This is a genomic window from uncultured Streptomyces sp., assembly GCF_947488945.1.
Lineage (GTDB): Bacteria > Actinomycetota > Actinomycetes > Streptomycetales > Streptomycetaceae > Streptomyces.
The window spans coordinates 57,672-115,342 of sequence record NZ_CANLBS010000019.1; the positions used below are offsets into that span (position 1 = coordinate 57,672).

The 57,671-nt window shown below is 72.9% G+C and carries 49 protein-coding genes (2 of these 49 cut by a window edge); 28 read left to right on the forward strand and 21 right to left on the reverse strand.

Features of this window, described 5'->3' with window-relative positions:
• The 5 genes from Q0994_RS25885 to Q0994_RS25905 form a co-directional block, all read left to right on the forward strand.
• Positions 1-528, forward strand: the 3' end of a protein-coding gene (locus Q0994_RS25885) for a DUF917 family protein (protein ID WP_299538867.1). 537 nt of this gene lie to the left of the window's left edge; 528 of the gene's 1,065 nt are visible here — the last part of the coding sequence; its start codon lies off the left edge, out of view; it ends in the stop codon at positions 526-528.
• Positions 521-1,981 carry a M20/M25/M40 family metallo-hydrolase gene (locus Q0994_RS25890; protein ID WP_299538869.1) on the forward strand — a complete coding sequence of 487 codons (1,461 nt, stop codon included), beginning with the start codon at positions 521-523 and terminating at the stop codon, positions 1,979-1,981. Before Q0994_RS25885 ends, Q0994_RS25890 begins: the two co-directional genes overlap by 8 nt.
• Before the next feature lie 190 nt (positions 1,982-2,171).
• Complete coding sequence (locus Q0994_RS25895; RefSeq protein ID WP_299538871.1) at positions 2,172-2,612, forward strand: DUF6325 family protein; 441 nt, start codon at positions 2,172-2,174, stop codon at positions 2,610-2,612.
• Positions 2,613-2,635: 23 nt separating this feature from the next.
• Entirely contained in the window at positions 2,636-2,944 is a 309-nt protein-coding gene (locus Q0994_RS25900; protein WP_299538874.1) for an SHOCT domain-containing protein, read from the forward strand.
• Between the two features lie 147 nt (positions 2,945-3,091).
• Positions 3,092-5,194, forward strand: a complete 2,103-nt coding sequence (locus Q0994_RS25905) for a SpoIIE family protein phosphatase (protein WP_363325576.1) — start codon at positions 3,092-3,094, stop codon at positions 5,192-5,194.
• Here Q0994_RS25905 and Q0994_RS25910 read toward each other — a convergent pair whose 3' ends face one another.
• The 3 genes from Q0994_RS25910 to Q0994_RS25920 form a co-directional block, all read right to left on the reverse strand.
• On the reverse strand, positions 5,195-6,601 hold the full coding sequence (locus Q0994_RS25910; RefSeq protein ID WP_299538878.1) for a hypothetical protein: 1,407 nt from the start codon (positions 6,599-6,601) through the stop codon (positions 5,195-5,197).
• Between the two features lie 199 nt (positions 6,602-6,800).
• Entirely contained in the window at positions 6,801-7,373 is a 573-nt protein-coding gene (locus tag Q0994_RS25915) for a dihydrofolate reductase family protein (protein ID WP_299538880.1), read from the reverse strand.
• A gap of 204 nt (positions 7,374-7,577) precedes the next feature.
• A complete protein-coding gene (locus Q0994_RS25920; RefSeq protein WP_299539061.1) occupies positions 7,578-8,078 on the reverse strand; it encodes a metallophosphoesterase in 501 nt (166 codons plus the stop codon).
• 429 nt (positions 8,079-8,507) lie between these two features.
• Between Q0994_RS25920 and Q0994_RS25925 the strand changes: the two genes are divergently transcribed.
• From Q0994_RS25925 to Q0994_RS25950, 6 genes are all read left to right on the forward strand, one after another.
• Positions 8,508-9,731, forward strand: coding sequence for a cation:proton antiporter (locus Q0994_RS25925; RefSeq protein ID WP_299538882.1), 1,224 nt, complete (start codon positions 8,508-8,510; stop codon positions 9,729-9,731).
• A 43-nt stretch (positions 9,732-9,774) separates the two neighbouring features.
• Positions 9,775-10,794, forward strand: a complete 1,020-nt coding sequence (locus tag Q0994_RS25930; RefSeq protein ID WP_299538884.1) for a TIGR00341 family protein — start codon at positions 9,775-9,777, stop codon at positions 10,792-10,794.
• 123 nt (positions 10,795-10,917) lie between these two features.
• Positions 10,918-11,175, forward strand: a complete 258-nt coding sequence (locus Q0994_RS25935) for a LapA family protein (protein WP_299538886.1) — start codon at positions 10,918-10,920, stop codon at positions 11,173-11,175.
• A gap of 261 nt (positions 11,176-11,436) precedes the next feature.
• Positions 11,437-13,992 (forward strand): S8 family serine peptidase, encoded by a 2,556-nt coding sequence (locus Q0994_RS25940; protein ID WP_299538888.1) that lies wholly within the window; start codon positions 11,437-11,439, stop codon positions 13,990-13,992.
• 2 nt (positions 13,993-13,994) lie between these two features.
• Positions 13,995-16,919: a VCBS repeat-containing protein gene (locus Q0994_RS25945; RefSeq protein ID WP_299538890.1), complete on the forward strand. Its 2,925-nt coding sequence runs from the start codon at positions 13,995-13,997 to the stop codon at positions 16,917-16,919.
• A 98-nt stretch (positions 16,920-17,017) separates the two neighbouring features.
• Entirely contained in the window at positions 17,018-20,362 is a 3,345-nt protein-coding gene (locus tag Q0994_RS25950) for an AAA family ATPase (protein WP_299538892.1), read from the forward strand.
• 57 nt (positions 20,363-20,419) lie between these two features.
• Here the strand turns inward: Q0994_RS25950 and Q0994_RS25955 are convergent, their stop codons facing one another.
• From Q0994_RS25955 to Q0994_RS25980, 6 genes are all read right to left on the reverse strand, one after another.
• A complete protein-coding gene (locus Q0994_RS25955; protein ID WP_299538894.1) occupies positions 20,420-20,812 on the reverse strand; it encodes an SHOCT domain-containing protein in 393 nt (130 codons plus the stop codon).
• Positions 20,813-20,933: 121 nt separating this feature from the next.
• Entirely contained in the window at positions 20,934-21,524 is a 591-nt protein-coding gene (locus Q0994_RS25960) for a hypothetical protein (protein WP_299538895.1), read from the reverse strand.
• Positions 21,525-21,608: 84 nt separating this feature from the next.
• Positions 21,609-22,781 carry an ROK family glucokinase gene (locus tag Q0994_RS25965; RefSeq protein WP_299538897.1) on the reverse strand — a complete coding sequence of 391 codons (1,173 nt, stop codon included), beginning with the start codon at positions 22,779-22,781 and terminating at the stop codon, positions 21,609-21,611.
• A gap of 136 nt (positions 22,782-22,917) precedes the next feature.
• Positions 22,918-23,757: an ATP-binding cassette domain-containing protein gene (locus Q0994_RS25970; protein ID WP_299538899.1), complete on the reverse strand. Its 840-nt coding sequence runs from the start codon at positions 23,755-23,757 to the stop codon at positions 22,918-22,920.
• The gene (locus Q0994_RS25975) at positions 23,754-24,794 is read right to left on the reverse strand and encodes an ABC transporter permease (protein ID WP_299538900.1); all 1,041 of its coding nucleotides are present in this window, start codon (positions 24,792-24,794) and stop codon (positions 23,754-23,756) included. The genes Q0994_RS25970 and Q0994_RS25975 overlap by 4 nt, the downstream gene beginning before the upstream one ends.
• Positions 24,791-25,774 (reverse strand): sugar ABC transporter substrate-binding protein, encoded by a 984-nt coding sequence (locus Q0994_RS25980; RefSeq protein WP_299539064.1) that lies wholly within the window; start codon positions 25,772-25,774, stop codon positions 24,791-24,793. Before Q0994_RS25980 ends, Q0994_RS25975 begins: the two co-directional genes overlap by 4 nt.
• Before the next feature lie 257 nt (positions 25,775-26,031).
• On the opposite strand from Q0994_RS25980, the gene Q0994_RS25985 reads away from it, so the two are divergent.
• Positions 26,032-27,033, forward strand: a complete 1,002-nt coding sequence (locus tag Q0994_RS25985) for a Gfo/Idh/MocA family oxidoreductase (protein WP_299538901.1) — start codon at positions 26,032-26,034, stop codon at positions 27,031-27,033.
• Between the two features lie 28 nt (positions 27,034-27,061).
• Here Q0994_RS25985 and Q0994_RS25990 read toward each other — a convergent pair whose 3' ends face one another.
• The gene (locus Q0994_RS25990; protein WP_299538903.1) at positions 27,062-28,021 is read right to left on the reverse strand and encodes a DMT family transporter; all 960 of its coding nucleotides are present in this window, start codon (positions 28,019-28,021) and stop codon (positions 27,062-27,064) included.
• A 341-nt stretch (positions 28,022-28,362) separates the two neighbouring features.
• Between Q0994_RS25990 and Q0994_RS25995 the strand changes: the two genes are divergently transcribed.
• Complete coding sequence (locus tag Q0994_RS25995) at positions 28,363-29,193, forward strand: aldo/keto reductase (RefSeq protein WP_299538905.1); 831 nt, start codon at positions 28,363-28,365, stop codon at positions 29,191-29,193.
• Between the two features lie 105 nt (positions 29,194-29,298).
• Here the strand turns inward: Q0994_RS25995 and alc are convergent, their stop codons facing one another.
• Together alc and allB are read right to left on the reverse strand one after the other, a co-directional pair.
• Positions 29,299-30,456, reverse strand: coding sequence for an allantoicase (gene alc / locus Q0994_RS26000; protein ID WP_299538907.1), 1,158 nt, complete (start codon positions 30,454-30,456; stop codon positions 29,299-29,301).
• Between the two features lies 1 nt (position 30,457).
• Positions 30,458-31,825 (reverse strand): allantoinase AllB, encoded by a 1,368-nt coding sequence (gene allB / locus Q0994_RS26005; RefSeq protein ID WP_299539066.1) that lies wholly within the window; start codon positions 31,823-31,825, stop codon positions 30,458-30,460.
• 369 nt (positions 31,826-32,194) lie between these two features.
• Here allB and Q0994_RS26010 point away from each other — a divergent pair, with 369 nt between their 5' ends.
• Positions 32,195-33,001: an IclR family transcriptional regulator gene (locus Q0994_RS26010; RefSeq protein WP_299538909.1), complete on the forward strand. Its 807-nt coding sequence runs from the start codon at positions 32,195-32,197 to the stop codon at positions 32,999-33,001.
• Positions 33,002-33,370: 369 nt separating this feature from the next.
• Positions 33,371-33,967 carry a hypothetical protein gene (locus tag Q0994_RS26015; protein WP_299538911.1) on the forward strand — a complete coding sequence of 199 codons (597 nt, stop codon included), beginning with the start codon at positions 33,371-33,373 and terminating at the stop codon, positions 33,965-33,967.
• Between the two features lie 144 nt (positions 33,968-34,111).
• Here the strand turns inward: Q0994_RS26015 and Q0994_RS26020 are convergent, their stop codons facing one another.
• Positions 34,112-34,414 carry a DUF5955 family protein gene (locus Q0994_RS26020; RefSeq protein ID WP_299538913.1) on the reverse strand — a complete coding sequence of 101 codons (303 nt, stop codon included), beginning with the start codon at positions 34,412-34,414 and terminating at the stop codon, positions 34,112-34,114.
• Positions 34,415-34,654: 240 nt separating this feature from the next.
• Between Q0994_RS26020 and Q0994_RS26025 the strand changes: the two genes are divergently transcribed.
• Both Q0994_RS26025 and aceB read left to right on the forward strand, forming a co-directional pair.
• Entirely contained in the window at positions 34,655-35,263 is a 609-nt protein-coding gene (locus Q0994_RS26025; RefSeq protein WP_299538915.1) for a nucleotidyltransferase family protein, read from the forward strand.
• Positions 35,264-35,527: 264 nt separating this feature from the next.
• Positions 35,528-37,147, forward strand: a complete 1,620-nt coding sequence (aceB, locus tag Q0994_RS26030; protein ID WP_299538918.1) for a malate synthase A — start codon at positions 35,528-35,530, stop codon at positions 37,145-37,147.
• Between the two features lie 172 nt (positions 37,148-37,319).
• On the opposite strand, the gene Q0994_RS26035 is transcribed toward aceB, so the two are convergent.
• Complete coding sequence (locus Q0994_RS26035) at positions 37,320-37,964, reverse strand: LysE family translocator (protein ID WP_299538920.1); 645 nt, start codon at positions 37,962-37,964, stop codon at positions 37,320-37,322.
• Positions 37,965-38,232: 268 nt separating this feature from the next.
• Here Q0994_RS26035 and Q0994_RS26040 point away from each other — a divergent pair, with 268 nt between their 5' ends.
• The gene (locus Q0994_RS26040; protein WP_299538923.1) at positions 38,233-39,501 is read left to right on the forward strand and encodes an NAD(P)/FAD-dependent oxidoreductase; all 1,269 of its coding nucleotides are present in this window, start codon (positions 38,233-38,235) and stop codon (positions 39,499-39,501) included.
• A gap of 144 nt (positions 39,502-39,645) precedes the next feature.
• Entirely contained in the window at positions 39,646-40,536 is an 891-nt protein-coding gene (locus Q0994_RS26045) for an RNA polymerase sigma-70 factor (protein WP_299538925.1), read from the forward strand.
• A gap of 19 nt (positions 40,537-40,555) precedes the next feature.
• On the opposite strand, the gene Q0994_RS26050 is transcribed toward Q0994_RS26045, so the two are convergent.
• Positions 40,556-41,032 (reverse strand): ATP-binding protein, encoded by a 477-nt coding sequence (locus tag Q0994_RS26050; protein WP_363325577.1) that lies wholly within the window; start codon positions 41,030-41,032, stop codon positions 40,556-40,558.
• Between the two features lie 172 nt (positions 41,033-41,204).
• On the opposite strand from Q0994_RS26050, the gene Q0994_RS26055 reads away from it, so the two are divergent.
• The 3 genes from Q0994_RS26055 to Q0994_RS26065 are packed head-to-tail and all read left to right on the forward strand — an operon-like array spanning position 41,205 to position 42,499.
• On the forward strand, positions 41,205-42,038 hold the full coding sequence (locus Q0994_RS26055) for a helix-turn-helix transcriptional regulator (protein ID WP_299538927.1): 834 nt from the start codon (positions 41,205-41,207) through the stop codon (positions 42,036-42,038).
• Positions 42,035-42,238, forward strand: coding sequence for a DUF397 domain-containing protein (locus tag Q0994_RS26060; protein ID WP_299538929.1), 204 nt, complete (start codon positions 42,035-42,037; stop codon positions 42,236-42,238). Before Q0994_RS26055 ends, Q0994_RS26060 begins: the two co-directional genes overlap by 4 nt.
• Before the next feature lie 54 nt (positions 42,239-42,292).
• Entirely contained in the window at positions 42,293-42,499 is a 207-nt protein-coding gene (locus Q0994_RS26065; RefSeq protein WP_299538931.1) for a DUF397 domain-containing protein, read from the forward strand.
• A gap of 99 nt (positions 42,500-42,598) precedes the next feature.
• Here Q0994_RS26065 and Q0994_RS26070 read toward each other — a convergent pair whose 3' ends face one another.
• From Q0994_RS26070 to Q0994_RS26080, 3 genes are all read right to left on the reverse strand, one after another.
• A complete protein-coding gene (locus Q0994_RS26070; RefSeq protein WP_299538933.1) occupies positions 42,599-44,134 on the reverse strand; it encodes a YfcC family protein in 1,536 nt (511 codons plus the stop codon).
• Positions 44,131-45,483 carry a M20/M25/M40 family metallo-hydrolase gene (locus tag Q0994_RS26075; protein ID WP_299538935.1) on the reverse strand — a complete coding sequence of 451 codons (1,353 nt, stop codon included), beginning with the start codon at positions 45,481-45,483 and terminating at the stop codon, positions 44,131-44,133. Before Q0994_RS26075 ends, Q0994_RS26070 begins: the two co-directional genes overlap by 4 nt.
• Positions 45,484-45,573: 90 nt before the next feature.
• Entirely contained in the window at positions 45,574-46,602 is a 1,029-nt protein-coding gene (locus Q0994_RS26080) for a fibronectin type III domain-containing protein (RefSeq protein WP_299538937.1), read from the reverse strand.
• 188 nt (positions 46,603-46,790) lie between these two features.
• Here Q0994_RS26080 and Q0994_RS26085 point away from each other — a divergent pair, with 188 nt between their 5' ends.
• Complete coding sequence (locus tag Q0994_RS26085; protein ID WP_299538939.1) at positions 46,791-47,534, forward strand: metallophosphoesterase; 744 nt, start codon at positions 46,791-46,793, stop codon at positions 47,532-47,534.
• 87 nt (positions 47,535-47,621) lie between these two features.
• Positions 47,622-47,858 (forward strand): GPP34 family phosphoprotein, encoded by a 237-nt coding sequence (locus tag Q0994_RS26090; RefSeq protein WP_299538941.1) that lies wholly within the window; start codon positions 47,622-47,624, stop codon positions 47,856-47,858.
• Positions 47,859-48,039: 181 nt separating this feature from the next.
• Here Q0994_RS26090 and Q0994_RS26095 read toward each other — a convergent pair whose 3' ends face one another.
• Positions 48,040-48,723, reverse strand: coding sequence for an alpha/beta fold hydrolase (locus tag Q0994_RS26095; protein WP_299538943.1), 684 nt, complete (start codon positions 48,721-48,723; stop codon positions 48,040-48,042).
• Between the two features lie 77 nt (positions 48,724-48,800).
• Here Q0994_RS26095 and Q0994_RS26100 point away from each other — a divergent pair, with 77 nt between their 5' ends.
• From Q0994_RS26100 to Q0994_RS26115, 4 genes are all read left to right on the forward strand, one after another.
• Positions 48,801-49,616, forward strand: coding sequence for a chitosanase (locus tag Q0994_RS26100; protein WP_299539070.1), 816 nt, complete (start codon positions 48,801-48,803; stop codon positions 49,614-49,616).
• 428 nt (positions 49,617-50,044) lie between these two features.
• The gene (locus Q0994_RS26105; RefSeq protein ID WP_299539073.1) at positions 50,045-52,630 is read left to right on the forward strand and encodes a DUF4157 domain-containing protein; all 2,586 of its coding nucleotides are present in this window, start codon (positions 50,045-50,047) and stop codon (positions 52,628-52,630) included.
• Positions 52,631-52,962: 332 nt separating this feature from the next.
• Complete coding sequence (locus Q0994_RS26110; protein ID WP_299538944.1) at positions 52,963-53,760, forward strand: chitosanase; 798 nt, start codon at positions 52,963-52,965, stop codon at positions 53,758-53,760.
• 211 nt (positions 53,761-53,971) lie between these two features.
• Positions 53,972-54,715 (forward strand): 3-keto-5-aminohexanoate cleavage protein, encoded by a 744-nt coding sequence (locus Q0994_RS26115; RefSeq protein WP_299538946.1) that lies wholly within the window; start codon positions 53,972-53,974, stop codon positions 54,713-54,715.
• 127 nt (positions 54,716-54,842) lie between these two features.
• Here the strand turns inward: Q0994_RS26115 and Q0994_RS26120 are convergent, their stop codons facing one another.
• Positions 54,843-56,195 carry a nucleobase:cation symporter-2 family protein gene (locus Q0994_RS26120; RefSeq protein ID WP_299539075.1) on the reverse strand — a complete coding sequence of 451 codons (1,353 nt, stop codon included), beginning with the start codon at positions 56,193-56,195 and terminating at the stop codon, positions 54,843-54,845.
• Positions 56,196-56,824: 629 nt separating this feature from the next.
• On the reverse strand, positions 56,825-57,671 hold the 3' portion of the coding sequence (locus Q0994_RS26125; protein WP_299538949.1) for an 8-oxoguanine deaminase. The gene runs 545 nt beyond the window's last position; 847 of the gene's 1,392 nt are visible here — the last part of the coding sequence; its start codon lies off the right edge, out of view — the gene reads right to left on this strand; its stop codon occupies positions 56,825-56,827.

Here is a 57,671-nt window from a genome sequence, read left to right on the forward strand (position 1 = left end):
GCGTCCGTCGAGGCGGGCGGCTGGGTGGGCGTCGCCCGGAATCCCGTCGAGGTCGGCTACGCGGTGCGTAACGGCGCGCCGGGCGCCATCGGTTTCGCCCTCGAACTGGGCCGCCGCTTCCTGGCGGACGGCGTGCCCGGCGCCGCGCGCCACCTCGGCGGTGAGATCGCCGTCACCGCGACGGTCGCCGCGTACCGGTGCGAGCAGCGGGAGGGTCTGGACGTCGGCGTCGCGGTCCTGGACGACGCGGCGCGCACCACCCTGTACCTCGTCAACGAGTACATGGCACTCGATGTCGACGGTGCCCGCCGGGCCTCGTTCCCCGACCTGATCACGACGTTCGACGAGGCCGGACAGCCGCTCGCCTCCGCGGACGTCGAGGTCGGCAGCCGGATCAGCGTCCTGGTCGCCCCGGCCGAGAACCTGCTGCTCTCCCGGACGATGTACATGCCCGACGTGTACGCGCCGGTGGAGGAGTTGCTCGGCATCGGGTTCGCCCCGTCCGCGAAGGCCCTCGCCGATGCCTGAGCAGGCTCGGGCAGGTGTCGCGGAGGCCGGCTCCGTACGGGAGTTCTGTGACGCCCAGTGGGGCGCGGAGGTGATCCCGTTCGTCGAACGGCACATCCGCGTCCCGGCCGTCAGCCCCGCGTACGACCCCGACTGGGAGACCCGCGGCCACCTCGACCGGGCCGTCGGCACCGCGGCCGCGTGGCTGCGGGAGTCGCCGCTGCCCGGCCTGCGCGTCGAGGTACTGCGCGCGCCGGGGCGCACTCCGCTGGTCTTCTTCGAGGTACCGGGCGAAGGCTCGTCGGCACAGGACACCGTCCTGTTCTACGGCCATCTCGACAAGCAGCCCGAGGGTGAGGGCTGGACGGGCGGACGCTCGGCCTGGGAGCCGGTCTTCGACGGCACCCGGCTGTACGGGCGCGGCGGCGCCGACGACGGGTACGCGCTGCCCGCCGCGGTGACCGCGGTGCGGGCACTGGCGGAACAGGGGGCGGCACGGCCGCGCTGCGTGGGCGTGTTCGAGGCGGGCGAGGAGTCGGGCAGCCCCGACCTCGGCCACTGGTTCTCCCGCCTCGCACCGCGCATCGGCGAGGTGGGCCTCGTGGTCTGTCTGGACTCCGGTGCCGGCGACCACGAACGGCTGTGGCTGGTCACGTCGTTGCGCGGGGCGTGCGGCGGAACGCTCGACGTGCGGGTCCTCGGCGACGGTGCGCACTCCGGCGACGCGGGCGGCGTGGTGCCGTCGTCGTTCCGGGTGCTGCGGCAGTTGCTGGACCGGTTGGAAGACGGTGCGACGGGCGTGCTCCGCCCGGACGCCCTCCACTGTGAGGTGCCGGCCGACCGCCGCGTCCAGGCACGTGAGGCGGCGGCGCTGCTGGGCGAGCAGGTCCAAGACCGCTTCGACTGGCACGGGGGCACCTCCCCGGTGACGTCCGATCCGGAGGAGTTGCTGCTCAACCGGGCCTGGCGTCCCAGTCTGGAGGTCACGGGGGCGGACGGCCTTCCGCCCGTCGCCTCGGCGGGTAACGTGCTGCGCCCGCACACCCGCGTCAAGCTGTCGCTGCGGCTGCCTCCCGCGGTGGACGCCGCCGCGGCGCTCGCCGAGGTCGGCCGGATTCTGGAGGCGGACCCGCCGTACGGCTCGTCGGTCCGGTTCACGCCCGACCGGGTCCTCGCCGACGGCTGGCACGCCCCCGCCGAGCAGCCGTGGCTGCGGGCGGCGCTGTCGGCGGCCGGCCGGGCCTGTTTCGACGGGGCGGACGTGGCGAGGATCGGTCAGGGCGGCACCATCCCCCTGATGGGGAAGCTGACCCGGCAGTTCCCGGAAGCACAGTTCCTGGCCTGCGGAGTTTTGGGTCCGGGCGCGAACGCCCACGGTCCGAACGAGTCCCTCCACGTTCCCTACGCGCGACGCCTCACGTCGAGCCTGTCGCTCGTCCTCAACGGCTACGCCCTCCGGGCCGGGCACGGGTAGACCTCCGGGGCGGCCGGACGACACGAGGGGCCGAGGGACCGCGGGCCGTGGCGCCCGCCCGAAACGCTGCGAGGGCGGGTCGGCGGCGAGCCCTCGGGAGACCGGCCACGGGCACAGCCGCTTGCGGTTCCGCGACGACCACATAGGATCACTTAAATGCCACATTGCACCTTTTGAGAGGTGGGCTTTCGTGCCGATCGACTTGAAGTCCGACGCCGTCGGACCGGTGGACGTAGCGGTGGTCGTGTTCGAGGGAAACCGGTTCAACGGGGAGATCGCACCCGCTCTGCTGGAACTGCAGGCCAACGGCACGGTCCGGGTGCTCGATCTCGCTCTCGTCGGCAGGAGCCCCGACGGCTCGGTCGACGTCGTCGAGTTGGAGGACGCCCGGCTGACCGAAGCGTTCGGTCCGGTCGCCGGAGCCAGGTTCGACCTGCTGAGCGACAAGGACCTGCACGCGGTCGCCGACTCGCTGGCGCCCGGCTCCTCGGCACTCGTGGTGGCGTGGGAGAACAGCTGGGCCACCCGTCTCGCGACCGCTCTGCGGCAGTCGCACGGAGAGATGGTCCTGCTGGAGCGCATCCCGCGGGAGGACGTCGAACGCGCCATCGCCTCGCTCGACGAGCAGTGACACACGGAACGAAGGGAACGATCATGCCTCGACGCATGGGACGACCGGGCCTGCTGGGCACAATGGCCCGCACCGCCGTCATCACGGGCACCGCGGGCGCGGTGTCCAACCGTGTGCAGGAGCGGGCCGACCGGCGGTACGCCCAGCAGACCAGCGGCGGGCCCCAGCAGTACACCGACCCGGCCCCGGTCCAGCCGCCGCCCGCACCCGGCGCGGGCCCCTCGGCCCCCGACCGGGTCTCGCAGCTCACCGCCCTCGCAGATCTGAAGAACCAGGGGCTGTTGACGGAGGAGGAGTTCGCGGCCGAGAAGGCCAAGATCATCAACTCCTGACGCACGCAGGCCGGTACGCCCCCGGACGGTACGGCGGCAGGCGTGCGGCGGCACACTCGTGCGCGCCGGCCACCACGCCCGCGGCCGGGTTGCCGCCCGCGGCCGATGCGGGATGGTGAGAGGGGGTCGGCGAAGGGAGCGAAGGTGGTGAGCGGTTCCATCGACGACACCGCGGTACTGGAGGCGCTGTTCGCCAACGCCCCTCTCGGCCTGTTCGTCTTCGACGCCGACCACCGGGTCTCGCGCTACAACCCCTCCGGCAGGGGCATGCGAGGGCTGTCCGCCGAGGAGGTCCTCGGGCACCCGATCGAAGAGTTCGCCCCCGGTCTCGACCCGGACGCCGTCAAGGCGCTGATCGACGAGGTACTCGCGACCGGCGAGCCGCTGCGGGGCCGACTGGTACGAGGGCGGTCGCCGTCGGCCCCCCACCCCACCCTCGCGCTGCAGGTGTCGCTGTTTCCCCTGGACGACCCCCAGGCCGGTACGCGGCGTCTGGTGGGAGTCGTCGAGGACGTCACCGAGCAGCAGGCGGCCGCGGACCGGCTGGCCGTCCTCAGCCGGATGCACACGGCTTTGGGCACCACGCTGGAGACCGGTGCCGTCACCGACGGACTCGTGGGGGTGCTGGTGCCCGCCTTCGCCGACGCCGCCAGCGTCGACCTGCTGGACGACGACGGGGGTCCGGGGACCGGCTCCGCCGGGGTGTCGCCGCAGGGTGCGCCCCTGCGGCGGATGTCCTTCGCGCCCGCGGACGCCGGACGCAGCCGGGAGGACGGCGGCAGCCGTCCGTTCCCGTTCGCCACCCCTTACACCCAGGCCCTCGGCGACGCCCGTGCCCGCCTCGTGGAGGTGTCGCGGGACACGCCGTGGCTGGCCGCGGCCCCGGACGGATTCGCCCCCCTGATGAACGCCGGCGTGCACTCCATGATCGTCGCTCCTCTTGTCGTCCGGGAGACCGTGATCGGTCTGCTGACCCTGTACCGCCACCGTCCGGAGCCCTTCGAGGAGGCCGACCTGGACGTGGCGCGCCAGGCGGCCGCCACCGCCTCCGCGCACGTGGACAACGCCCGCAGCTATCAGCGCGAGCGCACCGTGGCGACCGCACTGCACCGCAGGCTCCAGCCCGGCGCGATTGCCGACCTCACGGCCGTGGAGACCGCTCACGTCTACCTTCCCGAGCGGGCGGGCGGCGGCTGGTTCGACGTGGTGCCGCTGTCCGGGGCCCGCGTCGCGCTGGTGGTGGGCGAAGTGGCCGGCCAGGGAATCGAAGCGGCGGCCACGATGGGGCAGCTCCGGATCGCGCTGCGCACGCTGGCCCTGCAGGACCTGGAACCGGACGAGATGCTCACCCACCTCGACGAGGTCGCCGCGCAGATCGCGAGAGACACGGGCCGCGGCGGGGACACCGGGGGCGGTCGGGACGCCGATGTCGCGACGTGCGCCATCACCGTCTACGACCCGGTCTCCCGGCACTGCACCATGATCCGCGCCGGTCACCCCGCGCCGCTGATCGTCGCCCCCGACGGGTCCCGCCACACGGTCGACGTCCCCGAAGGACCGCCCCTGGGATCGGGCGGCGGCAGGTCGTACGCGGGCGTCGAGACGGAACTCCCGCAGGGCAGCCTGATCGCCCTCCACACCCTCGGCCTCCTCGACGCGTACGACGACGACCGCGCGAGCGCCGTGCACACGCTGGCGAACGTGCTCGCCTCGACGACCCGGCCGCTGGAGGAGCTGTGCGACACCGCCGTCTACCGCATGGCGCCGTCGCGTCAGAACGACGCCGTGCTGCTGCTCGCCCGCACCCGGGCGGTGCCGCGCGACCGGGTGGCGGACTGGTCCCTGCCCGCCGACGCGTCCGTCGTCGCCACCACACGCAAGCTGGTCGACCGTCAGCTCGCCGCCTGGCAGTTGGACGAAGCGGTGTTCAACACCGAACTGGTCGTCAGCGAACTCGTCACCAACGCGATCCGCTACGGCACCGGTCCGGTGCGTCTGCGGCTCGTGCACGACCGGGGCCGGCTGCTGTGCGAGGTCACGGACGCCAACAGCGCCAGCCCGCACCTGCGCCACGCGCGGGAGAGCGACGAGGGCGGACGCGGGCTGTACATCGTCATGCGCCTCAGCGCCCGCTGGGGCGTGCGCCACGGCCGCAGGGACAAGACCATCTGGTCCGAGCAGCGCCTGGACGAACTGACGGAGGAGGTTCCGCAGGCCGCGTTCGACCTGGACGACGTCCCGGAACTGTGATCACGCCTCGTCGTGTCGCGTGGCGGCGGGGCTCCGGCCCCCGGCACCTGCCGGGGGCACGTCCCGCAGGTGCTCCAGGCGGTGCCGGGCCGTCAGCAGATGCCGGGGATCGAGTGCGGGCAGCGCGCTCAGCAGAGCGATCAGGTCCGGCCCGCACTCACGGGCGCGGACGGGGTCCGCGATCTTCGTCCAGCAGTAGTGGGCGCTCCGTGCGGTGGTGAGCACCTCGGGATCGTCCGGAGCCTGGTGCGCGAGGCGGGTCCGTCCGGCGCTGATCCAGAGCTGCGTCGCCAGCACCAGGTTTCCCTCCTCCTTGGCCAGGTCGGCACGGATCTCGACCCAGTGGGTCGCCTGGGGCGAGTCGGTCCCGAAGGTCTGCAGGATGTGCGTCTCCCACACCTGGGCGAGGCGGGCGGCCTCGACGAAACGCCGCTGCCGGGCGAGGGCGTGGAGCCAGGGCCGCGGGTCCTGCTCGTCGGGAGCGGCCGGCGCCCCCTGGGCGGGACCGGGCTGCCGCACCGGGACCGGCGCCCGTCCGGCGGTCTCCGGCACGGCGGGCGGGACGCCGGGCGTCGGACGGGGATGTGGGCGTGAGGGCTCCGCGGAAGGCTCCGGGATCCGGCGGGACTCGTCCCCGCCGGAGGCACGGTCCTGCGGGGGCGTGGACGCGACGGGCGGCTGAGCCGGCGTCACGAGAGGGCTCGCGTGACGCTGTCCGACGCCCGGAGCGGCGAGCTGCGGAGCACTCGGCACGACGAACGCGCCGGGAGGCAGCGCGGCGGCGCCGACGGCCAGGGCGTGCAGCCGGGAGTCGGCGGGGCGTCGGGGCGAACGGCGGAGCTGCTCGATCCAGGCCCGGGTGTAGGTGCTGACGTGACCGTCGTCGGGACCGGGGAAGCCGGGCGGGGCGACGGTGCCGTACACCTCGACGGAATCGGGCGCGGGCATCGCACCGTACTCCCGCAGCAGCGGCCAGGCCGCCTTGTCCGCCGCGAGGTCGATCAGGACCGTGGTCAGACCGGCCGGGCGGTGCCGCAGCTCGGTACCCAGCCATTCCCAGGGCAGCGCGGTGTACCGGGCCGTCGCCGCCGTGGTGCCCGCGAGCGCGAAGCAGAGCTGGTGGCTGCGCCGGTCGACGGTGAGACGGCCGGAGAGATAGACCAGCAGCGGCCCCGGCGTGGCGGCCGCCGTGCGCAGCTTCACCAGGAGCGCGTTCTGGTCGCGCACGCCGTCCAGGTACGTGGTGTCGGTGGGAAGGTCGCTGCCGAGCAGCGCCGGCACGGGCAGCAGAAGGAGGGCGGCGAGGTTCGCACTGGGTTCGATCTGCACGGTGCGTCGCCGGCGGGCGGTGTCCCCCGCGACCAGTAGTACGTGCCCCCGCTGCTGTCCCGCCCCGTCGATCCGCATGTCAGCACCGTACTCAAGTGGCCGTGGCGGTGGCGGACCGGCGTGCCCCACCGAGGGAGGGTGACGGTCCGTGAGCATCGTTGCGTGCGGGCCCTGTTCGCACGCGGCCCGCACGGCCGGGCCTGCGGGCGACGCCGTCCGGGGGCGGCCCCCGGAGCCCGCGCCGCCCAGCGGACCTGGGGGGTGCGGGCCCGGCCGGTCAGCGGACGACGTCGAAGACGTTCTTCTGCAGGCCGTTGGCGTACACCTCGTGTTCGACCAGCTTCAGCTTCTGGGCGTCCTTGTCCGTGGTGCTGAAGAGCCGCTTGCCCGCGCCGAGGAGCAGCGGGAAGACGAGCAGGTGGTAGCGGTCGATCAGTCCGGCGTCCGAGAGCGCCTGGTTGAGCGTGGCGCTTCCGTGGACGATGATCGGCCCGCCGTCCGTCTCCTTGAGCGCGGCGACCTCGTCGAGGGAGCGCAGCAGGGTCGTCTCGCCCCAGTCGGAGACGAGGTCGTCCTCGCCGAGCGTGCGGGAGACGACGTACTTGGGCATCGCCCGGTAACCGGCGAAGTCCTCCATGGCGGGCCACACCGGGCTGAACGCCTGGTAGCTGGTGCGCCCCAGCAGCATCGCGGTGGCCTCCTCCTGCTCCCGGCCCTTGATGGCGTACGCCTCGGGGACGAACTCGACGTCCTTGAAGGTCCAGCCGGAGTTGCGGTAGCCGGGCTCGCCGCCCGGCGCCTCCACCACGCCGTCCAGCGAGACGAATGCGGTGCTGATCAGAGTGCGCATGGCGGCTTCCTCGGTTTCGTGTGCTCTCGGTGGTCCCGGCCGGTCGGCACCCGCGCCGCGTCCGTGCGCGGCCGGGTGCACCCGTCAGCATCCAGGACCGGAGCCGGCGGGGAAACTCATCGGTCCCGGCGGCGTGGGCTCCGGCGGCTCGGGGCTCCGGCGGCTCGGGGCTCAGAAGGCGGGTGGGCGGGGCGGCGTGGCCGGTCAGCGGCCGGGGAGACGGTGCACCACGACCTCGCCGAGCGCCCCGGCCACCACGGTGCACGTCATGTAGGTGCGGTACGGCTGCCGTCTGCGGTCCGTCGGCGACCCCGGGTTCAGCAGTCGCGGCCCACCCGGTGCGACCGTGTCCCAGGGGATGTGGCTGTGGCCGAAGACCAGGACGTCGAGGTCCGGGTAGAGCGCGGCGCACCGCGCCTCCCGCCCGCGGGCCGCCCCCGTCTCGTGGACGACGCCCCACCGCAGGCCGCCCAGCCTGAACCGGGCGACCTCCGGCAACCGGGCCCGCAGCTCCGGGCCGTCGTTGTTGCCGTACACCCCGATCAGACGGCGCGCCCGCTCTTCCAGGAGGTCGAGGGTGGCCGTGTCGACCCAGTCACCGGCGTGGACCACGACGTCCGCCCGGTCGATGGCGTGCAGCAGTTCCTCGGGGAGCCGCTTCGCGCGCTTGGGTACATGCGTGTCCGAAACGAGGAGCAGCCGCAGTGGGGCTCCGGCGCTCGCCGCGTACGTGTCCTCGTCCATCCGCCCGCCTTCCGCGCTCGGCACCGCCCGGTACGCCGGTCCACCGGCGGGGACCGTCGTGCGGAAAGGATCTCACCGGGCCGGCCGCGCCGCCCCGAGCGGGCTCGGGCCGGCCGGCTCCCCCGCCTCCGACGGCCTACGCCCGGTGGTCCGGCCGACCGGTCCGGGAAAGAGTGGCGGAGGGCCGTGTGCGTCCTCGCGCCGCCCGCCGGGACGTTCGCGAGGGGAGATGCCGATGCCGGGAAGGACGCGGGCGCGTCCCGCGCCGGGGGTGACCGCAGGGGCCGGCCGGAGGCCGCGGCCACAGATCGCCGGCACGCGGGGCCGGCGGGGCACGGGCCGGCGGGCCGGGGACGCGGGCGTCCCGCCGACGCGCGACGGCGTCCGCCCATGACCCATCCCGGCACCCTCGTCCTGATCATGGCCGCCGCCGTCCTGGCACCCCTCCTCGTGCACGCCACCGGCCGTCGCCTGCGCGTCCCCCTGGTCATCTTCGAGATCGTCCTCGGCATCCTGATCGGCCCGGACGTGCTCGGCTGGGCCCACCCCGACGAGGTCGTCGACACGCTCGCCGACCTGGGCCTGTCGATGCTGATCTTCCTGGCGGGCTACGAGATCGAGTTCGCGGCGGTCCGCGGCGACACCCTGCGCCGTTCGCTGTGGGCCTGGCCGGTCTCCCTCGCCCTGGGAGTCGGACTCGCCTTCCTGATCAGCGGCGGCGACGTGTTCGAAGCCTTCGTCGTCGGCACCGCCTTGACCAGTACGGCGCTGGGGACGGTCCTGCCCATGCTCAGGGACAGTGGCCAACTGGAGGGCCGCTTCGGCACGGTGATGTCCGCGTTCGGCGCGGTCGGCGAGTTCGGTCCGGTGGTCGCCGTGGCACTGCTGCTCAGCGGACGCCGGCCGGCCGAGTCGGCCGCGCTGCTGATCGCGTTCGGACTGATCACGGCCGCGGCGGTCTTCTGGGCGATGCGGCCGAGGCCGCCCTGGTTCGCGCAGCTGACCGAGCGGACCCTGCACAGCAGCGGGCAGTTCGCGGTCCGCTTCGTGATGCTGCTGCTCGCCTGCATGCTGGGGCTGGCCGAGGTGTTCGGCCTCGACGTGCTGCTCGGCGCCTTCGCCGCCGGGGTGCTCACCCGCCTCGTCCTCAAGCGCGCGGCGCCGGGGAGCAGCGACGAGGTCCTCGCAAGAGTGGAGTCCCTGGGGTTCGGTTTCCTCGTGCCGCTGTTCTACGTCGTCACCGGCATCGAGTTCGACCTGGACGCCCTCCTGCACGACCTCGGAGCGCTGCTGCTGGTGCCCCTCTTCCTGCTTCTCTTCCTGGTGGTTCGCGGCGGACCGGTGTACTTCTTCGCGCCCCGGGACTTCGTGCGGGCCGACCGCACCGCCCTGGCCCTGTTCGCCTCCACGTGCCTGCCGCTCGTCGTGGCGATCACCACGATCGGGGTCGACCAGAAGCTGATCGGGTCGGACGGCGCCGCCTCGCTGGTGGGCGCCGCGATGATCTCCGTGCTCGTACTGCCGCTGTTCGCGATGCGGCTGCGGTCCGCGGCGGGCGTATCCGGCCGGACCGAGGGCGCGCCGGAGACCGCGACTGATTCCGAGACGTGGTGACCCGACCGGACACTGCGCACGGGACGACGGAGGAGGGCGGGACATGGCACGGGTGGAAGCTGCCGACGTCCGGCGGATGACCGGGGCGCTGTTCATCGACGGGAATCCGCGCAGCCCCGGCTCGACCCGCTTCTGGGGCCTGCTCGTCCTGGCCGCGGTCATCGCGGGCGCGGGTGTGATCGGCGACTCCACCGCCACCGTCATCGGCGCGATGATCGTGGCGCCGCTGATGACTCCCATCCTCGGCAGCGCTCTGGCCCTGGTGCTGGCGGACCGGCGTCAGGTGATCCGCAGCGCACTCCTGGTGCTCGGGGGCGCGGCCGCGGTCGTGCTGATCGGCATGGTGCTGGGCTGGATCGTCTCGCCGCCCGACGCCTTCGCCTCCAACGGCCAGGTGTCCTCCCGCATCAGCCCCCGCCTCGTCGACCTGCTCGCTGCCCTCGCCACCGGCACGGTCGGCGCCTTCGCCCTGGTGCGCTCCGACGTCTCGGACACCCTGCCGGGCGTGGCGATCGCCATCTCCCTCGTCCCGCCCCTGGCCGTCACCGGCCTGCTGCTCGCCGTGCACCGCTACCACGACGCCGGTGAGTCGGCGTTGCTCTTCGCCACCAACGTCGCCGCCATCGTCGCCACCGGGACCGTCGTCTTCCTGCGGTACGGAGTCCGTGCCGGAGCGGAGGAGGCGGCACTGGCCGTCGGCCGTTTCCGGGGCCGGACCCTGGCGGCGGTGGTGTGCGTCCTGCTGCTCGTCGCCGTGCCCCTCACCACCGGCACCCTTCGCGTCGCCCGCGACCGGTTGCTGGCCGCCGACGCCCGACCCGTCGCGGAGCGCTGGGCCACCACCGGGAACTGGCAGATCGCCTCCGTGGAGGCGCGCAACGGCATCGTCGTCATCGGCGTGCTGGGTCTGCCCCCACAGCCTGCTCCGACCGCGCTCCGGTCCGCCCTCGATGCCGGCGGCATGCGCGACGCCGACCTGGAACTGCACCTCGTGGGCGGCCGGACCCACTGGTGTCCGGCCGCCACCGACACCTGCACGGTGCGCAAGGCCACGCGCGACTGAGAGACGGGGAAGGGGCAAGCCGAACGGCTCACACGCCGGGTGTGTCACCCGCTCGGCCGATCCTGTCGGAGCGTCCCGGCCGTCCCGCACCGGTGGACGGCTTCCCGCACCGATCCTGGCTCCATGAACGCGAAGAAGACCACGGAGACGTCCGGAGCCGGGAGCGGAAAGACGGCGGGCGGCCCGTTCCTGACGCCTTCCCGCATCACCACGCTGGTGCTGGCGGCACTCGCCGTCGTCCTGATCGCCGAGAACACCGAGGACATCCGGATCCGGTTGCTCGTCCCGGTGGTCACCATGCCCCTGTACCTCGCTCTGCTCCTGATGTTCGTACTCGGCGGGCTGTGCGGGGCGCTCGTGGTACGCACCAGGAGCAAGTGACCGCCGCATCCGGACGGAACCGGGCCGGCGCGCGGCCGGCCGCGGCACCGCGCGCTTCGGGCCTTCGCCCGAACAGGTGACGCGGTCGCGGACGGAGCGCTCGCGCGCCGTCGGGGATTCAGGCGTCCTGTCCGCGGGAGGACCGGTGGACGAACGGAGGGAGAACGGCGCGAGGCGGGCGGACGGGCTCTGTAATGCCCGAGTAACGGCGTCTCACTAGCGTCCGGACTCCCCCGTCACGTCCCTGGAGGAGCACCCCCGATGCACCTGCCCCCACCGCCCCGGCGCGCGAGAGCCGTCTGGGCGGCGGCCGCGCTCACCGCGACCGCCCTGCTGACCGCCACACTTCCCGCGGCCGCCGACGACGCCGATGCCGCCCCGTCCGCCAAGGTCGACTCCTCCCTCAGCGCCACCGTGGCCGCGAAGGGCGACGCGACCTTCTTCGTCGTCCTGAAGGACCGGGCCAACCTGTCCGGCGCCCGCAAGGGCAGGACGCACGCGGCGCGGACGAAGTCCGCGTACCAGGAACTCCGCGCGAAGGCCGACGACAGCCAGGCCCCGCTCCGGGCCTTCCTCGACAAGAGGAAGGTCGGGCACCAGGACTACTGGATCGCCAACACCATCCGGGTGACCGGCGACCAGCGGCTGATCGACGACCTCGCCGAGCGCGCGGACGTCGCGGGCATCGTCCAGGAGCAGCACTACCGGCTCGACGACGTCGAGTCGGCCGACGCGAAGATCACCGCGTCGCGCACGGCCGCCGCCGGTGACGAGGGTGACGCGGCCGAGTGGGGCGTCGCCGACATCAAGGCCGACCAGGTCTGGAAGGACTACGACGACCGGGGCGAGGGCGTCGTCATCGCCAACGTCGACTCGGGCGTGCAGTACGACCACCCGGACCTGGTGGGCAACTACCGGGGCAACAACGGCGACGGCACCTTCACGCACGACTACAACTGGTACGACGCCAGCGGGCAGTGCGGCACCAGTGGTGTCCCCTGCGACAACAACGGCCACGGCACGCACACCATGGGCACCATGGTCGGGAAGAACGGTGTCGGCGTGGCGCCGAACACCACGTGGATAGCCGCCAAGGGCTGCGAGTCGGACGAGTGCTCGGACGAGTTCCTGCTGAAGGCCGGTCAGTGGATCCTCGCCCCGACCGACCACAACGGGCAGAACCCGCGCCCCGACCTGGCGCCGAACATCGTCAACAACTCCTGGGGCGGCGGCGACACGACGTTCTACCAGGACATCGTCGAGGCGTGGAACTCCGCGGGCATCTTCGAGGCGTTCGCGGCCGGCAACGACGGTGACGGGGCGACCTGCTCCACCGCGCACGCCCCCGGCTCGCAGGCGCCCTCCTACGGTGTGGGCGCGTACGCCTCCACGGGCAAAATCGCGTCCTTCTCCGGCTTCGGACCGTCGCTGGTCGACGGTTCCACCAAGCCGAACATCTCGGCCCCGGGCGTGGACATCCGCTCCACGTGGCCCGGCTCCTCGTACAACACCATCTCGGGCACCTCGATGGCGACGCCGCACGTCGCCGGTGCGGTGGCCCTGCTGTGGTCGGCCGCGCCGTCCCTGATCGGGAAGATCGAGGAGACCCGCGCGCTGCTGAACGAGGGCGCGCACGACGTCGACGACACCCACTGCGGCGGCACCGCCGGCATGAACAACGTATGGGGCGAGGGCAAGCTCGACATCCTCGCCTCGGTCGACGCGGCCCCGCACACCGCGGGCACCGTGACCGGCAAGGTCACCGACAAGGCCACCGGCGCCGCCCTGGCCGGCGTCACCGTCAAGGCCGGCGACTCCGCCTCCGGCACCCGTTCGGTCAGCACCGGCTCCGACGGCTCCTACCGCGTGTCGCTGAACCCGGGCACCTACGACTTCACGCTCAGCGGCTACGGCTACGCCGAGGCCAAGGTCACCGGCGTCACGATCGGCGAGAACCAGGACCTGACCCAGGACGTGGCGATGTCCGCCGTCGCCGTGCACAAGGTCACCGGCACCGTCCTCGACGTCACCGGCAAGCCCCTGCCCGGTGCGACCGTCGAGGTCACCGGCTCCCCGGTCCCGTCCGTCACCACCGACGCCAAGGGCGCGTACACGCTGCCGAAGGTCGCTGAGGGCGGTTACACGCTGACCGTGAAGCCCGCCGCACCGGTCCTGTGCAACGGTGTCCACACCGGCGCGTTCACCGTCGGCACCACGGACCTCACGAAGAACGTCCGGGTCCCGGCCCGCACCGACGCCTCCGGCAACAGCTGCGCCCCGGCCGCCTACTCCTGGATCGCGGGATCCAAGAAGGTCGCGCTGACCGGCGACGAGGACGCGACGACGATCGCGCTGCCGTTCTCCGTCAAGCACTACGGCGTCGGCTACTCCACCGCCTCCGTGACCACCAACGGCATGGTCAACTTCCTGGCGCCGCGCGTCGGTGACTACGCGAACACCGCGCTGCCCACCGAGTACGACCCCAACGGGTTCGTCGCGGCGCTGTGGGACGACCTGATCCTCGACAAGAAGTCGTCGGTGCAGACCGCCACCACCGGCGCCAAGGGCAGCCGCCTGTTCGCCATCGTCTGGAACAACGCCGCCTACGCCACCGGCACGACCGGCCGCGCCACCTTCGAGGTCGTCTTCGAGGAGGCCACGGGCGCCGTGACCCTCCAGTACAAGACGGTCGCGGACCGGGGCGCGGGGGCCACCGTCGGCATCCAGAACCAGGCGGGCACCGACGCCCTCGCCTACTCCTTCAACCAGCCGGTGATCGCCGACGGTTCGGCCGTCCGCTTCACGCAGGGAGCCTGATCATGAGACTCACCCACTCGCGGCGGGCGCTCCGGCTCGCCTCCGCCCTGGTCGCCGCCGGACTCTGCCTGAGCGCGGCCCCGCAGGCCCTGGCCGCCGACGGCGGTGACGGCGCCATGAAGCTGACCGCCCCCCAGGCGGAGAAGCTCGCGGCCGACGTCAACCTCGACCCGTACGGGGACGACGCCGACGCCACGGTCGGTCCGAAGGCCGAGGACGCTCCGGAGGCGCTCGACTCGGCGAAGGCCCCGGCCACCGCATCCGCCGACGCCACCACCGACGCCGTCACCCCGGTCACCTTCACCGGCACGTCCACGCTGGAAGGCGTGAAGGGCATGGGCGCGACCGTGCCCACCGGCGACCAAGGCGACTTCTTCACCGTCCACAGCCTGGGCAACGTCCAACGGCACAGCGCCGACGGCGAGGCCGTGTGGGAGCGCAGCAACTCCTCGCTGTACACGGACTGGCAGGTCAAGCCGCTGCGTCCGTGGCAGACCGAGCCCTTCCCGGCGCGGATCGTGATGGGCTACAACGCGGTCTCCCCCTTCTCGCCCTCCTCGGACAACGGCTTCTCGACCGGCGACCTGACCGGCGACGGCGTCGACGACATCGTCTTCTCGGCGAGCGTCGGCATCCAGTCCTACCGCCCGTTCACCTCCCCCGGCTCGACGCTGCCCAACGGCACGTTCGTGACCGTGCTCGACGGCAGGACCGGCACGACGGTGTGGTCCAAGCTGTACGACTACGCCACCATGGTCAAGATCGTCGACGGCACGCTGCTGGTCGCCGACTCGCCCCGGATGAACATGAACTCCCCGGCCGGCGACACGACGAAGCTCTACGGCATCCGCTTCTCCTCGGCGGGCGGCAAACTGACCCCGTCGTCCACGTGGACGTACGACACCGGGGAGACGGCCTACTCCGTCTGGGGCGACCTCCAGGACCTCGGCACGGGCAGGATCGCCGTCTCCTGGGACCGCGCGAAGAGCACCGGCGTCGAGACCCGGGGGCACACCCTCGCCCTGAACCTGTCGGACGGCTCGGTCGTCTGGCAGACCGAGAGCCTGATCTACAGCCGTCAGCTCCGCGTCGACGCCGGCCGCAAACGCCTCGTCGCCGTCGAGCAGGCCGACGTCAACGACGCGGTCCGCTACGAGATCGCCGCGTACGACCTGAAGACCGGCAACCGCTCGACGCTGGACAGCCGGGTCAACGTGCTGCCCACCGCCCTGACGGTCGGTGACCTCACGGCGAAGGCCGGCGACGAGTACGCGGTCGCCGAGTCCTCCCTGGACAACTACCTCAGTGTGAACGCCGCCACGGTGCGCGTGGTCGACGGCGCCGCCCCCGGCAAGGTCCTGTGGTCGCACACCACCAAGCGGGACGCCGACAACACCTCCAACGGGGCGAGCGTATGGCGGCTCCAGGTCGTCGGCGGCAAGCTCGTCGCGGCGGGGGAGGACGACCGCAAGGTCTTCGAGTCGCAGAACCCGGGGGGCGGACGGTTCGCCGCCAACACCGTGTTCTCGGGCAAGGGCACCGTCGTCTGGCAGAACAAGGGCCTGGCCGGCGCGCCGATGTACCAGGACCTCTACAGCGACGCGGCGGGCACCCATCTCCGCGTCGTCGACCAGAGCCAGAACGTCCGCACCTTCAAGCTCGCCAACGGGAAGCAGGAGGGCGTCACCCCGCTCCAGGGGGACATCTCCTACGCCCGGGCCGCCGACGTGGACAAGGACGGCAGGTCCGACGTCGTGATGGCCGGTTCGTCGAACGGCGTGTGGGCGTACTCCGGTCCCTCGCTGGTCTCCGGCAAGCCCCAGAAGCTGTGGCGGGCCACCGTCACCGGCGCGGTGCACGACATGCAGAAGGGTGACGTCGACGGCGACGGCAAGGACGAGATCGTCGTCGCGGCCGACTCCGCCGTGGTCGTGCTCAACGCGAGGAACGGCAAGACCCTCGCCACCATCGACGGCGGAGGCCAGTTCGTCCACTCCGTCAAGCTCGCCGACCTCGACGGCGACGGCGCGCAGGACATCGTCGTCCCGACCGGCACCCTGAACGCCTACCACGGCGACGGGCACAAGATCTGGTCCTGGGCCGCGCCCGCGGACGCCGGTGAGGTGGTCTTCTCCGACCCGTCCGTCCAGGACGGCAAGGTCTACACCTCGTACTCGAAGGCCGGATCGCTCGACCTGCCCGACGCCGGGGCGAACGCGGTCGCCCTCGACGCCGAGAACGGCAGGACCGAATGGAGCCTGGCGCCGCAGGTCCCCGACGTCTCGACCGACGGGGTCATCCACGCGGCGCTCACGTACAAGGGCACCTTCGCCTCGCCGGAGATCCCCTACGCGGACGGACACGCGGTCGCCTACACCTGGGACATCCAGTCGCAGGCCGGTGTCGGCTCCACCGACGCCAGCGCTCCGCACACGTACCTGGAGATCCGCGACGGCCGCACCGGTGAGGTCGTGCACGGCACGACCATGGGCGGGCTGTGGACGCACGGCGGCTTCTTCACCGACGAGGGCGTGCTGTACCAGGCGGGCACCTCGTCCTTCCGGAAGTTCTCCGGCGAGGGCACCGAGGACGACAGGGCCTCGGTGCTCGCGCAGTCCTACAACGGCGCGTTCGCGACCGGTCCCGGCGGGCGGAAACTCCTGATCTCGGGCGCCGAGGGCAGTGTCAACGCCTACGACCCGTCCCTCTTCGAGAGCGCCGACTCCTTCCAGTCGAACATCGGAGGTGCCGCCGCGATCGGTTACCGCAACTTCCTGGCCGCCGACCTCGACGCCGACGGCACGGACGAGGTGCTCGCGCTCCAGGGTGACGACTACGGCATGGACCGGATCGCCGAGAATCTCGGCGGCCGCTACCTGGTCACCGACAACGGCATCCACCAGGTGGGCGCGTACAAGCTCTCCTGACGCGCGACCGTGCCAGTCGCGAGACGGCACGTCCATCATGTGGACCCCTCGGGCCTCGCCCGGGGGGTCCACCTGGTGTTCGATTACAGTGCGTCCTGATGAACGCGCAAGGCCCCGACGGCACCTCCCCCGCTCCACCGTTGCTGCGCCTGCGCCTCTTCGGAGGCTTCCGGGCCACTCGTGACGGAGGCCCCGAACTCGCCGAACGATGGCCGCGACCCGGCGCCCGCGCGCTGGTCAAGCTGCTCGCCGTCGCCCCCGGCCACCGCCTCCACCGCGAGCAGATCATCGCCGACTGCTGGCCCGACGCCGATACGCGGACCGGTGCCGGCAGCCTGCGCGTCGCCCTGCACGCGGCCCGCCGCGCCCTCGAACCGGAACTGGCTCCACGCGCGGCCTCCTCCTACCTGACGGCGGACGGTGCTCTCCTGCGGCTCCACCCGGCGACCGTGCGGATCGACGCGGACGAGGCGGAGGCTGCGGCCCGCCACGCGCTCGGCGGTGGCGGAACGGCCGAGCTGACACGTGCCCTCGGGTTGTTCACCGGTGAGATGCTGCCCGAGGACCGCTACGCCGCCTGGGCCGACGAGCGCCGGGGCACGCTCACGCGGCTGCGGGAGCAACTGATGCTCCGCCTCGCCGCCGACCATCTGGAGCGGGATGCCCCGGCGGACGCGGCGGCCTTCGCGGAACAGGTCCTCGCCGCCAACCCCTCCGAGGAACTGGCCCACCGCATCCTCATGGACGCCTGGCTCCGCCAGGGGCTACGGCGACGCGCCGTGCAGCAGTACCACGTGTGCCGCGAGGTGCTGGACGCCGAGCTGGGCGTGCGGCCCGGCCCGGAGACGGAACGGCTGCACCGGGCCGCGCTGGCGGCGGCCCCCGCCCCCGCCCCCGGGGTCCCGCTCCTGCCCGCCCCGCTGCGGGCCACGGTCGCCGCGCCGCCGCTGCGGGGCCGCGAAGGGGTTCTCGACCGGCTCCTGGAGGCGGACGGCCCTCCGGTCACGCTGCTCACCGGCGAAGCCGGGATCGGGAAGACGCGCCTGGCGACCGAGGTGGCCCGGCGTGCCGTCTCCGCGGGCACCGCCGTGCTGTGGGGCGGCAGCCAGGACGCGGAAGGGCACACGCCCTACGGCGCGCTCGCCGACGCGCTCGACGGCTGGCTCGCCGAGCACAGCCCGGCCGAGCGCGCGAGGGTCGGCGCCGAATACCCGGAACTGGCCGCGTTCCTGCCGTCCCTCGGCCAGGTGCGCGGACCCGGCGAACGCAGTCCCGAGGAGGAGCGGGACCGGCTGTTCCGGGCCGGCACCGCGCTGCTGGCCGACCTGGCGGCGGTGCGCCCGGTGCTGGTGGTCCTCGACGACCTGCACGCCGCCGACACGGGGTCGTACGAGTTGCTCGGGCATCTGGCGCGCCGGGCCGTGGAGCGGGGGACGGCGCTGCGGTTCCTGGCGACCTACCGCGAGGAGGAACTGTCCGAGGGCGACGCGCGACGCGCCGTGGTGGCGTCTCTCACCCGTCAACGGCTCTGTTCGCGGGAGGAGTTGGGGCGTCTCGACAAGGATGCGTGTCTTCAGGTGGTGCGGGACGCGGGGGCGGTCCCGGCACGTGGCGAGCCGGCGCACCGGGTGTGGGAACTCTCCCTGGGCAACCCGCTGTTCGCCCTGGAGATCGCCCGCGACCCGGCCCGCGGCGCCACCGGCGAACTCGCCCCCGAGGGGGTGCGCGGGCTGGTGGCCGACCGGCTCGCACGACTCGATGCGGACACCCGCCGACTCGTCGAGGCGCTGTCGGTGACCGGGGAGGAGGCCTCGCTGTCCGAACTCCTGGACGTCGCCGAGAACGGGCTGCGTCCGCCGGTGGCGGGCGCGGCGGCAGCCGACGCACTGGAACGGGCCGTCGGCGCCTGCCTCGTGGAGGAACGCCGGGTGGTGGTGGCCGGACGGCACGAGGCCGGCGTGGCGTTCCGTCATCCCCTGGTCCGGCTGACCTGCTACGAGCAGCTCTCCGTGGTCCGGCGCAGGCAGTTGCACGTGGCGTTCGCCCAGGCCGTGGAGCGGCGCAGGCCGGACGCCGTCGACACTCTGGCCTCCCATTTCGCGCGGGCCGACGACGCCCGCGCGGCCGAGTACCTGCGCCGGGCGGCCGAGCGGGCCGCGGCCCTGTACGCCAACGACACGGCCGACCGCTACTACCGGGACCTGGTGGCCCGACTGGACGTCGACGCCGCACGGGCACGGCTCGCGCACGCCCAGGTGTTGCGGCGCATGGGGCATTTCGAGCAGGCGGCCGGCACCGTGCGGCTGGCGCTCGCCGAGTTCGAGCGGCGCGGCGACCACGACGACGCGGTGCTCGCCGCGGCGTTGCTCGCGGAGACGCTCGTCAAGACGAGCGCGCACGGGTCGGGCCGCAGGACACTGCTGGAGCACCCGGTGACGGCCAAGACCTCGCCGGAACCCGCCGCCGCCCACTTCCTCGCGCTCTCGCTGATCCTGTGCGTCCAGGGGCGGTACGCGGCCGGGGCGGAGGCCGCCCGGAAGGCGCTGGCGGCCGGCCGCGCGGTGCCGGGGGCGCGGGGGCAGAAGCTCGCCGCGCGCGCCTTCGCCCTGCAGGCCGCCAACCTGGGGCTGGCCGGCCGGCTCGACAGGGCGCGCGAGGCGGGCGACCAGGCGCTGGCGCCGGCCGAGGCGTACGGCGATCCCACGCTGCTCGGTTCGGTCCTGTCGATGCTGCGCGAGAACGCCCGGCGGGCCGGCCGACTGCGGGAGGCTGTCGAGATCGGGACCCGCGCGCTGGGACTGGCCGTCCGGTCGGGCGACCCGGTCGCCGCCGCGTTCGAGCGGGGGAACCTGGCCGAACTGCGGCTGCTGCTGGAGGAGCCAGAGCCGGCGCGCGCCCTCGCCGAGCAGGCGGTGGCGGGCGCGGAGGCGTTCGACGCCTGGTCCCTCCCCTACACCTTGGCGGCGATGGCGCGGGTGCGGATCCACCTCGGCGCGGCCGTGGAGGCCGCCGGCCTGCTGGACCGCGCCGAGGCCGTCGCCGACGCGCTGGGTGACCGGCAGGCGGAGCACGAGGCGCGCACGGCGCGGGCCGAGCTCGCCCTGCTGGCGCGGCGGCCTGACGACGCCTTGCACGCGCTGCGGGGGCACGCCGGGGACGCACCCGTGCTGGTGGCATGGGCCGAACTGATGTCCGGCCGCGCCGGGGCCGCGCTGCGCCTGGCGCGCGCCGAGGTGGCACGGGCCGAACGCACGGGCGAACAGCTCGCGGAGGTCGAGGCACGGATCGTCCTCGGCGCGTGCCTGAGCGCGCTCGGGCGGACGCCGGAGGGCGCCGGGGAGCTGACGCGTGCGGAGTCGCGGGCCCGGTCGCTGCCGTATCCGGCGGGGACCCGCCGGGCGGAGTGGGCCCGGGAACTGGCGCGTGAGGAGCGGGGCCGCTGAGTGCGGTGCGCGTGGCGGTGCCCCGGCCCGTGGGCCGGGGCACCGTCGTGGGAGCGCTCAGGCGAGGATCTTCGCCTTCGCCCTCTCGTACTCCTCGGGCGTGAGATCGCCCTCGCGCTTCAGCTCGGCGAGTCGGGCGAGTTCGTTCACGTGGTCGTTCCCTCCGGAGCCGGCGGCCTTCTTCACGTACGAGCGGAACGCCTGCTCCTGTTCCTTGACCTCCGTCACGTCGCGTTCGCGCATGCTGCGACCGCGGGCGATCAGGTAGACGAGGACACCGAGGTAGGGCAGCAGCAGCACCACGATCAGCCAGCCGGCCTTGGCCCAGCCGTTCAGCGTGTGGTCGCGGAACAGGTCGGTGATCACCTTGAAGAGCAGGAAGAACCACATGACCCAGAGGAAGAAGTACAGCATCGTGAGGAACAGGTTCAGCAGCGGGTAGTCGTCCATGCCTGAGCTCCTGATCGTCCCTCCGCGTCGCCGCGGAGTGTGGGGGGATCCGTCTCAGGCATACCGCGCTCGCCGGGGCGCCGCATCCCGGGCCCGCGCACCACCGGTGCCTTCGGGGGTCTCAGGGGGTCGCCGCGGAGACCACGTAGACGACGGGGGCGGCGGGGTCGGTCATGTTGACCGTGATGTTCTGGGTCGGGCGCGGGCTCTTGTTGGTGTGGGTGGTGCCGGCCCAGTTGGCCTCGGGGTAGAAGTACCAGTCGGTGATGTTCATGTCCCGTTCCGCGATGGTGATCCTGTCGGGTACGAGGGCGGCGCGGCTGCTGCCGAGACCGGTCAGGAAGCGGTCGAGGCCCGCGGAGGTGGTGCGGAACTTCAGGTAGAGCCGGCTGGCCTTCCAGTTGTTCGTCTCGTAGTACTGGACGCCGGTGGCGTTGCCGGGGACCGGGACCTCGAAGATGCGCCGCTGCATCTTCGAGGGCCATGCCTCGCGCAGCCCCTGCGCGGAGGCCTCCGCCTCCTTGTCCTTGCCGGACTGGCGGCTCTGCCCCGCGGAGACCAGTAGGTATCCGGCCGGGATGCCGATGAGCAGCACGATGATGGTGGCGGTGATCAGCCGTCTGCGGAACACCCGGCCGCGGTTCCGCGGAGGCTCGCCGTCACCGGACGACGCGGACTGGCGCGGCACGACGGGGTGCTCGGCTGCGATCATGGTCACCGGTTCCTCGGATGGGTCGGGGCGCGGCTGCGCGGGGCGGATGCGCGGCCGGGGCGGGCGGGCCGCCCCGGCCCCCGGTCAGTCGTCTTCGCGTGCGCGCGTGGCCCGGGCGGGGCGCAGGGTGCTCGCGGCCTGGTCGTAGATCTGGGCGTACCGCTCGTAGCGCTCGACTCGGCGCCGGTTGGCGCGGCGGAAGCGGCGGGCGACCAGCCGGGCCAGGTCGGCGGCGCCGACCATGCCGGCCTCGGGGCCGAGCTGGGCGCGGGCGATGCGGGCCTCGGGGCGGTAGCCGCGGCCGGTGAGGTGGCGCTTGAAGGCGTCCCGGGCGGGGCCGATCAGCAGGTCGTCCGCCGCGCTGACGCCGCCGCCGATGACGAAGCAGGACGGGTCGAGGGCGGCGGCCAGGTTGGCGATGCCGACGCCGAGCCACTGCCCGATGTCCTGGAACAGTTCGACGCACATGGCGTCGCCCTCGCGGGCCAGCTCGGTGATGAGCGGCCCGGTGATCTCGGGGATGTTGCCCTTGACCCGGTCGATGAGGTTGTGGGCGACCGGGGAGTCGGCGGCGGCCAGCTCCCTGGCCTCGCGGACCAGGGCGTTTCCGGAGCTGTACTGCTCCCAGCAGCCGCGGTTGCCACACGGGCAGCGGTGTCCGCCGGGGACGACCTGCATGTGGCCGAACTCGCCGGCGACCCCGAACTTGCCGCGCTTGACCTGGCCGTCCTCCAGGATGGCGCCGCCGATGCCGGTCCCGAGGGTGATCATGACGAGGTGGTCCTCGCCGCGTCCGGCGCCGAAGCGCCACTCGGCCCAGGCGGCGGTGTTGGCGTCGTTGTCGACCATCACCGGGACGACCAGCCGGGAGGCCAGCGCGTCGCGGAGCGGTTCGTCGCGCCAGGCGAGGTGCGGGGCGAACAGGACCTTGGAGCGGTCCGCGTCGACCCAGCCGGCCGCACCGATGCCGACGGCGTGCACGTCGTGGCGGTCGGAGAGGTCGAGGACCAGCTCGACGATGGTGTCCTCGACGACCCGGGGGCTCTTGGACTTGTCGGGCGTCTCGGTGCGGAGCTGTTCGAGGATGTTGCCGTCGGCGTCGACGACGCCGGCCATCACCTTCGTGCCGCCGATGTCGATGCCCACCGTCGGCACCCGGGGGGCCGTGAGGTGGGAGCGGCGCTCCCTCGTACCGACGGTCTTGAGGACGGTGGCGCGGGCGGAGCCGCGGTGTGTGAAGTCGCGGTACGTGCTCATCGTCCCTGCGGGGTTCTGGGGGGCCGGCGGCGCGTGCGGGCCGGCGGCGGACGGCGCCCACCACGGTCGATTCTGCCATTGCCGGACCCGTGGGTACGGCCTGACGGGCTCGGGCGCGCGGTGGGCGCCGGTCGTGCTAGCCGTTCCCGCCGTCGACGGGGCGGCCGCCGAACGAGGTGGGCGCGGTGGCCCGCTCCAGTTCGTGGCTGAGTTCGTCGAGCTCGCTGCCGCCCGCCATCTGGCGGGTCAGCTCGTCCAGGGTGACGCCGTCCTTGGTGTGGCTGCCGGCCATCGCGCCGCGCTTGAGCAGCACGAAACGGTCACCCACCAGATAGGCGTGGTGGGGGTTGTGCGTGATGAGGACCACGCCGAGTCCGGCGTCGCGGGCCGCCGCCACGTACTTCAGCACCACGCCGGACTGCTTCACGCCGAGCGCGGCGGTGGGCTCGTCGAGGACGAGGACCTTGGCGCCGAAGTGGACGGCGCGGGCGATGGCGACGCACTGGCGCTCGCCGCCGGAGAGGGTGCCGATGGGCTGGTCCACGTCGCGCAGGTCGATGCCCATCCGCAGCAGCTCGGCGCGGGTCGTCTCGCGCATCAGCCGCACGTCGAGCCGCTTGAAGGGTCCGGTGCCGGTGGTGGGCTCGGAGCCGAGGAAGAAGTTCCGCCAGACCGGCATCAGCGGCACGACCGCGAGGTCCTGGTAGACGGTGGCGATGCCGCGGTCCAGGGCGTCGCGCGGGTTGGCGAGCACGGTCTCCTCGCCGTCGACGAGGAAGCGTCCGTCGTCGTGCCGGTGCAGCCCCGCGATGATCTTGATCAGGGTGGACTTGCCGGCGCCGTTGTCGCCGAGGACGCAGGTGATCTCCCCCGCGTGGACCTCCAGCGACACGTCGTGGAGCGCCTTGATGTTGCCGTAGTACTTGGTCACGTGGTCGAGCTGGACCAGCGCCTGGGGGCCTGCCGGGGCCGTCATGTCGTCGCCTCCGCGCGCTTGCGTACCCATGCGTTGAGCAGGGTGGCCAGGAGCAGCATCGCTCCGAGGAAGAACTTGAACCAGTCGGGGTTCCACTCCGCGTAGACGATCCCCTTGCTGGTCATGCCGAAGATGATCGCGCCGACGGCCGACCCGATCGCGGAGCCGTAGCCGCCGGTGATCAGACAGCCGCCGATGACGGCCGCGATGATGTACGTCAGCTCGTTGCCGACGCCCTCGCCGGACTGCACGACGTCGTAGCTGAACAGCAGGTGCTGGCCGGAGACCCAGGCGGCGAAGGCGACGCCCAGGTAGAGGCCGATCTTGGTGCGGATCACCGGGACGCCGACCGCGCGGGCCGCGTCGGCCTCGCCGCCGACGGCGAAGATCCAGTTGCCGAACCGGGTCCGCAGCAGGATCCAGGTGGCGACGGCGACCAGCGCCGCCCACCACAGGATGGTCACCTTCAACTCGACGCCGCCGAGGGTGAGCTGGGAGGCGAACAGCGCGCGGGCCGACTCGAAGCCCTCCATGTCGCCGATGGTCTTGGTCGAGACCGTGCCGCTGATGAGCTTGGTGAAGCCGAGGTTCAGACCGGTCAGCATCAGGAAGGTGCCGAGCGTGATGATGAAGCTCGGCAGCTTGGTACGGGTCAGCATGAAGCCGTTGAACGCGCCGAAGGCCAGCGTGACCAGCAGCGACACGAAGACGCCGACCCAGACGTTGGCGGTCATCTGGTAGCTGAACATCGAGGAGACCAGCGCGGAGCTGGTCACCATCACACCGGCGGAGAGGTCGAACTCGCCGCCGATCATCAGCAGCGCGACGGGCGCCGCCATGATCCCGATGGTGGAGGCCGCGTACAGCACCGTGCCGAGGCTGGACGCCTGGAGGAAGCTGTCGGCGACCAGGGCGAAGAAGACGAAGACGGCGAACGCGCCGACGACGGAACCGAGCTCCGGACGGCCGAGCAGCTTGCGCAGCGGCGAGGTGCGCACCAGCCGTTCGTCGTGACGGACAGGGGCGGCCGCGCTCATCGGGTACCCCGGCCGGTGTACTCGGCGAGCTGCTCGGCGTCGGCAGCGGTGATCACCTGCGGGCCGGTCAGCACGGGCAGGCCGCCGCCGAGGACGTTCTTGTTGTAGCGGTAGAGCCAGAGCAGGTCCACGGCCTCGTAGCCCTGGAGGTAGGGCTGCTGGTCGACGGCGAAGCCGAGCTTCTTCTGCTGGAGGCCGGCGGCGACCTTGGCGTTCAGGTCGAAGGTGTCGATCTCCGCCTTGCTGCCCGCGGTCTCCTTCGCCTGGACCGCGGCGTCCGCGAACGGCGCGCCGAGCGTCACGACGGCGTCGATGCCGGGGTCGGACTGCAGCTTGGCCTCGATGGACGCCTGGACGTCGGGCATGTTGGTGCCGTCGACGTAGAGGCTCTGCATGGTGCCGTCGAAGGTCTTCTTCGCACCGTCGCAGCGCTGCTCGTGGCCGACGTTGCCCTGCTCGTGCAGGACACAGAGGGCCTTCTTGCGGCCCCGCTCGTTCAACTCGTCGCCGACGGCCTCGCCCGCGATGCCCTCGTCCTGCCCGATGTGGGTCAGCGCGCCGAACGCCTTGGACTCGGCCGAGCCCGAGTTCACCGTGATCACCGGGATGCCCGCCTTGGCGGCCTTGGCGACGACGGCCTTCATGGCGTCGGGCTTGGCGAGCGTGACGATGATCCCGTCGACCTTCTTGTCGATCGCCGTCTGGACGAGCTGCGCCTGCTGCTGCGCCTCGTCGTTGTGCGAGTACAAGAAGTTGATGTTGTCCTTCTTGGCGGCCTGCTCGGCGCCCTTCTGGACGATGTCCCAGAAGGTGTCGCCGTCGCCCGAGTGGGTGACCATGGCGAAGGTCCAGCGGGGCGTGTTCACCGCGGCGCGCCCCTCCGCCTCGGCCGCGGCCGCGCGCTCCTCCGCCCGCTTGCCGCCGGTGCTGCTGCATCCCATGAGGGAGGCGCCGAGCACCGCTGCCAGCACGGCGCCCATCGCGCGTACCCCTGTCCGAACCCTTGCCACGACGCCGTGCCCTTCTTGTGCTGCTGGTGGTGCGGTGACGACCCATGTCTGGATCTCTCTCACGCTCGGGCGGACGGCCTTCGGCCCCGGCCCGGCTGCCCAAGTATCCCCGAGCCGTGCCGCGCCACACCCGGCAGGGGCGGGCGAGGGGCGCGTCGCGGGCGGACACGGGGTCCGCGGGCCGTTGCACGCTTGACACCCGGGCGGGGCGCGGCCACGTTGAGGCCATGCGCATCGGACTGATCGGAACGGGACGTATCGGCACCTTCCACTCGCAGGTGCTGAGGCGCCATCCCGCGGTGGACGCCCTGGTGGTGGCGGACGCCGACCCGGTGCGGGCGGCGTCCGCCGCCGCCCGCACGGGGGCGGTCGCGGCACCGGTCGACGAGGTGTTCCGGCTGGGACTGGACGCGGTGGTGATCACCTCGGCGACCGCCGCGCACGCCGAGCTGATCGGGCGGGCCGCGGCGGCCGGACTGCCCGCCTTCTGCGAGAAACCGGTCGCGCTGGACCTGGCGGGCACGCTGGCGGCGCTCGACCGGGTCGACGCGGCCGGTTCGGTGCTCCAGCTCGGGTTCATGCGGCGCTTCGACGCGGGGTACGCGGCGGCGCGCGCGGCGGTCAGCGCGGGGCGGCTCGGCCGGCTGCACACCGTGCGCGCGGTCACCTCCGACCCGGCGCCGCCGCCCGCCGCCTACCTCCCGCTCTCCGGGGGCCTCTTCCGGGACTGCCTCATCCACGACTTCGACATCCTGCGCTGGGTGACCGGCCGCGAGGTGACCGAGGTGTACGCGACCGGGTCGGACGCGGGGCCCGCGATGTTCCGCGAGGCGGGCGACGTATCGACCGCCGCCGCGCTGCTGACCCTGGACGACGGCTCGCTCGCCACCGCGACCGCGACCCGCCGCAACGGCGCCGGGTACGACGTGCGGATGGAGCTGGCGGGCGACCTGGACCAGATCGCGGTGGGCCTGGACGACCGCACCCCGCTCACCTCCGTGGAGCCGGGGGGCCCGGAGGCACCGGTGAAACCCTGGTCCGGCTTCCTGGAGCGGTTCGCCCCGGCGTACGAGGCGGAGCTGGACGCGTTCGTCCGGGTGGTCGCGGGCGAGCTGGCCAACCCGTGCGACGGACGGGAGGCGCTGTACGCGCTGCGCGTGGCGGAGGCCTGCGGACTGTCCCTGCGGGAGCGGCGGCCGGTGGCGCTGGAGGAGATCGCGGCGGGCTGAGGGGCGGCGGTCGGCCGGCGGGGGCGCGTCAGGCCGTCGTCACCGGGACCGGTGCGGCCTTCTGCCGCGGTTTCCGGTCGGCGGCGTACCGGCCCCAGGCGGTGCCCGCCAGCACCAGCAGGGCGCCGGCCACACCGAGCGGCCCCAGCCGCTCCCCGCCGAGGGAGATGCCGACGACCGCCGCCCAGAGCGGTTCGGTGCCGAGCAGCAGGCTGACCCGGGACGGCGAGGTGCGGCGTACCGACCACATCTGCACGAAGAACGCGAAGAGCGTGCAGAACACCGCGAGGAAGAGCAGGCCGGCCCACTCGGCGGCGCCGAAGCCGGCCGCCACCGTCCAGGGCGCCGGGCCGGTGCCGGGGGCGGCGGCGAGCACGGCGAAGACCAGGACCGCGGAGCCCAGCTGGACGGTGGTCAGCGAGAGCGAGTCGGCGTCCCGTACCGACGTGACGCGGGCCATCGCCAGCACGTGGACGGTACGGGCGAGCGCCGCCAGCAGCATCAGCAGGTCGCCGCCGCACGGAGCGGTGAAACCGCCGCCCTGGGTCAGCAGCACCACCCCGGCCAGCGAGAGCCCGGCGGCCGTCAGGAATCCGGCGGCGGGCCGGGTGCGGGTGACCAGCGCCTCGGCGAGCGGGGTGAAGACCATGGTGAGGCTGATGATCAGCCCGGCGTTGGTGGCCGAGGTGTGCACGAGCCCGTAGGTCTCCAGCAGGAAGATCCCGCTGAGGACCAGGCCGAGCAGCCCCGCGCCGCGCCACTGGGCGGTGGTCAGCGCCCGGAGCCTGCGCCACCCGGCGGCGACGAGCACGGGCAGCACGATGGCGAAACGCAGGACGAGGACCGCGATCACCGTCCGGGCGGTGGTGATGCCGTGCGCGGCGAGGTAGCTCGACCCCCACACGACGGCGACGAGCAGGACGGGCAGATCGGTGCGCCAGGCGCGCGGCGCGGGCGCGACGGCGGACGGCAGGACGGCGGCGGACACGGGTGCTCCACGGGTTCGGGCGGTGTGGGGTGGAGACCTCGGCGGCTCGCACGGAGCGGTCAGGCTACCGGGAGGGTCCGCCCACCGGAATCCCCGTCCCAGGTCCGGGGCCGCCTCCCGCGCGTGTCCGGTGCGGCCCCGACCCCTGTCCGGGGTCGGGGCTGGCGCGTGTCCGGCGCGGTCCCGGAGGTTCGGGGGCGGGCGCAGCGGGGCAGGCGCGCCGCCGGGGCACGGCTGCCGGACCGCCTCTCCTCCGACGTCCGGCCCGCCCTGCCCCGTCCCGCCGCCGGTCCTACGCTGGCCGGGACGGTACGGACACGGACCAGGACGATTGGACGACCATGACCGGGACCCCCCTCCACTCCTTCAACGACGGCCGCACCCTCCCCGCCGTCGGCCTGGGCACCTACCCGCTGGACGACGCCGACGCCGAGAAGGCGGTGGCCGGGGCGCTCGGCCTCGGCTACCGGCTGGTGGACACCGCGCTGAACTACGGCAACGAGCGCGGCACCGGGCGCGGGATCGCGGCGTCCGGGGTGCCGCGCGACGAGATCGTCGTCACCAGCAAGGTCCCCGGCCGCCACCACGGCTACGAGGAGACGCTGGCCTCCTTCGAGGAGTCCCGGGCCCTGCTCGGCCTCGACCACATCGACCTCTACCTCATCCACTGGCCACTGCCGCGCGTGGACAGGTACGTGGACACCTGGAAGGCGATGCTCAAGCTCCGGGAGGACGGACTGGTGCGTTCCGTCGGCGTCTCGAACTTCACCGCCGAGCACATCGAGCGGCTGGAGCGGGAGACCGGCGTGCTGCCCGCGGTGAACCAGATCGAGCTGCACCCGCTGCTGCCGCAGGCCGAACTGCGCGCGTTCCACGAGTCCAAGGGCATCGTGACCGAGGCGTGGAGTCCGCTGGCCCGTGGCCGCGAGGTGCTGGAGGACCCGGCGACGGTGGCCGCCGCGCGCGCCCACGGGGTGACGCCGGGCCAGGTGGTGCTGCGCTGGCACACCCAGCTGGGCGTGGTGCCCATCCCGAAGTCCGCCGATCCGGGGCGGCAGCGGGAGAACCTGGACCTCTTCGGGTTCACGCTCACCGCCGAGGAACTGGCGGCGATCGGCGGCGGGAAGGAACACCGGTTCGGCGGGGACCCGGAGACGCACGAGGAGTTCTGAGCGGGCCGCGGCCGGCCGACAACCGGCGGCAGGGGCATCGCAGACGGCGCACGGCCGGAGGGGTGGCCGCGGGGATCCCGCGGCCACCCGTCGCCCCGCCGGTCGTCAGCCGCCGAGTTCCTGGTGGCGGGCGTTCAGCCGGGCCGTGCCGGACTCGGTCAGCGAACCGAACAGCCGCAGCCGGGAGATGCCGCCGTCCGGGAAGATGTCGATCCGCACGTGCGTCGCGGCGACCGGGTCGGCCAGCACGAAGCGGTGGTTGGTGTCCGGCTGGAGCCGGGTGCGGGGCAGCGCCTCCACCCACTCGCCGTCCTCGCCGTCGCGCACCGACAGGGCGGCCCAGCCCGCCGCGTTGCCCTTGAGGTAGGCGGTGTCGATCTCCACGGCCCGGATCTCGGACTGCTCCGCCAGCCGGTAGCGGATCCAGTCGTGGCCCGTGTCGCGCCGGCGGCGGGTCTCCCAGCCGTCGTCCATCTTCTGCGAGCGGCCCGGCCGGATGGTGTTGGTCGGCGGCGAGTAGAAGCGGTCGGAGGCGTCCTCGACCAGGCCGCCGTTCTCCAGGGCCGCCAGGTCGAAGGTGCCGAGCGCCCCGAGCCAGCCGGGGTCGGGGACGACCTCGCCGTACACCCGCAGCCGGGCGATCCCGCCGTCCGGATGCTGGGTGACCCGCAGGTGGGTGAAGTACTGCTCGGCGTCGACGGCGAAGCCGTTGGCCGCGTGCCCGCCGATCGGCGTACGGGGTACGAGCGTCGTCCACTTCACGTCGGGGGCGAGGAGTTCCTCGGGCGACGGGGAGCCGGGGAGCGCGACCGCCTCGACGGAGACGGCCTGCGGGTAGTTGCCCCGGAAGTGCGCGGTGTCCACGATCAGTCCGCGTACGACGCCGGGCGCGCCGAGCCGGACGAGCGCCCAGTCGTGGTCGTCGGCCTCGGGGTGCGGGCGGTCGGTGCCGGTGCCGCGCCGGCGGCGCGTCTCCCAGCCGTCCATGATCTTGCCCTTGTGGCCGAAGCGCTCGGGGTCGAAGACGGCGGAGCCGGGGTTGAGCAGGTTCTCGCGCTCGGCGAAGAACTCGTCGTTGGCGGCGATCACGCCGGCGCCGAGCCGCCGGTCGGCGAGGTCCACGAGGTGGTCGAAGGGGAATCCGCCGGGGCCGGGGGTGCGGTAGTCCGCGTACGGGTCGCCGCCGCCGAAGGGGCTGGCGTCGCCGGTGTAGTGCGGGGTGGCGGTGTCGCCGGTGGCGTGCGGGGTCACGGCTTCCGTCATGTCACGGGGTCCTTACGTCGATGGTGGGTTGGTTCCTCTCCAGGAGGCGGCCCGTGGGTTCGCCGTGGACTCCGTCGGCCACGATCCGCGTGCCGCGCAGCCAGGTGGACTTGACGACGCCGTACAGCGTCTTGCCCGCGTACGCGGTCACCTGGTTGCGGTGGAACAGGTGCGCCGGGTCGACCGTGAAGGTCTCGTCCGGGGCGAGTACGGCGAAGTCGGCGTCCCGGCCCGCTTCGACGGCCCCCTTGCGGGTGAGCCCGGCGAGCGCGGCGGGGCCGGAGGACATCCAGCGCACCACGTCCTCCAGGCCGTGTCCGCGTCGGCGCGCCTCGGTCCAGATGGCGGGCAGGCCGAGCTGGAGCGAGGAGATCCCGCCCCAGGCGGTGCCGAAGTCCGGGGTCTTGAGGTCGGTGGTGCACGGCGAGTGGTCGGAGACGACGCAGTCGATGGTGCCGTCGGCGAGCCCCTGCCACAGGGCGTCCTGGTTGGCGGCCTCCCGGATGGGCGGGCAGCACTTGAACTCGGTCGCCCCGTCCGGGACTTCCTCGGCGGTGAGGGTGAGGAAGTGCGGGCACGACTCGACGGTGATCCGCACGCCGCGCGCCTTGGCGGCGGCGATCAGCGGCAGGGCGTCGCTGGACGACAGGTGCAGCACGTGCACCCGGGCGTCCAGCCGTTCGGCGAGGGCGATCAGCCCTTCGATCGCGGCGTTCTCCGCGTCCCGGGGGCGGGAGGCGAGGAAGTCCGCGTAGGCCGGGCCGCCGCGCTGGGGAGCGGCTGCCAGGTGGTGCGGGTCCTCGGCGTGCACGATCAGCAGGCCGCCGAACCCGGCGATCTCGGTGAGCGCCCGGCCCAGCTGCTCCTGGTCCAGCTCCGGGAACTCCTCGACGCCGGACGGCGACAGGAAGCACTTGAAGCCGAACACCCCGGCCTCGAACAGGGGGCGCAGGTCCTTGGTGTTGGACGGGATCGCGCCGCCCCAGAAGCCGGTGTCCACATGCGCCTTGGGGCCGGCGACCGCCTGCTTGGTGCGCAGGTGGCCGACGGTGGTGGTGGGCGGGAGGGAGTTGAGCGGCATGTCGAGCAGCGTGGTGATGCCGCCGGCCGCCGCCGCGCGGGTGGCGGTCCAGAAGCCCTCCCACGCGGTGCGGCCCGGATCGTTCACGTGGACGTGGGTGTCCACCAGGCCCGGCAGCACCACGTGGTCGCCGACGTCCTCCAGCCGGGCGCCGGGGGGAGGCTCGGCGTCGTGCGGCAGGACCGCCCGGATCGTTCCGCCGGAGACGGTCACCGTCGCGGGGCGCGTCCCCTCCGGGGTGACCACGCGCGTCGAGCGCAGTACCAGTTCCACGTCCGCACCGGGCACCCGTGCTCCTCGTTTCGCCATGTCAGGAATCCCGGAGGCCGCCGCGAAGGGGCACGGTCCGGGATTTCAACGAACTGTTGAACGAACTGCTGTTGGAGTCTTCATCGGCGATTCCCCGCCGTCAAGACCCCACCCCGGCGGCCCACCGGGCACCGGGACAGCAGGGAACGCCGCCTCGCGCATTCCGTAAGGCAGAATCCTGTTTTCACCATACGGAACATGAGAGACTGGGGGAAGATCTCCGTCCCATCCGGCGCGCACCCCCGCCGAGGGCGCTGACCGGCAGGAAAGCACGGCCCGAGCAGTGCGTCGGGCACCGACCGCCCGGTAGGCTGCAGCCTTGCCCACCGCTTCGAAAGGATCGTTGACGTGCCGCCGTCCGACGCCAGCACCTCCGACTCCAAGCCCCTCGGCCCCAGCGGCGGGGTGCAGTCACTGGAACGCGCCTTCGACCTGCTGGAGCGGATGGCCGACGCCGGCGGCGAGGTGGGCCTGAGCGAGCTCTCCGCCAGCAGCGGCCTGCCGTTGCCGACCATCCACCGCCTGATGCGCACCCTGGTCGTCTGCGGCTACGTGCGCCAGCAGCCGAACCGCCGGTACGCGCTCGGTCCGCGCCTGATCCGGCTCGGCGAGTCCGCCTCCCGGCTGCTCGGCACCTGGGCCCGCCCCTGCCTCCAGCGGCTCGTGGAGGAGACCGGTGAGACGGCGAACATGGCGCTGCTCGACGGCGACGAGATCGTGTACGTCGCACAGGTGCCCTCGAAGCACTCCATGCGGATGTTCACCGAGGTGGGCCGCCGCGTGCTGCCGCACTCGACCGGGGTCGGCAAGGCGCTCCTCGCGCACACCCCGGCGGACGAGGTCCGCGCGCTGCTCGCCCGCACCGGGATGCCCGCCGCCACCGAGAAGACGATCACCACCCCGGACGGATTCCTGGACGCCCTGGAGCAGGTCCGCCGGGCCGGCTACGCGGTGGACGACAACGAGCAGGAGATCGGCGTCCGCTGCCTGGCGGTCTCCGTCCCCCACTCCCCCACCGCGGCCGCGATCTCCATCTCCGGCCCGGCCGGCCGCGTCACCGACGCCGCAACCGAGCGGATCGTGCCGATCCTCCAGCAGGCGGCCAAGGACCTCTCCGTGACCCTCAACGCGGGGACGGCGACCGCGGCGGAGTAAGGACGGCCGGAGTGACGGCCACGGGGTGACGGCTGCGGGGTGACGGCTGCGGAGCCTCGGTGCGGCGGCCGGTGACGCAGCCTCCGCGCGCCCCGTGCGTGTGGAGGGCGCACAGCGCGCGTCCAGGACACCCGGACACGCGCCCGGAACACCCCGCACGCGTCGGGCGCGCCCCGTGCGCGCGGTACGCCTCCGGTACCGGCGCACACCCGTGGACGCCCGGCTGCGGCATGCCGGAGAGTCGGAAGCCTCCCCGGACGGCCTCCTGCGGCACAGGGCCCGCACTGCGGTTCCGCGCCCACCGGACCCTCCCGCAAGGACGCCGTTCCCCGCAGGCCGTCGAGCCGGCCCGCAGCGAAAGGCGTCCTCATGGCACATCCGGCCCGAACTTTCCGCCGCAGTACCGGCCGACCCGGGTTTCGCACCTCGTTCTCCGGCGTCTGCGCCCTGCTGCTTCTCGTCGTCGGCCTGCTGGCCTCGGCCGGTCACGCGCAGGCGCGCACGAACGGCCTGCTCGACGTGACGTGCACCCCTCCCAGCAGTGCGAGCGTCACCTACAACCCGCCGTTGACCAACACGCCCCAGGTGAGCAGCGCTTCGCTGAACTGGCAGCTCGGCCCCTGCGTCTCCACCAGCGTGCCGGCACTCACCTCGGGCACGCACTCCGCGGTGAACCCGCCCCGGACACGCACCTGTCTGGAGCTCCTCAACACGGCCGCCGAGACCCGGACGATCACCTGGAACACGGGGGCCACCAGCACGCTGTCGCTGAACCGGACCACGACGGTCGCGGGCGCCGTGCTGGTCGTCACCTTCACCGGGACGGTGACCGCCGGCCTGTTCGCCGGGGACACCGTCGTCGCCACCCAGACCGGGCCCGCGACCGACATCCTGCTGTGCACCCTCGGCCTCGGCTCGGTCTCCGGCGTCTACGCGCCGATGGTCGTGGAGATCACGTCCGTCTGAGCCCGTCCTCCCGGCCCTCCGCGGCCGGCCGGGCGCGCTGACGGCGGCCTACGGGCGGCCGTGGTCCCGGACATCGGGGTCACGGCCGTCCGCGCCGTCGTGAGGCAGCCGGTCCGCCGTCGGCAGGCATCCCCGCGGCGGCCGTCACTTCCGCGGCGGCTCGCCGAAGAGGTCCACCGCGTTCCGCACGTCCCGCAGCGTCGTCGCCAGGGCGCTCACCGAGCCGATCGCTCCCGCGATCAGCAGCAGGGAGCGGCGCAGCCGCGGTATCTCCGGGACCCCGCTGACCGCCATGGCGTCCAGCGCGGCCAGTTCCTCCTCCGCGATGCCCCGGTCGGGGAAATCGGCGGGGTGACCGGCCAGTTCACGGCGGAGCCGGGAGACGGCCGTACGTAACTCCGTGACCCTCGGGTCCTCGCCGTTTCCGGTCACGCGCTTGTGCCCCACGCTTCGCAACAACCCGTTCCCCCCTCGTACGCCTGCGCGCCGATCGTGTCGGCCGTGCCCCGAAAACCTCGGTCAAGTGCTGCGGGATGCCCGCAAGTTAACGCCATCGAAGGTGAGTCGCGCCACTCTCCGAAGGAAAATCAGGGTTACCCCTGAGATCCCTCAGGGACACGGACAGTGAGGGACTCGGGGAAGCCGCGCCTGTCGCCCGTGCGGGCCGCGCGGTGGTATCCAGTCCCCATGTGCACTCCCCCCGGCACCCCCTCCGTCGCCGGCCTGCTGCTCGCCGCGGGCGGCGGCCGCAGGCTCGGCGGCCGGCCCAAGGCCCTGCTGCCCCAACGGGGCCGCCCCCTGATCGAACACGCGGTGCGCGTCCTGCGGGAAGGCGGCTGCGGTCCGCTGCACGTGGTGCTGGGCGCGGCGGCGGACGAGGTGCGGGAACGGGCCGATCTCGCGGGGTGCGCGGTGACCGTGAACCCCGACTGGGAACAGGGCATGGGGTCGTCGCTGCGGGCCGGGCTGGCCGCCCTGCGCGGCACCGGGGCGGACGCGGTCCTGGTGCTCCTGGTGGACCAACCGGGCATCGGCCCGGAAGCGGTGGCCCGTGTGCGTACGGCGTCGGGCGGTGCGCGCGACGCGCTGGTGGCGGCCTCGTACGACGGCGGGCGGGGGCACCCCGTGCTGTTCGGCGCCGACCGCTGGGAGGGCGTGGCGGCGACCGCGGAGGGCGACCGGGGAGCCCGCGCCTATCTGCGGGACCACCGCGGCGAGCTCACCCTGGTGGACTGCTCGGACGTCGCACTGCCCCACGACATCGACACACCCGAGGACTTGATCCGGCTGGAGTGAGCGCGTTCGGGCGACACCGGGCAGAAGCCCCGAAGGGGCGGTGGCACGCGGCGCCAACTCCGCCCGGACTCTGTCGATCCGAAGAGTCTCGACATCAACAAACCATTGAACTTCCACCATGAGGAAACTACTATCCACTGGTCAGAAGCCGTTCACCGACCGAACGGCTTCTCCGGCCCGCCTCCCGGCCCTCTGGCACCCGGTGCCGTTCGGCAGGTGGCGGCAAAGGCCCCGCACGCACCGCCGCAGAAGGAGTGACCGCTCATGTCCGCACCAGCGCCGTCCCCGCTGGCCATCGTCGACGCCGAGCCCCTGCCCCGCCAGGAGGAGGTGCTGACGGAGGCGGCTCTGGCGTTCGTGGCCGAGCTGCACCGCCGGTTCACGCCGCGCCGTGACGAGCTCCTCGCCCGCCGCGCCGAGCGCCGCGCCGAGATCGCCCGCACCTCCACCCTGGACTTCCTGCCGGAGACGGCCGCGATCCGTGCGGACGACTCCTGGAAGGTCGCGCCGTCGCCCGAGGCGCTCAACGACCGCCGCGTGGAGATCACCGGTCCCACCGACCGCAAGATGACGATCAACGCGCTGAACTCCGGTGCGAAGATCTGGCTCGCCGACTTCGAGGACGCCTCCGCCCCCACCTGGGAGAACGTCATCGGCGGCCAGCTCAACCTGACCGACGCCTACGAGCGCCGCATCGACTTCACCGACCCGAAGTCCGGCAAGACGTACGCGCTGCGCCCCGCCGAGGAGCTGGCGACCGTGGTGACCCGCCCGCGCGGCTGGCACCTGGACGAGCGCCACCTCCAGCTCGACGGCACCCCGGTCCCCGGCGCGCTGGTCGACTTCGGCCTGTACTTCTTCCACAACGCGCAGCGCCTCATCGACCTCGGCAAGGGCCCGTACTTCTACCTGCCGAAGACGGAGTCGCACCTGGAGGCCCGCCTCTGGAACGACATCTTCGTCTTCGCCCAGGACTACACCGGCATCCCGCAGGGCACCGTCCGCGCCACGGTCCTGATCGAGACGATCACCGCCGCGTACGAGATGGAGGAGATCCTCTACGAGCTCCGCGACCACGCCTCGGGCCTCAACGCCGGCCGCTGGGACTACCTCTTCTCCATCGTCAAGAACTTCCGTGACGGCGGCGCCAAGTTCGTCCTGCCGGACCGCAACGCGGTGACGATGACCGCCCCGTTCATGCGTGCGTACACCGAACTCCTCGTGCGCACCTGCCACAAGCGGGGCGCGCACGCCATCGGCGGCATGGCGGCCTTCATCCCGTCGCGCCGCGACGAGGAGGTCAACAAGGTCGCGTTCGAGAAGGTCAAGGCGGACAAGGACCGCGAGGCCGGCGACGGCTTCGACGGCTCCTGGGTCGCCCACCCGGACCTGGTCCCGATCGCGCTGGCCTCGTTCGACGCCGTCCTCGGCGAGAAGCCGAACCAGAAGGACCGGCTGCGCGAGGACGTGTCCGTCGCGGCGGGCGACCTGATCGCCGTCGACACCCTCGACGCCAAGCCCACCTTCGACGGCCTGCGCAACGCGGTCGCGGTCGGCATCCGCTACATCGAGGCGTGGCTGCGCGGCTCGGGCGCGGTGGCCATCTTCAACCTCATGGAGGACGCGGCCACTGCCGAGATCTCGCGCTCGCAGATCTGGCAGTGGATCAACGCCGACGTCGTCTTCGAGAACGGCGAGCACGCCACCGCCGACCTGGCCCGCAAGATCGCCGCCGAGGAACTCGCCGCCGTCCGCGCCGAGATCGGCGAGGACGCCTTCGCCGCCGGCAAGTGGCAGCAGGCCCACGACCTCCTCCTCCAGGTCTCGCTGGACCAGGACTACGCGGACTTCCTGACCCTCCCCGCGTACGAGCAGCTCCGCTGACCGACCGCCACGACGTCACCCGCAGCACGAGCGCCGCACCCCGCCCCGCGAAGGGGCGGGGTGCGGCGCCGCGTCGTGGGCGCGGGCAAGCACCGGTATTGCGGTGCAATCCCGGCGTTCGCAGGCGAGTTGGCCGGGACCGGGGCCGGTCGGACCGTCTTCGGCGGTCGGCTCAGGCGGAGACAGCCGTGCGGGACAGCGCGGTGCGCAGGGCGAAGACGCCGAGGAGGCCGCCCGCCGCGAACCGCTGGGCGGCCATGGCGCGGGGCCGGGCGGCCAGGAAGCCGGAGACGCGGGCCGCACCCAGCATGATCAGACCGTTCACACCGACGCCGACGACGATCTGCACCGCCCCGAGCTGGAGCATCTGCGCCCAGGCCGGGCCCGAGTGCGGGTCGAGGAACTGGGGCAGCAGGGCGGCGTACAGGAGGGCGATCTTGGGGTTGAGCAGGTTGGTCAGCAGCCCGGTGGTGAACAGGCGCGCGTCGGAGATCGGGGGCAGATCGCCCGCCGGGGCGAACGGCGAGCGCCCGCCGGGCTTGAGCATGCCCCAGGCGAGATAGGCCAGGTAGGCGGCTCCCGCGAGCTTGACCACGGTGTACGCCAGCGGCACGGCGGCGAACAACGCGGACAGACCGGCCGCCGCGGCCAGCAGGTAGCAGACGAAGCCCACGGCGGTCCCGCCGAGGCTGATCAGGCCCGCCCTGCGGCCCTGGGTGATGGCACGGGAGGCGGGGTGGATCATGTTCGGCCCCGGAATCAGGGCCATGCCCAGTTCGATCAAGGCCACGCCGGCAACCGCCGCCACTGTGATCACCGGTCGACCTCCAGGTCGTTCGCTCGGTACCGACGCGGAACAGGCCCGTCCCGCCGTGCCCGACGGGCCCGCCGCTCGTGCGGCGGCCGTCTCGCCCGCCGCAGCATACGGCCCGCGCGCCCGGTGGCTCCGCCCGCCTCCGACCGCGTGCCCGGCGCCTTTCCCCACCTCCGGCCGAGAACGTGATCCGCGCCACACGTGTCACACGGTCCGTCCGGCCGGTGTCCTGTGTGCAGACCCAGGAAACCGGGACCGGAGGAGAGAGACCATGAGTGAGAACACCGAGGTGGTCGTGATCGGCGGCGGGTACGCCGGCGTGATGGCGGCCAACCGTCTGACGCAGCGCGACGACGTGACCGTGACCCTGGTCAACCCGCGTCCGGCGTTCGTGGAGCGGATCCGGCTGCACCAGGTCGTCGGCGGTTCGCACGACGGGGTCGTCGCGTACCGGAAGGTGCTGGCGGCGGGCGTACGGCTGGTGGTCGACACGGCGGCGCGGATCGACACGGCCGGGCGCACGGTGGCGCTGGCGGGCGGCGGCACGCTCCCCTACGACTACCTGGTCTACGCGGTGGGCAGCGGCAGCGCCGACCCGCAGGTGCCGGGCGCGGCCGAGTTCGCCCGTCCGATCGCCTCCCTGGAGGAGGCGGAGAGGCTGCGGGCCGACCTGGCGGCGGTGCCGACCACGGCCCCGGTGACGGTGGTCGGGGCCGGGCCGACGGGCATCGAGACGGCGGCGGAACTGGCGGAGACCGGCAGGCCGGTGACCCTGGTCTGCGGGCGGATGCTCGGCCCGTACCTGCACCCGCGCGCCCGGCGGGCGGTCGCCGGGCGGCTGGCCAAGCTGGGGGTGAAGCTCCTGACGGGCCCCGGCGCGCAGGTGACGGAGGTGACCGCCGACACGGTGCGGCTCGGTGACGGCCGCGAGGTACCGGGCGCGGTGACCGTCTGGACCGCCGGTTTCGGCGTGCCGGACCTGGCCGCCCGCAGCGGCCTGCGCACCGACGCGCTGGGACGCCTGCTCACCGACGAGACGCTGACGAGCGTGGACGACGGACGCGTCGTCGCCGCCGGAGACTCGGCCGCGCCGTCGAACCTCCCCTTCCGGATGAGCTGCCAGGCCGCCCTGCCGCTGGGCGCGCAGGCCGCGGACACGGTCCTGCGGCGGATCGCGGACGAGCGGCCGTCCCCGGTGAGCCTCGGATTCGTCGGCCAGTGCATCAGCCTCGGCCGCGCCGCGGGGCTCGTCCAGATCGCCCGCAAGAGCGACACCCCCACCGCGTTGCACCTGGCGGGCGTGCCCGCCGCGAAGGTCAAGGAGCTCGTCTGCGGGTTCACCGTCAAGCAGTTGGTACGGGAGGCCGCCAAGCCCGGTTCGCTGTTCTGGCTCAAGGACACCGGACGCGAGCGGGCGTTGGAGGGCCGCCGCCCCGTCGACACCTCCGCGGCAACGGGACCGACGGAAGCGGTGCGTCCGGAACCGGCGGTGCGGGCGGTACGGGAGCAGCCTGCCGGATCGGCCGCCGACGGGGCCTGAACGCCAACGGTGCGAACGGCACGGCCGCGAGCGCCCGGCCGTGCCGGGCACCGAAAGGGCGCGAATCCCGGAGGCGCACATGAAAGCCTTCGCCCAGCAGGCCGACCACGCGGGACCGACCGCGCAGGAGAGGAACCGGCAGACATGACCGACGAGGACACCAGCAGCGCCACCGACACGTTCGTCGCCCACCGCAACCTGCTCTTCACCGTGGCGTACGAGATGCTCGGCTCCGCCGCCGATGCCGAGGACGTGCTCCAGGAGAGCTGGCTGCGCTGGGTCAAGGTCGACCTGGACCAGGTGAACGACCGGCGGGCGTACCTGGTGCGGATCACCACGCGGCAGGCGCTCAACCGGCTGCGTACGCTGAAGCGCCGCAAGGAGGCGTACGTCGGCCCGTGGCTGCCCGAGCCGCTGCTGACCGCGCCGGACGTGGCGGAGGACGTCGAACTCGCCGAGAGCGTGTCGATGGCTTTGATGCTCGTCCTCGAAACGCTGTCGCCGACCGAACGGGCCGTGTTCGTGCTGCGGGAGGTGTTCGCACTCGGCTACGACGAGATCGCGGCCGCCGTCGACAAGACCCCCGCGGCGGTCCGCCAGATCGCCCACCGGGCCCGTCTGCACGTGCAGGAACGCCGCCCGCGCACCGTGATCTCCGCGAGCGAGTCCCGGGTGGCGGCGGAGGCATTCCGGCGGGCCCTGGAGACCAACGACCTGCAGGGCCTGCTCGACGTGCTCGCCCCCGACGTCGTCCTGGTCAGTGACGGCGGCGGCATCAAGACCGCCGCGCTCCGGCCCATCGTCGGCGCGGACAAGGTGCTCCGCTTCCTGAACGGCTCTGCCGCCAAGGCCGGCGTCGTCACCAGCGAGTTCACCGAGGTGAACGGGAACGCGGCCCTGCTGATGCGCCTCGACGGCGAACTCGACGGCGTCGTGGCGTTCCGCACCGAGGACGGGCGCATCACCGGCCTCTATTACGTCCGCAACCCCGAGAAGCTGACCCGCGTCGGCTCCGAGACCCCGCTCACCCGCTGACGGAACCGCCGGCGCGCGTTCACCGGCGTCGGGCCCGTAGCGACAGTTCCGCGCGTACGGTCTTGCCGGGCGCGCCCGCCCGGGGCACCACGGACCAGTCGTCGGCCAGCACCGACACCAGGCGGAGTCCGCGCCCCGACTCCTGCGTCGGGGACGGCGGTCCGGGCACGGACGGCACAGGGGTCGCGGGTGACGGCCACCCGTCGCGGGTGTCGGACACCTCGATCACGACCGCCGCCCCGTCCCCGCCCCCGGTTGCCGTCTCCCGGAGGCGTACGTGGAAGTCGCGGCCCGGCACCCGGCCGTGACGGACCGCGTTCGCCGTCAGCTCGGCGGCGATCTGGGTCATCGTCTCGTTGACCCGCGAATCGTACGGGTGACCCCAGACGTCAAGCCGCTGGGAGACGAGCCTCCGGGCCAGCCGCGCGCCGCGCGGGGTGGCGGTGAATCTCATCGCGAACTCGTGCACGGTCAGGGCGGTTTCTTCGCTTCCCACGGGAGGGGGAATTACTGCGTTCATGGGGGAAACCCTCCCGGCCGGGCCCTACCTTTGACCAGGACGGACGCGCCCACGGGTACCGCTTGTACGCGGAGCGGCGCACCGTGTACGCGGCACGGAGCGTGACGGCCGCGACGGGGCGACACGAACGGCGGAGGCGGACGGCGGCATGGCGGAACAGGACGAGTCCGAGCAGACCCACGAGCCGGGGACGGGCGTTCTCGCCCTCTTCGGACGCCAGTTGAAGCTGTTCCGCGTCGCGGCACGTCTGGAACGCGCGGAGTTCGGGACGATGACCGGCTACTCCGCCTCCACCGTCGCCGCCTACGAACAGGGCCGCCGCACCCCGCCGCCCGCCTTCATCGACCAGGCCGACGAACTGCTCAAGGCGGGCGGTCTGCTGAAGGTGTGCAAGGACGAGGTGGCGCGCGGACAGTACCCGGCGTTCTTCCGCGACGCGGCGCGGCTGGAGGCGGAGGCGAGCGAACTTCACCTGTACGCGGTTCAGGCCGTTCCAGGGTTGCTGCAGACCGAGGACTACACCCGTGCTCTACTCAACGCCCGCCGTCCGTTGCTCGACGACGCGACCATCGAGCAACGAGTGGCGGCCCGGCTCGCTCGTCAGGACATTTTCAGCCGCTGGCCCGCTCCGCTGATGGGATTCGTCATCGAAGAGACCGTGTTCAGAAGGCCGTTCGGAGGCCGCAGTGTGCTTCAGACTCAGCTCGAACACCTGCTGCAGGTGGGTGGGATGCGCAACGTCGAAATTCAGGTCATGTCCACGGAGCGCGAGGACAACGCAGGCGTGGACGGCCCTTTCACCCTGATCACGCGAAAAGGAGCCGAGACGGTGGCTTACCTGGAGGTCCAAGGACGCAGCATCCTGGTGTCCGAACGGGAGGAGGCAAGGGCCATCGCGGCTCGCTATGGGATCATGCGAGCGCAGGCTCTCGGTCCCCGGGAGTCCACGACCTTCATCGAGAAGTTGCTGGGAGAGCTATGAACACGCTGGCGACCGAAACTGCCTCGAACACGGTCTGGCGCAAGAGCAGTTACAGCGGCGCGGAGGGCGGCGAGTGCCTCGAAGTCGCCACGCGCCCGGACGCCGTCCTCCTCCGCGACTCCAAGAACCCCCACGGCCCGGTCCTCGCCACCACCCCGCACCACTGGACCGCCTTCGTCGCGTACGCCGCGAAACACTGACATACGTCCCACAGCCCACCTGCCGTACCTACCGTCGGCTCTCCGGGAGCGCATATGGATCTCTCCACACCGGTCGAAGTCGACTACGGACCGCATTGGCGCAAGAGCAGTTACAGCGGCGCGGAGGGCGGCCAGTGCCTCGAAGTCGCCACCCGCCCGGACGCCGTACTCCTCCGTGACTCCAAGAACCCGCACGGCCCGGTCCTCGCCGTCGCCCGGCACCACTGGACCGCCTTCGTCGCGTACGCCGCCCAGCACTGAACGCCGCGTACAGGCGGGCGCCCGCGTTCCAGGGCGTCCGCCTGTACGCGCCGGTACGCGCGGCGCTCCCCCCTCCCGCACCCGCCGCACGTCACGCGCTCACGTCCACACCGCTCCCAGCGCCACGAAGCCGCCGATGAGGACGAAGAGGAGGGCGAGCAGCGGCCAGACGAAGCGGAGGTAGGTGTTGTAGCCGACCTTCGCCAGGGCGACCCCGCCGATGGTGACGGCCGTGGTCGGGACCCAGAGGTTCATCCAGCCGCTGGCCGCCTGCCAGGCCGTGACGACCACCGCGCGGGAGACGCCCGCGAAGTCGGCGAGCGGGGCGAGGATCGGCATGGCGAGGGTGGCGTGGCCGGAGGTGGAGGGGATGAGGAAGGCCAGCGGAAGGTTGACCACGAAGACGATGAAGGCGAAGAACGCCGAGGACGTCCCGGAGACCGCGCCCTCGATGGAGTGCAGCACCGTGTCGGTGATCTGCGAGTTGTTCATGATGACGGTGACGCCGCGCGCCAGCACGATGACCAGCGCGGGCGAGATGAAGTCGGCGGCGCCCTGGACGATCGTGGCGCTGAGCTTCTGCTCGCCGAAGCGGGCGACGACGCCGACGAGGACCGCCGCCACCAGGAAGAGGGCGGCGAGCTGCGGGAAGGACCAGCCGAGTTCCAAGCCGTACGGGGTGGCGTCGGCGTCGCCGGTGATCGCGCTGGACCACGGCACCACGGAGAAGATCATGAAGGCGAAGGTCAGTCCGACCAGGACCAGCACGAGCTTGTGCAGGCCGGTCAGCGGGGCGGGTTCCCGCGCCTCGGCCTCCGCCTCGGCCTGGTCGCGGTCGCCGGGGAGGAAGCCGGAGAGGGACCGTTCGGGGTTCCTGCGGACCCGGGACGCGTACCGCACGACGTAGGCGATGGTGACGGCCGTGAGCACGATCCACATCGCCCCGCGCAGCACGATGCCGTCGCCGAGCGAGATGTCGGCCGCCGATGAGGCGACGCCGGTGGCGAACGGGTTGACGGTGGAGCAGAGCACGCCGATGCCCGCGCCGAGGATGATGGTCCCGGTGGCCACCATGCGGTCGTAGCCGAGGGCGAGCATCAGCGGGACGATCAGGCCGTAGAAGCCGAGGGTCTCCTCCGCGAAGCCCTCGACCGTGCCGAGCAGCGAGAAGACCAGCATGATGCCGACGATGAGCAACGCGCCCCGGTGGCGCAGGCGGTGGGCGAGGCGGCCGATGCCGGTGTCGAGGGCGCCGGTGGCGAAGACGACGGTGATGAACGCGCCGATCGCGATGACGAAGAGGAACACCCCGGCGCTGCCGTAGAGTTCGCCGGCCATGTCGGGCCCGACCACGCCGGTCTTCTCGTCCTGGACGCCGTACAGGCCGTTCACCGGTGACAGGAACAGGTCGTCGAGGCGGTCGACGAAGGTCTGCCCGGAGTCGACGCGGTGGTACGTGCCCTGCACCGGCGAGCCGTCCGCGTCGCGGTCGTACGCCCCCGACGGGATGAGGAAGGCGAGCGCCCAGACGGCGAGGGTGACCAGGGCGAGGACGGTCAGGGCGCTGGGGAAGGTGAACTTCTTCCTGGCCGGCGGCTCCTCCTGGCGCTCCGCGCCGGGGGCTCGGGTGCTCACGCGGCGTCTCCCTTCCGGTGGGAGGCGGCGAACTCCCGCAGGAAGGCCGCTTCGGCGATCACCGCCGACCGCAGTTCGGAGAAGAGCACCCGCTCGTTGGGCGCGTGCAGGTTGCACATGCTGTCCTGCGCGCCGAAGAGCAGCACCTCGGCGTCCGGCGCCGCACGGGCGAGGCCGTTGACGAGGGGGATGGAGCCGCCGCTCGCCACGTACGAGGGTTCGCTCCCCCAGCCTTCGCGCAGCGCGACGAGCGCCGCCCGGTAGGCGGGCCCGTCGGTCGCGGGTTCGAATCCGGGGCCGGTGTCGCCGGGGGTGACGGTCAGCGCGATGCCGAACGGACGGAGTGACTCCAGATGGGTGACCAGCAGGTCTTGGGCCCGCCTCGGGTCCTGCTCCGGGTGGAACCGCAGATTGAGCTTGGCGCGGGCGTAGGGGACGACGGCCGAGGCGGCGTGGTCGACGCTCGGGGCGTCGATGCCGACGACGGTGATCGCGGGTCCGCTGCACAGCCGCTCGCCGAGGCTGCCGGAGCCGATGAGGGGGACGCCGTCCTCGACGCCGGCCAGGGCGCGGAACTCGTCCTCGGTGTAGCCGGCGCCCGTCCACGCGTCGCGGCGCAGCCCTTCGACGGCCACGTCCCCGTGCACGTCGTGGAGGGTGGCGAGCGCCTTGAGCAGGGCGAGCAGCGCGTCGGGGGCAGCGCCGCCGAACTCGCCGCTGTGTCGGGGTTCGGCGAGGGTGCGGACCTCGACCACGACCTCGGCGGCGCCGCGCAGCCCGGTGGTGAGGGTGGGACTGCCGGGGCGTAGGTTGCCGAGGTCGGCGACGACCATGGCGTCGCAGGCGAACCGGGCGGGGTCGGTGGGCGGATGGTCGTCGAAGGCGCTGCCGTACTCCTCCTGGCCCTCCAGCACGATCGTGAGTCCGACCGGCGGGACGCCCCCGTACGCCCGCAGGACGCCCAGGTGGACGAGGACGTTCGCCTTGTCGTCGGCGACGCCCCGGGCGCGCAGGCCGCCCTCGACGGGGGTCGGCTCGAACGGCGGGGAGAGCCAGAGGCTCTCGTCGCCGGGCGGCTGGACGTCGTAGTGGCCGTAGAGCAGAACGGTGGGCGCGTCGGGGGTGGGGGGTGGGACCTCGGCCACGATGACCGGCGCGGTGCCGGGCAGGTCGAGCCGCTCGACCCGCTGGACGCCGGCTCCGTGCAGCAGTTCGACGACGAGGTCGTGGGCCTGCTGGACGGGCTCGGCCGGGAAGCCGGGGAACGCGATGGACGGGATGGCCGTCAGCCGTTCCAGGTCCGCGACGAGGCCGTCCATCAGGCCGTCCACCCGCTCGCTCAGTTCCATCTGCGGTCCCCTGTTCCTCTGGTGCGCTCGTCGTACGAGGTTCCGGAGGTCCACGGGATCACAGGGCGCGCGGGTGCGCCCGCCGGGCGGTCAGCCCTTCAGTTCCACCGTGCGCTGTGCGGAGAAGTCGCCCCAGGTGCCGTCCGGCAGCTTGGCGCGCAGTTTGACCGAGTGCCGGGCGCCCGCAGGTTCGGTGAGGGTGAGTTCGTAGCCGGCGCGTCCCTTCGGAGGGGTGCCGCCCCAGACGATGGTGGTGGTCGGCTTCCCGTCGAGGTACAGCTCGTACGCGGGGATCGTGCCGCCGGTCTCGGGCTGGTCCCAGCTCAGGCCGACGACGAACGCGCCGCCTTCCGCGCGGACGGTGGTGCGCAGGCCGGTGGGGGCGGTGGCGGCGGGCGCTCCGGTGGCGGACTCGGTGGTGACGTCGAGTACGGCGCTGTCCGGGGAGGAGGTGTCGGCGGCGTCGCGGGCCCGGACCGTGAAGGAGTAGACGGTGCCGGGGCGCAGTCCGGCCAGGGTCGCGGTGGTCCGCGTGCCGGGCACGCTGTGGATGCGGACGTCCTCCTGGTACACGTCGTACGCCGTCACGCCGACGTCGTCCGTGGACCGGCCCCAGGTGAGGGTGGCCGTGCGGGGGCCGACGCCGGTGGCCCTGGGGGCGGTGGGCGCGGTGGGCGCGGCGCGGTCGTCGCGCGGGGCGTCGGGGGTGGTGGCGGTGACGGCGGCGGAGGGCGCGGAGAGGTTGCCGGCCGCGTCGCGGGCCCGGACGGTGAAGGTGTAGGCGGTGGACGCGGTGAGCCCTTCGACGTCGGTCATGTGCTTGGAGCCGGGGATCGTCTTCACCTTGGCGGCGGGGGCGGGCGTGGCCGCGGTGGTGCCGTCGGCCGCGGCCGTCGCGCGGTAGATCTCGTACGCGGTGACCGCCTTGTCGTCCGTGGCCGCGTCCCACATGACGTGGACGGAGGTGGCGCTGCCCGCCTGGGCCGTGACGTCGCGGGGGACGGTCGGTTTCCGGGTGTCGGCGTGGGCGCCGGCCGGGCCGCCGCAGGCGGTGGCGATCGGGGTGAGCAGGAGCGCGGCGGCGCAGGCCAACGTGACGTGCGTGGGGGGCCGTTGCACGGTGATGCCTTCCGTCCGGGAGCATTGGTCCAGACCTGTATGGCATGCCGGGCGCCCCGCCGACAAGGGGCGGGCGCGGAACGTTCCGCAATGTGCCGGTGTGCGACGGGAGTTCGGCTGCCCGCGCACCGCCGCGTCGGGCCGGGGCCCTCTGGCCGGGACGCGCCACGTGCCGCACAGTGGTGATCATGCTGAAGCGACTGGCCGTCCTGTCCGACATCCACGGAGTGCTGCCCGCGCTGGAGGCGGTGCTGGCGGAACCCGACGTGCGGGCCGCCGACCACCTGGTGGTCACGGGGGACATCGCCGCCGGGCCCCAGCCCGCCGAGGTGCTTGACCTGCTGACCGGGCTCGGTGAGCGGGTGCTGTGGATCGGCGGCAACGCCGACCGCGAACTGGTGGAGTACCGCAAGGGCGCACGGGACACGATCCCCGATCCGATCGCCCTCTGGGCGGCCGACCGGCTCCGCGCGGACCACCTCGACCTGCTCGCCGGCCTGCCGGCCTCCCTCTCCCTGCCGGTACGCGGACTGGGGCAGGTGGTCTTCTGCCACGCCACCCCGCGCGACGACGAGGAGGTGGTCCTCGTGGACTCGCCCCCGGAGCGCTGGGCGGAGGTGCTGGCGGACCTGAACGAGCGCATCGGCACCCTGGTGTTGGGCCACACCCACATGCCGTTCGCCCGTCTCGCCCACGGTCGCATGGTGGTCAACCCGGGCAGCGTCGGCATGCCGTACGGGCGGCCGGGCGCGCACTGGGCGCTCCTGGGGCCCGGGGTGGAACTGCGGCGCACGGAGTTCGACACCGACGCCGCGGTGGACCGCGTCGTCCACGAGTCCGGTTACCCGGACGCCGCCGCCTGGGCCGACTACTTCCTGCGGGCCCGCGCGACGGACACGGAGGCGATGAGGGCGTTCCGCCCGTCGGGGTGAACCGCCCGGGGCGGCCGGGGTGTTGCGTCGCCTCCCGCCTGGCGCATCTCCCGGCCACCCGCTCCGGGCCCGCACGTGCCGAGCCGGGTGAGCCGGACGCGCCGGGGCCGGACGGCCGCACTGGTGGCCCTGCTGCACGGCGCGAAGCTGCGCAAGCCGGCCTTCCCGGACGGCGACGCGCGGGCGGTGGAGTCCCGGATGGCGGAGCTGGCCGAGGGGCAGTGGGCCGCGCCGGCCGTCCGCCGTGTCATCGACGCCGCCCGGACCGCGCTGACGGTGATGGTCGCCACGACGGCGATCGGGGTGGTCACGGGCGCCGCCTGACCGTCGCGCGGGCGGTGCGCCGCCCCCGCGACGACTTCCACGGCGGGTTCGAACGCCAGCAGGCCGGGAGGGGCGCCGGCGCGCCGGGTTCCGCCGGGGCGTCGCCCGGCCGGGACGCGCCGGCGTCCGTCCCGGACCGGCGGCGGGAGCCACCACCGGCGTGACCGGGCGGGGCGACGGGTCAGCTCGTGAAGAACTCGGTGATCTCGTGGGCCACCTGGTCGGCGTGGGTCCGGTGGACGTGGTGGCCGCCGGGGACGGTGATCAGGCGGCAGTCCGGGATCTGCGAGGCCAGGTCGGGGAGGCGGTCCTGCGGCATTCTGCTGGCGGGGCCGCCGGAGATGATCAGGGTGGGCGACACGATCTCGCCGAGGCTGTCCGCCCATGCGGCGTCGGGCTCGGTCAGTTGGGCGCGGACCACCGGGACGGCGTTCTCGTCGTAGTCCACCGGCCCCTCGGGCCGTCCCGCCGGGCCGACGTCTCCGGGATAGGGCGCGGGCGTCTCGACCAGGACCAGGCGCTCGACGCGGTCGGCGTGCTCCTCGGCCACCAGCAGGGCGACCGCCCCGCCCATGCCGTGCCCGACCAGCCCGACGCGGTCCAGCTCGCAGGCGTCGAGGAAACCGACGACGTCCTCGCGCATGTCCTCCAGCACGTACTCGTCGGGCCAGTCGCTCTCGCCGTGGCCGCGCAGGTCGAGGCCATACACCCGCCACTCGGCGCCGAGCAGGCTGCCGGCGGCCTCCCAGTCGGCGGCGGAACCGCCGAGACCGTGCAGCAGGACCACCGGCGAGCCGAACGGGTCTCCCCAGGTCCGGTACGCCAGCCGCACATCGCCGACATCCACAACAGACTGATCTTCCATACCCCTGACGCTACAGCGGCGGCACCGCCTCCGGACGCCACGCCTCCGCCTGGCAGGCTTGGGCCGTGAAACGCACCATGATCCGCCCCGCCTGCGCGGTCCTCGCCCTGACCGCCGTACTGCTGAGCGGTTGCTCCGGCCCGGACAGGACGTCCGACGCGCCGGAGAAGGGGCTGGACGATCCGGCAAAGAAACGGATCGCCATGCAGCTCGTCTCCAGCGCGGAGAACTCCACGCTGGACTGGAAGGACCAGTACTCCTACATCGAGGACATCGGCGACGGCCGCGGCTACACCGCCGGCATCATCGGCTTCTGCTCCGGCACCAGCGACCTGCTCTCCGTCGTGGAGAGGTACGCCGAAGCGCGACCCGGCAATCCGCTGGAACGTTTCCTGCCCGCCCTGCGCGAGGTCGACGGAACCGATTCGCACGCCGGGCTCGGCACCCCCTTCACCAGGGCGTGGGCCACGGCCGCGAAGGACGGGAGATTCCGCGCGGCGCAGGACGCGGAGCTGGACGAGACCTATTTCGACCCGGCGGTCGCACGCGCCAAGGACGACGGGCTGAGCGCGCTCGGCCAGTTCGTCTACTACGACGCCTACGTCATGCACGGCGCGGGCGACACCGAGGGCACGGTCGGGTTCCGCACGATCCGGCGGCAGGCCCTCGAATCCGCCGACACTCCGGCCGACGGGGGCGACGAGGAGGAGTACCTCGACGCGTTCCTGGACGCCCGGGTCGCCGCCATCCGCAAGGAGCCCTCGCACACCGACACCAGCCGGGTGGAGACCGAGCAGCGCGTCTTCGTGCGCGAGGGCCGTCTCCAGTTGGAGACGCCACTGCGCTGGAAGGTGTACGGAGAGTCGTACCGCATCGACGGCGATGAGCGCTGAGGGACGACCGAGGGGTGCGCGGACGATCCGGTCCGGACCGCCGGCCCCATGCGCCGGCACGGTCCTGACGCCCCTCGTCGCAGCGGCTCTTCCGGCACCCCCGCACGCGGGCTTACGGCGGCTGCCCGACCGGAGCACGTTCCCGGCGACAAAGCCACCCGTCGTTGCCCGGTCACGCGCCCAGGTCTGCCCTTGCGGCCTTCTCCGTACACCGCTGCCGCCTGTATCAAGGAAGCTGGCAACGCCGACCATGGGGATGGGACTCAGTGCGGACGCAACGCAGCGACAGAGCGGGCGAAGAGAGAGAGCCGGACCGGGCACCCGCCCCGCGGCGAGAAGCTCCGTCCGCCGCGCGGCGACACGGCGGGTCGGTGGCACCGGGGCTGTCGGCGCTGCAAAGCACGGTGGGCAACGCGGCCGTGGTCCAGATGCTCCGGCAGGCCGGCCATCCCGGGGCCCAGGAGGAACACGGGCACGGTGACGGAGGCGGCGACCGGGGCACCGTGGAGCCCGCCGTGCAGCGCTCCCCCGTGCACGACGTGCTGCGCGCCCCCGGCCGGCCCCTGGACGACGCCACCCGGACGGACATGGAATCCCGCCTCGGGGCGGACTTCTCCGACGTCCGCATCCACACCGACGGCGCCGCGAAGGCGTCCGCGGCCGAGGTCGGCGCCCGCGCCTACACCTCGGGCAGCCATGTGGTCGTCGGCGAGGGAGGCGCCGACAAGCACACCCTGGCGCACGAGTTGACGCACGTCATCCAGCAGCGGAAGGGGCCGGTGGCCGGCGCCGACAACGGTGCGGGGCTGCGGGTGTCGGACCCCGCCGACCGGTTCGAGCGGGAGGCGGAGGCCAACGCCCGCCGGGTGATGAGCGGCCCCGCCCCGAGAGGCGGCCTCCCGGGCACCGGCGCGCCCCCGGCGCCGGGCGGTGGGAACTCCGCGACGCCGCCCCCCGTACAGCGGGTCTTCGAGGGCGACTTGAGCAACTACAACACCGCTGACGCGATGCAGGAGCTGAAGGCGCACGTCCCGGGGTCGGCGCCGAAGTGGAGTGAGGTCGACAAGGCGCGTAGGGGAACGACGGCCTACGACACCCTCGACGGCCTCGCGTCGGCGCTGGGGCTCCAGTCACCGCTACAGTCCGGCGGGACGCCGGCCCCGGCGGTCGCCTCCGGGATCACCGCCCCGACCGCGTCCACCCCTGCCGCAACCACCTCGGCCGCGACCACCCCGGCCCGCCCTCCGCGACCGGCGCCGAGGCCTAAACCGACCGGTCTCAGCGGGGCGGGACCGCGGTCGGGCTCCGCGGCTGCCCCGCAGCAGGTCCCCTCGACGTCGGCCCCCGTACCGCAGCCCCGCACCACCGTGCCTCCGGCGCCGGTCGAAGCGCGGGAGAAGGGGGTCGCCGAGCAGGTCCCGGTGGACGACTTCGCGAAGAACTCCGCTCGGGCCCGGGAGGAACTGGAGAGGGAGCGAGCCACTCCGCGTCAGTACCTGCGCCCGCGGGGCGCGAGCCAGTTGAACGCAACGGTGTTCCAGCACATGGCCCAATCCGTGAACATCGCCAACAAGAACCAGGTCATGCCGCACCTCATCGACCAGCTGTACAGCTGCCTGGAGTGGACCGGCCGGGCGCCCATCGCCGTCTTCACCCACGAGGCCCAGGGCAAGGGCGACCTGATGCTCGGGGTCAAGACCGCCGACGCGCTGCGTGAGAACTTCCCCCGGACCGAGCAGAACCAGAACGACATCGCACTGCTGACCGCCGAGGCGGCCTACAAGAAGCAGCCGGGCGTGTTCACGGAATCCGGTCACCCGTTCACCGTGCTGGACGGCGCCGTTCCCGGCGCTCCGCGGCTCGATGCCGGCCAGGGGCCCACCCACACGATCGTCGCCCCGCAGCTCGCCGCGACGAAGAACTTCCAGAAGACCGTCGGCCAGTGGGGCAGCACGGTCTCCGCGATGACCGAGTACTCCAAGAAGGAGTCCCTGCCGCCGGGCGCCACCGGGGCGGGCCACACCACCGGACTCGGCGCGGGAGAGGTCGGCATCACCTTCGACGCCGGCCTGCGCGCGTACAAGCAGGAGCAGGACGGCATCGCGGGCGAGGGCAACAAGCGGGCGGCCCGACTGGAGAACCTCCAGGCGCTGAAGTCCAAGGAGCTGCTGACCGCGCTCTTCCCGGAAGACCAGGAGCAGGCGGCGAAGGATTTCGCCACCGCCGCCACGTCCCGGCTGTACTTCGCCTACTCCAACAAGAGCGCGATGCGGTTCGCGCTCACCGTGGCCGAGGTCGAGAGCGGCAACGCCGACGACGTGCACGTCGTCCAGTCCTCGCCCACCCGGATGCCCGCACTCGACGCCACCGTCAAGCAGGACCTCGCGGGGCTCGGGGTGGCCAGGGTCCGGCTGGTGGAGCTGTCCTCGCAGAGCCCGGCGCCGACGATCACGGTCCAGGAGACCGGCGGCGCCGGCAAGACGATGCACTGGATCCTCACCGACCGGGTCCCGCACGACGACATGCTGACGCTGATCAAGGCGAGCGAGCCGATCGTGATGACGACCGGCAACCAGAGCACGTCCGAGGCACTGTCGGCCGGCAAGACCATCATGTACGAGAGCATCGGCATGGAGCAGAGCAAGGCGTTCCGGCAGTCGCTGTACGCCGGCGCCAAGGTCGGGCAGCCGGACATCGACAGCATCGCCGCCGTCAGCCGGGACTACGACCGGCGGGGGACCCAGGGCCCCGGACAGCCCCAGTTCAAGGCTGCGGCGGCAGCGCTGAAGAACATGCAACAGGAAGACAAGATGGGGGCTTTCAGCGACCGGGCCTCCGCCACCAAGGACCTCGGCCGCTGGATCGGCGGGCAGCATCTGCGCGACTACCTGATGAAGACCGACCTCGCCCCCGAGCTGCGGAGCAAGGAGCAGAAGCTGACGTCGGACTACCGGTCGCCCGGTGCCTACCAGGCTTTCGTCGACCACCTCCTCGCACTCCCGGAAAGCCAGTAAGGGCTCATCCGGCCGGGCGACGACGCCTCGCCCGGCGGCGAGGGAGCGCGCCGGGACACGCACCGCCCTGATAGGAGCTCGTACCGACAGCAGTCCGGCAGGCGCATCCCTTCGGAGGACCGGTGCAGCATTCCCGTGGTCGAACCGTCCCGTCCGTCCGCCCGGCGCGGGCGGTGACCGCAGCGGTGGCCGGGCTGTTACTGGTCGCGGCGGCACCGTGCACAGGAGCCGCCGGAGCGGGCGTCGGGGCCGCCAGGGGTTTTCCGGCGGTTCCGGCGCGGGCCCCGGAGGCGCCGGAGTCCTGGGAGTCGCGGGAGTCCTGGGAGGGCACCATGACCCCGGGCGTCTCCGTGCCGGGGCGTCCGGGCGGAACGGCGGTCGGCGGGACGGCCGGCGCGCCCGACCACGAGGAGAGAGCCATGACCGGACTGGACGACCCGGAGAAGAAGGACATCGCCATGCGGCTGGTGTCCAGCGCGGAGAACTCCACGCTGGACTGGAAGAGCCAGTACTCCTACATCGAGGACATCGGCGACGGCCGCGGCTACACCGCCGGCATCATCGGCTTCTGCTCCGGCACCGGCGACATGCTCGGGCTGGTCGAGCTGTACACGGAGCGCAAGCCCGGCAACGAGCTGGCGGGCTACCTCCCGGCGCTGCGCGCGGTCGACGGCACGGACTCGCACGAGGGCCTCGACCCCGGCTACCCCGCCGCGTGGAAGCGCGCCGCCGCCGATGCCGTCTTCCGGCGGGCGCAGGACGAAGAGCGGGACCGGGTGTACTTCGGTCCGGCCGTCCGGCAGGGCAAGGCCGACGGCCTCGGCACGCTCGGCCAGTTCGCGTACTACGACGCCCTCGTCATGCACGGCGGGGGTGACGACAGCGCCTCCTTCGGCGCGATCAGGAGGCGCGCGCTGACCACCGCCGAGCCGCCGTCGCGCGGCGGCGACGAGGTGGCGTACCTGCACGCCTTCCTCGACTCCCGCGTCGTGGCGATGCGGGAGGAGGAGGCGCACTCCGACACCAGCAGGGTGGACACCGCCCAGCGGGTCTTCCTCGACCGGGGCAATCTCCGGCTCGATCCGCCCCTGGTCTGGAAGGTGTACGGGGACAGCTACCGGATCGACTGACCGCCCGCACGGCCGGGCGGATCGCACGGCCCCTTCTCCGTAGGATGGCGGCGGACGGCGGCGGACCGGTTCGGCAGGGTGACCGTGTCCCGGCAGGCCGGCCCGTCCGCCCGTGGGTCCCCGTCGGCCCGTCGGTCCACGCCGCCCGGCGCGCATGGTCGGCGAAAGCGCGTCCTCGACGAGAAGACGGGCGAAGAGGAGGCGGGAACCGATGTCCCCCGAGCACCCACCCGTGCAGGCCTGCCTCAACGGCAGCCGCGGTACGGCGGACCATCCGGCCGTGCCGCTCACTCCGCGGGAGCTGGCCGCCGCCGCCCGCTCGGCGGCGGCGAACGGGGCCGGCAGCGTGCACCTGCACCCCCGGGACGGGGAGGGCCGCGAGAGCCTGGACGTCCGGTGGGTGGAGCCTGCGGTCCGCGCGGTGCGCCGGACCTGTCCCGGCCTTCCGGTCGGGGTGTCGACCGGTCTGTGGATGTGCGGCGGCGACGCAGCCCTCCGCGGACGGACGGTGGCGCGGTGGGCCGGCGCTCGGGACCTGCCCGACTTCGCCTCCGTCAACCTGAGCGAGGACGGATTCGAGGACCTGACCGGCGTCCTTGCGGAGATGGACGTCGGGGTGGAGGCCGGGGTCTGGTCGGAGCGCGACGCGCGGGCCCTGCTGGACGGCCCCCGCGCGGACAGCTGCACGCGCGTGCTCGTGGAGCTGATCGACCTGCCGCCCGCGGAGGCGCTGGTCCGGGCGGACCGGATCCTGGGCCTGTTGCGGCGGGCAGGCTCCACTCCCCCGGTTCTGCTGCACGGCGAGGGTGCGGCCACCTGGCCCGTGCTCGACCGGGCCCTCGCCCTCGGCCTGGAGACCCGCGTCGGACTGGAGGACACCCTCACCGGCCCGGACGGCGAACCGGTGGCGGACAACGGGGCCTTGGTCCGGCTCGCCCTGGCCCGTACCGCCTGAGCCCTGGACCGGCAGCCGTACCGCCCTCGCGGGGTGCTCAGTGGTTCGCGGCGGCGGCGTTGTCACACGCCCGCCGCCCGGCCCCGGTGGACCGGGACCGGCGACGAGTGGGCTCGGGCGTCGGCCGTCAGTGCGCCGCGGCCGGGGCGGGGTGCGGCTCGGCGAGTTCCTGCGGCGGCGGGTCGTCCGAGCCCTCGACACCCTGCGCGGTCCGGCCGATGTGGTTGAAGGCGAGGTTGAGGACGATCGCGACCACGCACCCGGTGGAGATGCCGGAGTCGAGGACGACGAGCAGGTCGTCCGGGAAGGCGTGGTAGAAGTCGGGGGCGGCGATCGGTATGAGGCCGACGCCGACGGCGGCGGCCACGATGAGGGCGTTCTCGCCCTTCTCCAGCGCGGCGGTGGCGAGGGTCTGGATGCCGCTGGCGGCGACCGAGCCGAAGAGCACGATGCCCGCCCCGCCGAGCACCGGCAGCGGTACCAGGGCGATCACGGACGCGGCGACGGGCACCAGGCCGAGGACGAGCAGGATGACACCGCCCGCCGCGACGACGAACCGGCTGCGTACCTTGGTCATCGCCACCAGCCCGATGTTCTGGGCGAAGGCGCTGCACATGAAACCGTTGAACAGCGGGCTGATCGCGCTGCCGAGGGTGTCGGCGCGCAGGCCGCCCTCGATGGTCCGGGCGTCGGCGGGACGGCCGACTATCTTGCCGAGGGCCAGCATGTCGGCGGTGGACTCGGTCATGCAGACCAGCATCACGATGCACATCGACACGATCGCGGCGACCTCGAACTGCGGTGCGCCGAAGTGGAACGGGGTGGGGAAGCCGACGAGGTCGGCGTCGCCGAGGGCGCCGAAATCGGTGATGCCGGCGGGTATCGAGATCAGCGTGCCGATGACCAGCCCCAGCAGGATGGCGATCTGCTGGAGGAAGCCCCGCAGCACCTTGCGCAGCGTCAGCACGATCAGCAGGGTGGCCGCCGCGATGCCGATGTTGGTGGTGGAACCGTAGTCGTCGGCCGTGGCGTTGCCGCCCTGGGACCAGTTGAAGGCGACGGGGAGCAGCGAGACGCCGATCAGGGTGATGACGGTGCCGGTGACCACCGGTGGGAAGAAGCGGACCAGCTTGCCGAAGTAGGGCGCGAGGACGAATCCGAGCAGTCCCGCGACGATGATCGCGCCGAAGATGACCGCGATCCCGTCGTGGCCGCGGTCCTTGCCGATGGCGACCATCGGGGTGACGCCCGCGAAGGAGACGCCGTTGACGAACGGCAGGCGGGCGCCGATGCGCCAGAAGCCGAGGGTCTGGAGGAGGGTGGCGATGCCTGCCGTGAAGAGGCTCGCGCCCATCAGGAAGGCGGTCTCCTTGACGCTCAGACCGACGGCGGGTCCCACGATCATGGGCGGGGCGACCACGCCGGCGTACATGGCGGCGACGTGCTGGAGACCGCTGGTGAACAGCTTGAAGGGGGGCAGCTTCTCGTCGCACGGATGGTCCGGTTGCGGTCCCTCCGGTTCCGTTCCAGCGACATCGGGGGTGGAAAACCTGTGTTCGGCGGCCACGGCGGGTCCTCCGGTCGGTTACGCGTCATCGGCGACGAGCGGGTGTCAGGGAGGTGGTGCGGTTCTGCGAGGGTGATGCGGTGCTCAACGGTGGAGCGGCTTGCGGGCCCGGACAGGCTGCGGGTGCGGCTTGCGGGGGGGGCGGAGTGGTCGGCTGTCGAGGGTCAACTCCGTTGTTAAGCACGGCTGTTGACGGAGACCGGGCGTCGGCGGGCGGCAGCGGCGGCCGGGCGGATTCCGGTGCTCCGGCCGGGTGGGTCCGGGGCCCCGGATGTCGTGTTCCGGTCACGGCCCGTGGTGCGACGACGGCCCGACGGAAGGAGTGGCGGTCGTACGGCGGAGACGTACGGCGGCGGGCGGGCGCGCCGGTCACCGGCACCCGCACGGTGCGGGTGCCGACGGTGGCCGGCGTTCGCGTGTGCGGGCGTGGGGTGGGGGCGGGGGTGAGGCGGGGGCGGGGGTGGGGCGGGGAACGTGTACCGGAGGCCGGCCGAGGGCCGTCCCCCTCGGCCGGCCGGTACGGGGGCGGGGCCGCCGGGCGGTCAGGCTCCGGCGGCGATCCGCGCGAGGCGTCTGGCCTCGTCACGCGTGGCGACGGCGATGGCGTCCTCGTCCACGGTGGTCAGGTGGGTGTCCTCGACGACCGGCTTGCCGTCCACGAGGGACAGGGTGACGGGGGCGGCGGCGCCGAATATCAGGGCGGTGACCGGGTCGGCGATGGAGGCGTGGGCGAGGGTGTCCATCCTCCAGAGCACCAGGTCGGCGAGCTTCCCGGGCTCCAGCGATCCGATCTGGCTCGCGCGGCCCAGGACCTGGGCCCCGCCGTAGGTACCGAGGCGCAGGGCCTGACGTGCCGTCAGTGCCTGGTGGCGGTGGGATCCGAGGCGGTTGATGAGGAGGGCGTTGCGGAGTTCGGTGTGCAGTTCGCCGGACTCGTTGGACGCGGTGCCGTCGACGCCGAGTCCGACCGGCACCCCGGCCGCCAGCATGTCGGGTACGCGGGCGATGCCCGCGGCGAGGCGGGCGTTGGAGGACGGGCAGTGCGCGACCCCGGTGCCGGTCCGGGCGAAGGCGGCGATGTCGGAGTCGTTCATGTGGACGCAGTGCGCCATCCACACGTCCTCGCCGAGCCAGCCGGTGGAGGCGAAGTAGTCGGTGGGGCCCATCCCGAACAGCTCCTTGCAGAACTGCTCCTCCTCGACGGTCTCCGAACCGTGGGTGTGCAGACGCACCCCCTTCGCTCTCGCCAACTCAGCTCCCTGCGTGAGGAGTTCGGTGGAGACGGAGAAGGGCGAGCAGGGGGCGACCGCGATCTGGGTCATCGCGTCGAAGGAGGGGTCGTGGTGGGTGTCCACGGTCTCGGCGGTGGCGGCGAGCGCTCCGTCGAGG

Bases quoted from the DNA above. Each gene is read 5' to 3' on its own strand.
- Q0994_RS25890 (WP_299538869.1), top strand. From the start codon at position 521: ATGCCTGAGCAGGCTCGGGCAGGTGTCGCGGAGGCCGGCTCCGTACGG.
- Q0994_RS25900 (WP_299538874.1), top strand. From the start codon at position 2,636: ATGCCTCGACGCATGGGACGACCGGGCCTGCTGGGCACAATGGCCCGC.
- Q0994_RS25910 (WP_299538878.1), bottom strand. From the start codon at position 6,601: ATGCGGATCGACGGGGCGGGACAGCAGCGGGGGCACGTACTACTGGTC.
- Q0994_RS25915 (WP_299538880.1), bottom strand. From the start codon at position 7,373: ATGCGCACTCTGATCAGCACCGCATTCGTCTCGCTGGACGGCGTGGTG.
- Q0994_RS25925 (WP_299538882.1), top strand. From the start codon at position 8,508: ATGACCCATCCCGGCACCCTCGTCCTGATCATGGCCGCCGCCGTCCTG.
- Q0994_RS25930 (WP_299538884.1), top strand. From the start codon at position 9,775: ATGGCACGGGTGGAAGCTGCCGACGTCCGGCGGATGACCGGGGCGCTG.
- Q0994_RS25935 (WP_299538886.1), top strand. From the start codon at position 10,918: ATGAACGCGAAGAAGACCACGGAGACGTCCGGAGCCGGGAGCGGAAAG.
- Q0994_RS25940 (WP_299538888.1), top strand. From the start codon at position 11,437: ATGCACCTGCCCCCACCGCCCCGGCGCGCGAGAGCCGTCTGGGCGGCG.
- Q0994_RS25945 (WP_299538890.1), top strand. From the start codon at position 13,995: ATGAGACTCACCCACTCGCGGCGGGCGCTCCGGCTCGCCTCCGCCCTG.
- Q0994_RS25950 (WP_299538892.1), top strand. From the start codon at position 17,018: ATGAACGCGCAAGGCCCCGACGGCACCTCCCCCGCTCCACCGTTGCTG.
- Q0994_RS25955 (WP_299538894.1), bottom strand. From the start codon at position 20,812: ATGGACGACTACCCGCTGCTGAACCTGTTCCTCACGATGCTGTACTTC.
- Q0994_RS25960 (WP_299538895.1), bottom strand. From the start codon at position 21,524: ATGATCGCAGCCGAGCACCCCGTCGTGCCGCGCCAGTCCGCGTCGTCC.
- Q0994_RS25965 (WP_299538897.1), bottom strand. From the start codon at position 22,781: ATGAGCACGTACCGCGACTTCACACACCGCGGCTCCGCCCGCGCCACC.
- Q0994_RS25970 (WP_299538899.1), bottom strand. From the start codon at position 23,757: ATGACGGCCCCGGCAGGCCCCCAGGCGCTGGTCCAGCTCGACCACGTG.
- Q0994_RS25975 (WP_299538900.1), bottom strand. From the start codon at position 24,794: ATGAGCGCGGCCGCCCCTGTCCGTCACGACGAACGGCTGGTGCGCACC.
- Q0994_RS25980 (WP_299539064.1), bottom strand. From the start codon at position 25,774: ATGGGCGCCGTGCTGGCAGCGGTGCTCGGCGCCTCCCTCATGGGATGC.
- Q0994_RS25985 (WP_299538901.1), top strand. From the start codon at position 26,032: ATGCGCATCGGACTGATCGGAACGGGACGTATCGGCACCTTCCACTCG.
- Q0994_RS25995 (WP_299538905.1), top strand. From the start codon at position 28,363: ATGACCGGGACCCCCCTCCACTCCTTCAACGACGGCCGCACCCTCCCC.
- alc (WP_299538907.1), bottom strand. From the start codon at position 30,456: ATGACGGAAGCCGTGACCCCGCACGCCACCGGCGACACCGCCACCCCG.
- Q0994_RS26015 (WP_299538911.1), top strand. From the start codon at position 33,371: ATGGCACATCCGGCCCGAACTTTCCGCCGCAGTACCGGCCGACCCGGG.
- Q0994_RS26025 (WP_299538915.1), top strand. From the start codon at position 34,655: ATGTGCACTCCCCCCGGCACCCCCTCCGTCGCCGGCCTGCTGCTCGCC.
- aceB (WP_299538918.1), top strand. From the start codon at position 35,528: ATGTCCGCACCAGCGCCGTCCCCGCTGGCCATCGTCGACGCCGAGCCC.
- Q0994_RS26040 (WP_299538923.1), top strand. From the start codon at position 38,233: ATGAGTGAGAACACCGAGGTGGTCGTGATCGGCGGCGGGTACGCCGGC.
- Q0994_RS26045 (WP_299538925.1), top strand. From the start codon at position 39,646: ATGACCGACGAGGACACCAGCAGCGCCACCGACACGTTCGTCGCCCAC.
- Q0994_RS26055 (WP_299538927.1), top strand. From the start codon at position 41,205: ATGGCGGAACAGGACGAGTCCGAGCAGACCCACGAGCCGGGGACGGGC.
- Q0994_RS26060 (WP_299538929.1), top strand. From the start codon at position 42,035: ATGAACACGCTGGCGACCGAAACTGCCTCGAACACGGTCTGGCGCAAG.
- Q0994_RS26065 (WP_299538931.1), top strand. From the start codon at position 42,293: ATGGATCTCTCCACACCGGTCGAAGTCGACTACGGACCGCATTGGCGC.
- Q0994_RS26075 (WP_299538935.1), bottom strand. From the start codon at position 45,483: ATGGAACTGAGCGAGCGGGTGGACGGCCTGATGGACGGCCTCGTCGCG.
- Q0994_RS26085 (WP_299538939.1), top strand. From the start codon at position 46,791: ATGCTGAAGCGACTGGCCGTCCTGTCCGACATCCACGGAGTGCTGCCC.
- Q0994_RS26095 (WP_299538943.1), bottom strand. From the start codon at position 48,723: ATGGAAGATCAGTCTGTTGTGGATGTCGGCGATGTGCGGCTGGCGTAC.
- Q0994_RS26100 (WP_299539070.1), top strand. From the start codon at position 48,801: ATGATCCGCCCCGCCTGCGCGGTCCTCGCCCTGACCGCCGTACTGCTG.
- Q0994_RS26105 (WP_299539073.1), top strand. From the start codon at position 50,045: ATGCTCCGGCAGGCCGGCCATCCCGGGGCCCAGGAGGAACACGGGCAC.
- Q0994_RS26110 (WP_299538944.1), top strand. From the start codon at position 52,963: ATGACCCCGGGCGTCTCCGTGCCGGGGCGTCCGGGCGGAACGGCGGTC.
- Q0994_RS26115 (WP_299538946.1), top strand. From the start codon at position 53,972: ATGTCCCCCGAGCACCCACCCGTGCAGGCCTGCCTCAACGGCAGCCGC.